General features: G+C 73.2%; 51 protein-coding genes. 21 read left to right on the top strand and 30 right to left on the bottom strand.

Annotated elements, in window-relative coordinates:
• Positions 1–4 precede the first annotated feature (4 nt).
• Entirely contained in the window at positions 5–2,350 is a 2,346-nt protein-coding gene (locus DEI84_RS14625) for a glycoside hydrolase family 31 protein (protein WP_110891401.1), read from the top strand.
• A 21-nt stretch (positions 2,351–2,371) separates the two neighbouring features.
• Here DEI84_RS14625 and DEI84_RS14620 read toward each other — a convergent pair whose 3' ends face one another.
• Complete coding sequence (locus tag DEI84_RS14620; RefSeq protein WP_110891400.1) at positions 2,372–3,229, bottom strand: NAD(P)H-binding protein; 858 nt, start codon at positions 3,227–3,229, stop codon at positions 2,372–2,374.
• 86 nt (positions 3,230–3,315) lie between these two features.
• Between DEI84_RS14620 and DEI84_RS14615 the strand changes: the two genes are divergently transcribed.
• On the top strand, positions 3,316–4,104 hold the full coding sequence (locus DEI84_RS14615) for a TetR/AcrR family transcriptional regulator (RefSeq protein ID WP_110891399.1): 789 nt from the start codon (positions 3,316–3,318) through the stop codon (positions 4,102–4,104).
• A gap of 32 nt (positions 4,105–4,136) precedes the next feature.
• Here DEI84_RS14615 and DEI84_RS14610 read toward each other — a convergent pair whose 3' ends face one another.
• Positions 4,137–5,162: a LacI family DNA-binding transcriptional regulator gene (locus DEI84_RS14610; protein ID WP_110891398.1), complete on the bottom strand. Its 1,026-nt coding sequence runs from the start codon at positions 5,160–5,162 to the stop codon at positions 4,137–4,139.
• Positions 5,163–5,214: 52 nt separating this feature from the next.
• Here DEI84_RS14610 and DEI84_RS14605 point away from each other — a divergent pair, with 52 nt between their 5' ends.
• A complete protein-coding gene (locus DEI84_RS14605) occupies positions 5,215–7,080 on the top strand; it encodes a sugar-binding domain-containing protein (RefSeq protein ID WP_110891397.1) in 1,866 nt (621 codons plus the stop codon).
• Between the two features lie 27 nt (positions 7,081–7,107).
• On the opposite strand, the gene DEI84_RS14600 is transcribed toward DEI84_RS14605, so the two are convergent.
• The 7 genes from DEI84_RS14600 to mvk all read right to left on the bottom strand — a co-directional run bounded on the left by DEI84_RS14600 (position 7,108) and on the right by mvk (position 13,932).
• The gene (locus DEI84_RS14600) at positions 7,108–8,013 is read right to left on the bottom strand and encodes a hypothetical protein (protein WP_110891396.1); all 906 of its coding nucleotides are present in this window, start codon (positions 8,011–8,013) and stop codon (positions 7,108–7,110) included.
• Entirely contained in the window at positions 8,013–8,501 is a 489-nt protein-coding gene (locus DEI84_RS14595; protein WP_110891395.1) for a hypothetical protein, read from the bottom strand. The genes DEI84_RS14600 and DEI84_RS14595 overlap by 1 nt, the downstream gene beginning before the upstream one ends.
• A gap of 110 nt (positions 8,502–8,611) precedes the next feature.
• Positions 8,612–9,784, bottom strand: a complete 1,173-nt coding sequence (locus tag DEI84_RS14590; protein ID WP_110891394.1) for a hydroxymethylglutaryl-CoA synthase — start codon at positions 9,782–9,784, stop codon at positions 8,612–8,614.
• Complete coding sequence (locus DEI84_RS14585; protein WP_110891393.1) at positions 9,781–10,845, bottom strand: hydroxymethylglutaryl-CoA reductase; 1,065 nt, start codon at positions 10,843–10,845, stop codon at positions 9,781–9,783. Before DEI84_RS14585 ends, DEI84_RS14590 begins: the two co-directional genes overlap by 4 nt.
• Complete coding sequence (locus DEI84_RS14580; protein WP_110891392.1) at positions 10,842–11,921, bottom strand: phosphomevalonate kinase; 1,080 nt, start codon at positions 11,919–11,921, stop codon at positions 10,842–10,844. Before DEI84_RS14580 ends, DEI84_RS14585 begins: the two co-directional genes overlap by 4 nt.
• Positions 11,918–12,916, bottom strand: coding sequence for a diphosphomevalonate decarboxylase (gene mvaD, locus DEI84_RS14575; RefSeq protein WP_309146394.1), 999 nt, complete (start codon positions 12,914–12,916; stop codon positions 11,918–11,920). Before mvaD ends, DEI84_RS14580 begins: the two co-directional genes overlap by 4 nt.
• The gene (gene mvk, locus DEI84_RS14570) at positions 12,916–13,932 is read right to left on the bottom strand and encodes a mevalonate kinase (RefSeq protein ID WP_181420484.1); all 1,017 of its coding nucleotides are present in this window, start codon (positions 13,930–13,932) and stop codon (positions 12,916–12,918) included. Before mvk ends, mvaD begins: the two co-directional genes overlap by 1 nt.
• 136 nt (positions 13,933–14,068) lie before the next feature.
• Between mvk and DEI84_RS14565 the strand changes: the two genes are divergently transcribed.
• The 3 genes from DEI84_RS14565 (at position 14,069) to DEI84_RS14555 (ending at position 16,103) form a co-directional block, all read left to right on the top strand.
• Positions 14,069–14,548 carry a MarR family winged helix-turn-helix transcriptional regulator gene (locus DEI84_RS14565; protein WP_181420483.1) on the top strand — a complete coding sequence of 160 codons (480 nt, stop codon included), beginning with the start codon at positions 14,069–14,071 and terminating at the stop codon, positions 14,546–14,548.
• A 131-nt stretch (positions 14,549–14,679) separates the two neighbouring features.
• Entirely contained in the window at positions 14,680–15,111 is a 432-nt protein-coding gene (locus DEI84_RS14560; protein WP_110891391.1) for an organic hydroperoxide resistance protein, read from the top strand.
• Positions 15,112–15,128: 17 nt separating this feature from the next.
• Positions 15,129–16,103: a zinc-binding dehydrogenase gene (locus tag DEI84_RS14555; protein WP_110891406.1), complete on the top strand. Its 975-nt coding sequence runs from the start codon at positions 15,129–15,131 to the stop codon at positions 16,101–16,103.
• Positions 16,104–16,175: 72 nt separating this feature from the next.
• Here the strand turns inward: DEI84_RS14555 and DEI84_RS14550 are convergent, their stop codons facing one another.
• On the bottom strand, positions 16,176–17,630 hold the full coding sequence (locus DEI84_RS14550) for a sugar porter family MFS transporter (protein WP_110891390.1): 1,455 nt from the start codon (positions 17,628–17,630) through the stop codon (positions 16,176–16,178).
• A 208-nt stretch (positions 17,631–17,838) separates the two neighbouring features.
• Between DEI84_RS14550 and DEI84_RS14545 the strand changes: the two genes are divergently transcribed.
• Positions 17,839–18,816, top strand: a complete 978-nt coding sequence (locus DEI84_RS14545) for a LysM domain-containing protein (RefSeq protein WP_110891389.1) — start codon at positions 17,839–17,841, stop codon at positions 18,814–18,816.
• A 27-nt stretch (positions 18,817–18,843) separates the two neighbouring features.
• On the opposite strand, the gene DEI84_RS14540 is transcribed toward DEI84_RS14545, so the two are convergent.
• The 7 genes from DEI84_RS14540 to hisD all read right to left on the bottom strand — a co-directional run bounded on the left by DEI84_RS14540 (position 18,844) and on the right by hisD (position 26,505).
• Positions 18,844–19,356, bottom strand: a complete 513-nt coding sequence (locus DEI84_RS14540; RefSeq protein WP_111060756.1) for a hypothetical protein — start codon at positions 19,354–19,356, stop codon at positions 18,844–18,846.
• Positions 19,357–19,506: 150 nt separating this feature from the next.
• Positions 19,507–21,243: a glycoside hydrolase family 13 protein gene (locus DEI84_RS14535; RefSeq protein ID WP_110891387.1), complete on the bottom strand. Its 1,737-nt coding sequence runs from the start codon at positions 21,241–21,243 to the stop codon at positions 19,507–19,509.
• Complete coding sequence (locus DEI84_RS14530) at positions 21,240–22,088, bottom strand: nitrilase-related carbon-nitrogen hydrolase (protein ID WP_220032903.1); 849 nt, start codon at positions 22,086–22,088, stop codon at positions 21,240–21,242. Before DEI84_RS14530 ends, DEI84_RS14535 begins: the two co-directional genes overlap by 4 nt.
• A complete protein-coding gene (locus DEI84_RS14525; RefSeq protein ID WP_110825918.1) occupies positions 22,085–22,885 on the bottom strand; it encodes a carbohydrate ABC transporter permease in 801 nt (266 codons plus the stop codon). The genes DEI84_RS14530 and DEI84_RS14525 overlap by 4 nt, the downstream gene beginning before the upstream one ends.
• Positions 22,882–23,820, bottom strand: coding sequence for a carbohydrate ABC transporter permease (locus DEI84_RS14520; protein ID WP_110891386.1), 939 nt, complete (start codon positions 23,818–23,820; stop codon positions 22,882–22,884). The genes DEI84_RS14525 and DEI84_RS14520 overlap by 4 nt, the downstream gene beginning before the upstream one ends.
• A 1-nt stretch (position 23,821) precedes the next feature.
• Entirely contained in the window at positions 23,822–25,153 is a 1,332-nt protein-coding gene (locus tag DEI84_RS14515; RefSeq protein WP_110891385.1) for an ABC transporter substrate-binding protein, read from the bottom strand.
• 2 nt (positions 25,154–25,155) lie between these two features.
• The gene (gene hisD / locus DEI84_RS14510) at positions 25,156–26,505 is read right to left on the bottom strand and encodes a histidinol dehydrogenase (RefSeq protein ID WP_110891384.1); all 1,350 of its coding nucleotides are present in this window, start codon (positions 26,503–26,505) and stop codon (positions 25,156–25,158) included.
• A gap of 72 nt (positions 26,506–26,577) precedes the next feature.
• Between hisD and DEI84_RS14505 the strand changes: the two genes are divergently transcribed.
• Entirely contained in the window at positions 26,578–27,471 is an 894-nt protein-coding gene (locus DEI84_RS14505; RefSeq protein WP_110891383.1) for a LysR family transcriptional regulator, read from the top strand.
• 19 nt (positions 27,472–27,490) lie between these two features.
• Here DEI84_RS14505 and DEI84_RS14500 read toward each other — a convergent pair whose 3' ends face one another.
• The 3 genes from DEI84_RS14500 to DEI84_RS14490 are packed head-to-tail and all read right to left on the bottom strand — an operon-like array spanning position 27,491 to position 32,294.
• A complete protein-coding gene (locus DEI84_RS14500; RefSeq protein ID WP_110891382.1) occupies positions 27,491–28,453 on the bottom strand; it encodes an NAD(P)-dependent oxidoreductase in 963 nt (320 codons plus the stop codon).
• Positions 28,450–31,224, bottom strand: a complete 2,775-nt coding sequence (locus DEI84_RS14495; protein ID WP_258371798.1) for an alpha/beta fold hydrolase — start codon at positions 31,222–31,224, stop codon at positions 28,450–28,452. Before DEI84_RS14495 ends, DEI84_RS14500 begins: the two co-directional genes overlap by 4 nt.
• Positions 31,221–32,294 carry a 3-oxoacyl-ACP synthase III gene (locus tag DEI84_RS14490; protein WP_110891403.1) on the bottom strand — a complete coding sequence of 358 codons (1,074 nt, stop codon included), beginning with the start codon at positions 32,292–32,294 and terminating at the stop codon, positions 31,221–31,223. The genes DEI84_RS14495 and DEI84_RS14490 overlap by 4 nt, the downstream gene beginning before the upstream one ends.
• Positions 32,295–32,433: 139 nt before the next feature.
• On the opposite strand from DEI84_RS14490, the gene DEI84_RS14485 reads away from it, so the two are divergent.
• Positions 32,434–33,120, top strand: coding sequence for a cyclopropane-fatty-acyl-phospholipid synthase family protein (locus DEI84_RS14485; protein ID WP_110891381.1), 687 nt, complete (start codon positions 32,434–32,436; stop codon positions 33,118–33,120).
• Positions 33,121–33,224: 104 nt separating this feature from the next.
• Here DEI84_RS14485 and pgi read toward each other — a convergent pair whose 3' ends face one another.
• Positions 33,225–34,946, bottom strand: coding sequence for a glucose-6-phosphate isomerase (gene pgi, locus DEI84_RS14480; RefSeq protein ID WP_110891380.1), 1,722 nt, complete (start codon positions 34,944–34,946; stop codon positions 33,225–33,227).
• Positions 34,947–35,159: 213 nt separating this feature from the next.
• Between pgi and DEI84_RS14475 the strand changes: the two genes are divergently transcribed.
• The 7 genes from DEI84_RS14475 (at position 35,160) to DEI84_RS14450 (ending at position 41,394) form a co-directional block, all read left to right on the top strand.
• Positions 35,160–36,242, top strand: coding sequence for an NADH:flavin oxidoreductase/NADH oxidase (locus tag DEI84_RS14475; RefSeq protein ID WP_110891379.1), 1,083 nt, complete (start codon positions 35,160–35,162; stop codon positions 36,240–36,242).
• Between the two features lie 48 nt (positions 36,243–36,290).
• Complete coding sequence (locus tag DEI84_RS14470; protein WP_110891378.1) at positions 36,291–37,427, top strand: sensor histidine kinase; 1,137 nt, start codon at positions 36,291–36,293, stop codon at positions 37,425–37,427.
• Positions 37,424–37,588 (top strand): hypothetical protein, encoded by a 165-nt coding sequence (locus DEI84_RS15795; RefSeq protein ID WP_181420482.1) that lies wholly within the window; start codon positions 37,424–37,426, stop codon positions 37,586–37,588. Before DEI84_RS14470 ends, DEI84_RS15795 begins: the two co-directional genes overlap by 4 nt.
• On the top strand, positions 37,570–38,256 hold the full coding sequence (locus DEI84_RS14465; RefSeq protein ID WP_110891377.1) for a response regulator transcription factor: 687 nt from the start codon (positions 37,570–37,572) through the stop codon (positions 38,254–38,256). The genes DEI84_RS15795 and DEI84_RS14465 overlap by 19 nt, the downstream gene beginning before the upstream one ends.
• Positions 38,257–38,386: 130 nt before the next feature.
• Positions 38,387–39,268: an ABC transporter ATP-binding protein gene (locus DEI84_RS14460; RefSeq protein WP_110891376.1), complete on the top strand. Its 882-nt coding sequence runs from the start codon at positions 38,387–38,389 to the stop codon at positions 39,266–39,268.
• Positions 39,265–40,350, top strand: coding sequence for an ABC transporter permease (locus DEI84_RS14455; protein WP_110891375.1), 1,086 nt, complete (start codon positions 39,265–39,267; stop codon positions 40,348–40,350). The genes DEI84_RS14460 and DEI84_RS14455 overlap by 4 nt, the downstream gene beginning before the upstream one ends.
• Positions 40,351–40,440: 90 nt before the next feature.
• Positions 40,441–41,394 carry a helix-turn-helix domain-containing protein gene (locus DEI84_RS14450; protein ID WP_110891374.1) on the top strand — a complete coding sequence of 318 codons (954 nt, stop codon included), beginning with the start codon at positions 40,441–40,443 and terminating at the stop codon, positions 41,392–41,394.
• 60 nt (positions 41,395–41,454) lie between these two features.
• On the opposite strand, the gene DEI84_RS14445 is transcribed toward DEI84_RS14450, so the two are convergent.
• The 4 genes from DEI84_RS14445 to DEI84_RS14440 form a co-directional block, all read right to left on the bottom strand.
• A complete protein-coding gene (locus tag DEI84_RS14445) occupies positions 41,455–42,054 on the bottom strand; it encodes a TetR/AcrR family transcriptional regulator (protein ID WP_110891373.1) in 600 nt (199 codons plus the stop codon).
• A 1-nt stretch (position 42,055) separates the two neighbouring features.
• A complete protein-coding gene (locus DEI84_RS15790; RefSeq protein ID WP_181420481.1) occupies positions 42,056–42,208 on the bottom strand; it encodes a hypothetical protein in 153 nt (50 codons plus the stop codon).
• Positions 42,205–42,369, bottom strand: a complete 165-nt coding sequence (locus tag DEI84_RS15785; RefSeq protein WP_181420480.1) for a hypothetical protein — start codon at positions 42,367–42,369, stop codon at positions 42,205–42,207. The genes DEI84_RS15790 and DEI84_RS15785 overlap by 4 nt, the downstream gene beginning before the upstream one ends.
• 90 nt (positions 42,370–42,459) lie before the next feature.
• Positions 42,460–42,687: a hypothetical protein gene (locus DEI84_RS14440; protein ID WP_110891372.1), complete on the bottom strand. Its 228-nt coding sequence runs from the start codon at positions 42,685–42,687 to the stop codon at positions 42,460–42,462.
• 305 nt (positions 42,688–42,992) lie between these two features.
• Here DEI84_RS14440 and DEI84_RS14435 point away from each other — a divergent pair, with 305 nt between their 5' ends.
• Complete coding sequence (locus DEI84_RS14435; RefSeq protein WP_110891371.1) at positions 42,993–43,634, top strand: NAD(P)H-binding protein; 642 nt, start codon at positions 42,993–42,995, stop codon at positions 43,632–43,634.
• Positions 43,635–43,767: 133 nt separating this feature from the next.
• Here DEI84_RS14435 and DEI84_RS14430 read toward each other — a convergent pair whose 3' ends face one another.
• The gene (locus DEI84_RS14430; RefSeq protein WP_110891370.1) at positions 43,768–44,322 is read right to left on the bottom strand and encodes a TetR/AcrR family transcriptional regulator; all 555 of its coding nucleotides are present in this window, start codon (positions 44,320–44,322) and stop codon (positions 43,768–43,770) included.
• Positions 44,323–44,345: 23 nt separating this feature from the next.
• Here DEI84_RS14430 and DEI84_RS14425 point away from each other — a divergent pair, with 23 nt between their 5' ends.
• Complete coding sequence (locus tag DEI84_RS14425; RefSeq protein ID WP_110891369.1) at positions 44,346–45,623, top strand: MFS transporter; 1,278 nt, start codon at positions 44,346–44,348, stop codon at positions 45,621–45,623.
• On the opposite strand, the gene DEI84_RS15520 is transcribed toward DEI84_RS14425, so the two are convergent.
• The gene (locus tag DEI84_RS15520; RefSeq protein WP_146236386.1) at positions 45,508–45,855 is read right to left on the bottom strand and encodes a hypothetical protein; all 348 of its coding nucleotides are present in this window, start codon (positions 45,853–45,855) and stop codon (positions 45,508–45,510) included. The two genes, DEI84_RS14425 and DEI84_RS15520, sit on opposite strands and share 116 nt — an antisense overlap.
• Positions 45,856–45,937: 82 nt before the next feature.
• Between DEI84_RS15520 and DEI84_RS14420 the strand changes: the two genes are divergently transcribed.
• Both DEI84_RS14420 and DEI84_RS14415 read left to right on the top strand, forming a co-directional pair.
• Positions 45,938–46,252: an ATP-dependent DNA ligase gene (locus tag DEI84_RS14420; RefSeq protein WP_110825899.1), complete on the top strand. Its 315-nt coding sequence runs from the start codon at positions 45,938–45,940 to the stop codon at positions 46,250–46,252.
• Positions 46,249–46,548, top strand: a complete 300-nt coding sequence (locus DEI84_RS14415) for a hypothetical protein (RefSeq protein ID WP_110891368.1) — start codon at positions 46,249–46,251, stop codon at positions 46,546–46,548. Before DEI84_RS14420 ends, DEI84_RS14415 begins: the two co-directional genes overlap by 4 nt.
• Before the next feature lie 15 nt (positions 46,549–46,563).
• Here the strand turns inward: DEI84_RS14415 and DEI84_RS14410 are convergent, their stop codons facing one another.
• Positions 46,564–47,136: a TetR/AcrR family transcriptional regulator gene (locus tag DEI84_RS14410; protein WP_110891367.1), complete on the bottom strand. Its 573-nt coding sequence runs from the start codon at positions 47,134–47,136 to the stop codon at positions 46,564–46,566.
• A gap of 133 nt (positions 47,137–47,269) precedes the next feature.
• Between DEI84_RS14410 and DEI84_RS14405 the strand changes: the two genes are divergently transcribed.
• On the top strand, positions 47,270–48,748 hold the full coding sequence (locus tag DEI84_RS14405; RefSeq protein ID WP_110891366.1) for an MFS transporter: 1,479 nt from the start codon (positions 47,270–47,272) through the stop codon (positions 48,746–48,748).
• A 109-nt stretch (positions 48,749–48,857) separates the two neighbouring features.
• On the opposite strand, the gene DEI84_RS14400 is transcribed toward DEI84_RS14405, so the two are convergent.
• A complete protein-coding gene (locus DEI84_RS14400) occupies positions 48,858–49,214 on the bottom strand; it encodes a hypothetical protein (RefSeq protein ID WP_110825895.1) in 357 nt (118 codons plus the stop codon).
• Positions 49,215–49,359: 145 nt separating this feature from the next.
• The gene (locus DEI84_RS14395) at positions 49,360–50,091 is read right to left on the bottom strand and encodes a hypothetical protein (RefSeq protein ID WP_110891402.1); all 732 of its coding nucleotides are present in this window, start codon (positions 50,089–50,091) and stop codon (positions 49,360–49,362) included.
• Positions 50,092–50,283: the final 192 nt, after the last annotated feature.

Below are 50,283 nucleotides of genomic sequence, written 5' to 3'. Positions count from 1 at the left end.
AGATGTGTATAAGAGACAGGTCGTGCACGGCGACCACTGGCGGGTCACGGTCCTGCAGGACGGCCTGTTCCGGGTCGAGTGGAGCGAGGACGGCGGCTTCGAGGACCGCGCCTCGACGTTCGCCGTGCGCCGGCGGCTCGAGGTACCCGAGTACACGGTGCTGCGCCGCGGCGCGGGCGTCGAGGTGACGACCGACCGTGCGACCCTGCGGTACGACGGGCGGCCGTTCTCGTCGGCCGGCCTGGTCGTCGAGACCTCCGGACCCGACGCCAACCGCTGGCGCTACGGCCAGGAGGCCCGTGACCTGGGTGGCACCGGACGCACCCTCGACGACGTGGACGGGCGGATGCCGCTCGAGTCCGGCGTCCTGGCGCGCGACGGCATCGTCATGCTGGACGACAGTGAGTCGTTCCTGTTCGAGGACGACGGCTGGGTCGGCAGCCGGGTCCCCGGGCGGCGGGACGTCAGCGTCTTCGCGTACGGGCGCGACTACGCCGCGGCGCTCCGGGCGTTCCACGCGGTGTCCGGGCCGCCGACCCTGATGCCCCGGTGGGCGCTCGGCAACTGGTGGAGCCGCTACCACCCGTACTCGGACGCGTCGTACCTGGCCCTCCTCGACCGGTTCGACGAGGAGCGCCTGCCGTTCTCCGTCGCCGTGATCGACATGGACTGGCACCGGGTGGAGTCCGTGCCGTCCCGGTTCGGCAACGGCTGGACCGGCTACTCGTGGGAGCCCTCGCTCTTCCCCGACCCGCCAGCGTTCCTGGCCGAGCTGCACCGGCGCGGGATGCGCACGACGCTCAACCTGCACCCCGCGGACGGCGTCCGGGCGTTCGAGGACGCCTACCCCGCGATGGCCGCGGCGATGGGGGTCGACCCGGACACCGAGCAGGCGATCCCGTTCGACCCCACCGACCCGGACTTCCTCCGCGCGTACTTCGAGGTGCTGCACCGTCCCCTCGAGGAGCAGGGCGTCGACTTCTGGTGGATCGACTGGCAGCAGGGCCGGACGTCCTCCGTCCCGGGGGTCGACCCGCTCTGGGTGCTCAACCACTTCCACCTGCTCGACTCGGCCCGTGACGGCGGCGCCGGCATGACGTTCTCCCGCTACGCCGGACCGGGCAGCCACCGCTACGCCGTCGGGTTCTCCGGGGACGCCGTCGTCTCGTGGGCGTCCCTGGCGTTCCAGCCGGAGTTCACCGCCACCGCCGCGAACATCGGCTACCCGTGGTGGAGTCACGACATCGGCGGGCACACCCGCGGGGTCCGGGACGACGAACTCGCGACACGGTGGGTGCAGTTCGGCGTGTTCTCGCCGATCATGCGCCTGCACTCGGCGAACAACCCCTTCATCCGCAAGGAGCCGTGGGTCTTCCCCGCCGAACCGCGGGCGGCGATGGGTGACGCCCTGCGCTTCCGCCACCGTCTCGTCCCGTACCTGCACACCATGAACCACCTCGCCGCGGCCGGCACCCCGCTCGTCCGGCCGATGTACCACCTCGAGCCGCACCGGGACGAGGCGTACCGCGTCCCGAACGAGTACGCCTTCGGCACCGAGCTGGTCGTCGCGCCGATCGTCGAACCGCGTGACCCGGTGACCCTGCGTGGGCGCGCCCGCGCCTGGTTGCCGGCCGGGACCTGGACGGACGTGTTCACGGGCACCACCTACGCCGGGGACCGCTTCGTCGACCTGCACCGGACGCTCGACACGATCCCCGTGCTGCTGCGGGCCGGCGGGATCCTGCCGCTCGCCGCACCGGAGGAGGTCGACGCGACGGTGAACCCGGCCGCGCTCGAGGTGCTCGTCGCGCCCGGGGCCTCCGGCAGCTTCACGCTCGTCGAGGACCGCGAGGACACGTCCGGGCAGGAGGACCCCGGCGGATCCGCGGGACCCTCCGTCGCCGACGGCACCGGTGCCTGCCGGACGACGCTCACGTGGGACCGGGACACCGCCTCGTTCCGCGTCGACGCGGCGGTCGGGGACGTCGACGTCGTCCCGGTCCGTCGACGGTGGCGCGTCACGTTCCTCGGGTCGCCGGCCGCCGGGCAGGAGGCCGCGGTCGTCCGGCCCGACCGGTTCTCGATCGACCTCGACGTCCCCACCGACGAGGGCGCGGTCCTCACGTTGGCCGGTCCCCCGTCGGTCGGCGTCGACGCACGGGACGCCGCGCGGGACCTGCTCGAGCGCGCCCAGGCCGGGAACCCCGAGAAGCTCACCGCGTGGGAGGTCGTGGACCGCGACGTGCCGCGGGCCGACCGGATCGTCGAGCTCGAGACGGTCGGGCTGCCGGACTCCCTGCGGAGCGCCCTGGTCGAGCTGCTGGGGAGCGTGCAGCCGGACGGGCGCTGACGACGGGCTCGCCGCGGTCCGTCAGGCCGCCACCATCCGCGCGAGCACGTCCTGCGCGGTCGCCGGCTCGCGCCCGAGCAGGTCACGGAGCAGCGGGTCCGTGCCCGCGAACCGACCCTGCGCCGCCGCCTGGTACATACCGAGCAGGAAGCGCACCATGCGCTCGTCCTGTCCGCTGGCGACCGCGCGGGCGACCCACTCGTCCTCGTCCACGACCTCGAAGCGCACCGGCGTACCGGACACCGCTGCGGCGGTGCGCGCCAGGTCCTCGAACGTCGGTGCCTCGCTCGCGGTGAGCGTCACCGGGCCGTCGAGGGGTTCCGCCGCGAGGAGGATCTGCGCGGCGGCCTCGGCGGCGTCCTCGCGGGCGGTCCAGGACACCGGCCCGTCGGCCGGTACCGACACGACACCCGTGGCCTGCCACGATCCGGTCATCCACTGGATGCTGTGCGCGTAGAAGCCGTTCCGCAGCGAGGTCCACGGCAGCCCGGACGCGGCGAGCATGTCCTCGGTCGCGGCGTGGTGCTGGGCCGGCAGGAACGGCGAGCCGGCACCGGCTCCCTGGTGGCTCGTGTAGAGGACCCGTCCGACCCCGGCTGCCACCGCGGCGTCGACCGCGTTGCGGTGCTGGCCGATCGTGTCGCCGGCAGGGTCGTTCGACGAGACGAGCAGGAGCTGGTCGGCACCGGCGAAGGCGGACCGCAGTCCGTCGGGGTCGTCGTAGTCGCCCTGCCGGACGGTGACGCCCTGCTCGGCGAACCGTGCGGCTCGGGCCGGGTCACGGGTGACGACGGTGACCTCCGATGCAGGCAGCCGCTCGAGCAGGTGGTCGGTCGTCGCGCCGTTCAGGGCGCCGGTCGCTCCGGTGACGGTGATCATCGTTGTCTCCTTCGTGCTATCGGTGGTAACACGATGAACGTACCGCCGGAAACACAGCGGTAGCAAGGAGTCGTTATCGTTGATCCATGCCCGATGCCCCCGCGCCCCGCGCCGACGTCCGCGACCGGATCGTGACCGCCGCCGCGGAACTCCTGCGCCGGGACGGAGCGGCCGGTGTCACGACCCGGGCGGTGTCGGACCGCGCGCACGTGCAACCGCCGACGATCTACCGCCTGTTCGGCGACAAGGACGGCCTGCTCGACGCCGTCGCCGAACACGCGATGACCGAGTTCAGTCGGACGAAGGCCGATGCCGTCCACGCAGCCGCCGAGCACGAGGTCGACCCCGTCGCCGACCTCCGCACGGGTTGGGACCTGACGATCGGCTTCGGGCTCGACAACCCCGACCTCTTCGTCATCATGAGCGACCCGCGACGGGGCAACGGGTCACCGGCCGTCGCCGCGGGGCTCCGCCTGCTCGAGGACCGTCTGCGCCGCGTCGCAGCGGCCGGGAGGCTCGCGGTCCGCGAGCGCGACGCCGTCCGGCTCCTGCACGCGGCCGGCACGGGCGCCGTGCTCACCCTCCTCGAGGAGCCCGAGGGCGAGCGGGACCCCGCCCTCGCCGACGCCGCGTTCGCGGCCGTCATGACGCAGATCTGCACGCCCGATCCGAGCGGGGCGGCGCCGGACGGGCCGTCCGCGACCCGGACGGCCGCGCTCACCCTCCGGTCGGTCGCGCCGGACCTCGCGGCCCTGTCCCCGGCCGAACGGTCGGTCCTCGCCGAGTGGCTGGACCGCGTCGTCGACCACGAGGGCGAGCCCGGCCACCGTGGCCGACGCGGAGAGCACGGCGGATCCGGCCACGACGAGGACTGAGCCCGTCACGGGCGGCCCGGGCGGGCCTCCCGTCAGTCGACGGACCCGTCCGGGTAGGGCGCGCTCTCCCCGACCAGGATCCGGTGCCCGACGGTCACGGCACGCCCCTCGCCCGCCCGACCGGCGATGCGCTCCTGCAACCGGTCGAGTGCCGCCTCGGCGAGCGCGACGGTGTCCGGCGCGACCGAGGTCAGACTCGGCACCAGGCTCGCGGCGAGGCCGATGGCGTCCCACCCGACGACGGCGACGTCGCGCGGCGCCTCGAGCCCGCGCAACCGCATCGCACGGAGGGCGCCGACCGCGGCGAGGTCGTCCCGGCAGAGCAGCCCGTCGATCGAGAGGCCGTCGTCGAGCGCGCGTCCGAAGGCCTGCTCGGCCCCGCGGGCGTCGCCGACTTCGCGCGGCACGCACAGCGACGGGTCGAACGGCAGGCCGGCAGCGGCCAGGCCGTCGCGGTACCCCTCCATGCGGAAGGCCGAGGTGCGGGACTGCTCGCCCACCTCGTGCCCGAGGAACCCGATGCGGCGTCGCCCGAGTGCGGCGAGGTGCGCGACGGCCTCGGACGCGGCCAGGACGTTGTCGATGGCCACGAGGTCGCCGCCCGGGGGTCGGACGTCCTCGCCCAGGAACACGACGGCGGTGTCTCCGCGCGCCCGGTCGATCTCCGCCGGTGTGAGGACCTGGGGGTGGATGACGACGCCGTCGACGACGCCCGCCTCACGCCCACGGACGGCGGAGAGCTCGCCACCCGGCGCTCCGGCGGTCTCCTCGAGCAGGAGCTGGTAGCCGCGGTCGGCGCACACGCGGGAGAACACGTGCGCGAGCTCGGCGAAGTACGGACGGCGGAGGTCGGGGAAGGCGAACGCGAGCATGTTCGTCCGCCCGGTGGCGAGGCTCCGCCCGGAGACGTTCGGCCGGTACCCGAGCTCGTCGACGGACCGCTGCACGCGCTCCCGCATGGCGTCGCTGACGTGCCGGTACCCGCGGACCACGTTGGACACGGTCTTCATTGAGACGCCGGCGTGCTCCGCGACGTCCTGCAGCGTGACCTGGCCCACGCGCTCACCGTACCGTTGACGCTGCGTTTACAGCGCTGTAAATTGCTCGACCATGAGCACCGTCGCTTCCCCGGTCCCCGTCGACGTCACCGACCTCCCCCTCGCGAGTCGTCAGGACGGCCGGTACCCCCGACCGCAGATGCTCCGCCGCGACTGGACGGACCTCAGCGGCACCTGGTCCTTCCGGTACGACGACGACGACTCCGGAGCGGACTCGGGATGGGCCACGGGCCTCCCGGCCCCCCGCGCGATCACGGTGCCGTTCCCGCCCGAGTCCCCGGCGTCCGGGATCGGCGACCCGGGGTTCCACCCCGTGGTCTGGTACGCGCGGACGATCGGCCGCGCCGAACTCGAGGCAGCCGGCCACGGCACCGCACGCCCCCGCCTGGTGCTGCACTTCGGCGCCGTCGACCACCGCGCGCAGGTGTGGATCGACGGCCGGTTCGTCGGCGAGCACGAGGGCGGGCACACGCCGTTCTCGTTCGACGTCACCGCACTGCTGACCGACGGCGCCGACGGCGTGACCGACCACCTGCTCGTCGTCCGCGCCGAGGACGACCCCGCCGACGTCACCCTCCCCCGCGGCAAGCAGGACTGGCACGAGGACGCGCACGCCATCTGGTACCGCCGCACCACCGGCATCTGGCAGCCGGTCTGGCTGGAGGCCGTGCCGCGCACCGCGATCAGCTCCCTCCGGTGGTCGCCGGCGGGGCCCACGGCGACCGCGTTGACCGTCCGGTTCCTGGGCCGAGTGCCGGCCGGAGCGCGGCTGCGGGTCGCCCTGCGGTTCGACGAACGGGACGAGGACCTCGGGACCACCGACTGGGACGCCACCGCGAGTCGGCCGACCCTCGACGTGAGGGTGCCGGTCGCACGGCAGCGCAACGGCCAGGCCGAGGACGAGCTGACCTGGTCGCCCGAGCACCCACGCCTGGTCGACGCCGTGCTCACCCTCGTGGACCAGGACGGCCACGTGCTCGACGCGGTGTCGAGCTACCTCGGCATGCGGAGCGTCGGCGTCGGCGGCGGCCGGTTCCTGCTCAACCGTGCGCCGTACCCGGTGCGCAGCGTGCTCGACCAGGCGTTCTGGCCGGAGTCGCACCTGGCCGCACCGCACCCGCTCGCCCACCGCCAGGAGGTCGAACTCATCAAGGCCCTGGGGTTCAACGCCGCGCGGATGCACCAGAAGATCGAGGACCCGCGGTTCCTGCACTGGGCGGACCGCCTCGGCCTCATGGTGTGGGGCGAGGCACCGGCCGCGTACGAGTTCTCCCCCACCGCCGTCCGCCGTCTCACCGCGGAGTGGACCGCGGCCGTGGAACGGGACGCCTCGCACCCGTCCATCGTCACCTGGGTCCCGTTCAACGAGTCGTGGGGCATCCAGCACGTCGTGTCCGACCCGGCGCAGCAGGCGTACTCCCGCGCCCTCGTCGACCTGACCCGCGCGCTCGACCCGTCCCGCCCCGTGATCGGGAACGACGGCTGGGAGCAGCAGGACACCGACATCGTGACGATCCACGACTACGAGGGCGACGGTGCGGTGCTGGCGCGCACCTACGCGGACGACGCCGCCCGCACCCGTGCCCTCGAGGGACTCGCCCCGTCCGGCCACCCACAGTTCGTCGGCGGGGCCGTGGACCAGGGGCAGCCGGTGATGCTCACCGAGTTCGGCGGGGTGCGACACCAGTCGGGCGGGCGCCGGGAGGAGGGCTGGGGCTACACGACCGCCACCGACGGCGACGACTGGGTCGAGCGCATCACGGCGCTGCACGACGCCGTCCGTGCCAGCACCTTCCTGGCCGGCTCGTGCTGGACGCAGCTGACCGACACGATGCAGGAGACGAACGGGCTGCTGAACGCCGACCGGTCACCGAAGGTCCCCGTCGAGCAGATCCGCCGGGCCGTCACCGGACAGTGAGCGGCGCCCCCGCCCCACCCCGCCGCCTCACCCCGCCAGGTCCTTCGCGAGCATGAGCTCCGCGGACCGCACGGACGCCGTCTCCGCGGACGTGAGCTCCCGCCCCTGGACCTCGGCGTCCCGGATCGCGATGAGCAGGTCGTAGGTGCGCACCTGGAGACCGCCTCGCCGTCGGCGTGCGCGAAGGTCCAGGCGGCGGGCGATGCGGGCGAGACGGATGCGGTGTCCGCGGAGCCGGGCCTCCCGGGCCCATCGCCGGACGGTCATCGACGCCATCGCGGCGACCATGAGCACGATCCCCAGGTAGAACGGCGGATCGAACGCGGTCCGGAGGACGTCGCGGAGCAGCACCGGCCCGAGCACGAAGTGGTCGGCCGTCAGGGACGCGATCTCCTCGACGCTCGCGATCGCGACGAGGGACAGCCCCACCCGGAACACGACGAGCGCCCCGCGGCTGCCGAGCACCCCGCGAGCGAGCGTCGTGGCGGTGATCGCGGCGACGCACGCCATGTAGATGCTCGCGTACGACCAGGTCGCGGTCTGGTCGATCTCGTCCACGATGAAGGTGAAGACGGTGTCCCCGCGGTCCCGGATGAACAGGAACGGCACCGTGAAGGACGCGAGCATCGCCACCAGGGCGAGCGGGTGCGCCAGTGCCGGACGCCGGTCGACGTCACGCACGCTGCCGCGGAACAGCAACCAGAACGCCGTCGTCGCGCAGAGGTTCTGCACGAGGTTCACGAGGTTCGTGCCGCCGAGCAGCGCGTCCAGGTCCCGCTGCGGGACGACCGCGCCGAGCGTCAGCAACCCGAGCGCGCCCACCCCGGTGGCCGCCCAGCTCGCTCGCCCGTGCGGGTTCCGTCCGATCGAGGGCGCGCGGATCGCGAAGCTCGCCGCGGCACACCAGAACGCCAGGGCGTGCAGGACCCCCATTAGCCGTAGGTCCGCTCGTCCGCCCCCACGGTGCCGGACAGGAGGACCGTGGCCAGTTCGTACGCGAAGGTCTCGGCGAACTCCTCGTCGTCACCCTGCAGGGACGAACCCGCGGGTGCGGGGAGCGTGTGCTGGACGTCGTCGATCGAGCGGTGGCAGACGGTGCCGCCGACGGACCACGCGGCGAAGTCGAGCTGGGTCCGCGGGACCGGCACGCCGGTGTCCCCGCGCACGAGGTGGCCGAGTTCGTGCAGGACGCAGTGCATCCGGTAGAGCGGCGTCGACCCCGGCGGCAGGAGCACGAGCGCCGCGTCGGGCGACTGGGACACGAGCGCGGTCAGGGCGCCCCAGCTCGGGCCGTCGACGTCCACGACACGGATCGGCTTGCCGATCCGTGCGGCGACGGCGTCGACCACGTGACGGAGGCGGGGCGCGTTCGGGAGCACCGCGACGACGTCGCGGATCGCCCCGGCACTGACAGCGTCCACACCGCAAGCCTAGGGCGTGGGTGCGGGTCCGATCCGGGAGGCACGACCCCTCTCGGAGGGACGCTCACGTCGGGCCGGGTTGGGGTCAGGTCGGTGTGCGGCCGGCCGGCTCAGGCGCCGGACGCCTCGTAGTGCCGGGCACCGCCGGTGACCCCGGCGAAGCGGAACGGCCCCGCGGTGACGCGCGGACGCTCGGCGTCGTCGCTCGTCGCGGCACCGGCGGCGTGCAGCTCCCGGTACGCCTCGACGGACAGCGGGACCCGTGCCGCGAGCAGCTCGGCGACGCGTCCGGTCCGGCGGTGGTCGCGGTACTCCGGCCGGACGACGCCGGTCATGAGTTCGCCGACGCTGCCGGAGCCGTAGCTGAACATGCCGATGCGGGCGCCGGCCAGGTCGTCGTCCAGGTCGAGCAGCGCGCCGAGGGCGATCCAGAGCGACGCCGTGTACGTGTTGCCGGTCTGACGGTTGTACGTGAACCCGACGGCGAGCTCGGTCTCCTCGAACGGGACGTCGACGTGCTGTGCGAGCTTCCGGTGCGCCTTGATCGCCATCTTCGTGAACGGCTGGTGGTGCACGAAGCGGTCGATCGCCTCGATGCCGGGGCCACCGCGCGCGGCGAGGTCGTCCCAGGCCCCGATGAAGGCGTCGACGTACGCGGTGACCGACAGCCGCCCGTCCACCAGCGCGGTGGAGCGGTCGTTCGGGCGCCAGAAGTCGTCGACGTCGGCGGTGAACAGACCGGACTGCGGCTCGAGCTCGACCAGGTCCGGGTCGGCGGCGATGAGCATCGCGACCGCGCCGGCGCCCTGCGTGGGCTCCGCGGCCGTCTCGACGTCGTAGCGGGCGACGTCGGCGGCGATCACGAGCACGCGTTCACCCGGGTCCCGCGCGATGATGCCGAGGGCCATCTGCACCGCGGCGGTCCCGCCGTAGCAGGCCTGCTTCAGCTCGACGACACGGACGTTGGTCGGCAGACCGAGCAGCCCGTGCACGAACACCCCGGCGGCCTTGGACTGGTCGATGCCGGACTCGGTCGCGAAGAGCACCGTGCGGATGCCCTCCACGCCGTGACGGTCGAGGACCTCCTTCGCGGCGGCGGCGCCCATCGTGACGATGTCCTCGTCGGGGGCGGGCACGCTGAAGGCGTCCTGGCCGATGCCGACGTGGTACTTCGCCGGGTCGACGCCCGTGGTGGCGGCGAGGTCGTCGAGGTCGAGCACGTGGTGGCCGGTGGCGATCGCGAGGTCGTGGATGCCCACGGTGAGCGGCTGTTGCGTGGTCATGCCGACGCTCCTTCCGGTCGGTGGCCGCGTCGCTCCATGGCGACGTGTGCGGCCATGAGCTCGCCCGGGTTCGTCTGGGCGGCGAGCAGTGAGAGTTCACCGCAGAGCACGGTGGCGGCGCAGAGCGCGGCGAGGCGTCGGGCGTTGGCGCCGGGCTCGCGGTCCTCCCGGCAGCCGAGGCGCACGAGGGCATCCTCGACGACGGGCAGGTCGTTGCCCTTGCCGTTGCCGACCGTGCCGACGATGAGGTGCGGGAGCGAGCACGAGAAGTACAGGTCGTCGCCTCGGGCCTGGGCGAGCGTGATGCCCTGGGAGCCCTCGACGATGTTCGCCGCGTCCTGCCCGGTGGCGAGGTAGAACCCGAGCAGCATGTTCGCGTAGTGCGCGTTCGCGGAGCGCAGTGCCCCGGCGATCGTCGACCCGACCAGGTTCTTCGCCGTGTTGAGCTCGACGATCCGTTCGGTGGAGGACCGCAGGCGCTTCTCGACGACCTCGCCCGGGATGACGATCTCGGCGATGGTGTTCCGGCCGCGGCCCCGGATGCCGTTCACCGCGGTGGCCTTCTTGTCCGAGCAGAAGTTGCCCGAGATCGACACGTACCGCAGCTCGGGCTCCCAGGCCAGGATCGCCGGCAGGAGCGTGTCCGCGGCCTGCGTGACCATGTTGTGACCGGAGGCGTCGCCCGTGGTGAACGCGAACCGCAGGAAGAGCAGGTCACCGACGATCTCCGGGTGCACCTCGATGAGCTTCGCGAAGCGACTCTGCCCGGTGACGATGGTCTCGAGTTCGCCCTGGCGGGCGAGGATCCGTCCGGCGGCCATGTGCGCGGCGGCGGCACTGGAGGCGCGGACGACCACCGAGCGGGTCATCCGCTCGTCGACGACGGTCGAGACGATGCCGCCCTCGACCATGCGCGAGATCCGTGCGCCGCGGCCGACGGACGGCCAGAGCGGGGACTCGTACGTCGCGAGGGGCACCTCGTGCTCGCCCTCGACGGCGTTGCCGCTGACGCGGATCGGTCCGACCCACTTCGTGGGGATCGGGGTCTGCAGGTCGGTCATCGCGTGGTCCCTTCCTCGGGTTGCACCGCGACGCTGAGGTGCCTGATGTCGTGTGCCTCCCAGGTGCGGAGGATGTCGGCGGGGTCGCTGTCCGCGGGGACGAGCGCGATCCCGCAGTCGCCGCCACCGGCCCCGGACGGCTTCGCGGCGCCACCGGCTGCCTCGACGACGTCGCAGAGCGTCGCGAGGCGCGGCGTCTCGATCTGCGAGCCGACGGATGTCCCGAGGTCCTGCAGCAGGCCCCGGGCGCGCCGGAGTGCGCCGAGCGTGCGCTCGGCGTCCCCGGTCCGGAGGCCCGTGGTCAGGTCGTCGACGCAGGCGCGGCTGGCGTCGAGGAACGCCGCGTAGTCACCGTCGCGGTGTCGACGCACGACACCGACGAGCTTCGTCGTGGACGCCGGTGACCCGGTCCAGCCGACGAGGAGCCGCAGGTCGGTCGGGGCGGGCAGGTGCTCGACGTCGAAACCGGTCCAGGCGTCGTCGTCGTCGAGGATCGACGAGACCGTCCGCTCGTCGAGCAGACCGGCCAGGACCTCGCGGTCGGGCGCGCTGTAGCGGAGCCAGCCGCCGAAGGTGCTCGCCGCGAGGTCACCGCCGGAGGCGCGGGGTGCCACGCGGATGGTCGCGAGCAGCGCCACCATGAAGCGTCGGCGCTGCGACAGGCCGAGGCCGTAGAAGCGGTCGAGGGCGCCGACGGTCGCGACGGTCACCGCGGCCGACGAGCCGAGCCCGAACTTCCGGCCGCTGGCGTCGTCGAGCTGGCTCTCGATGCGCAGGTCGTGGAACCGCGGCGCGATCCCGAGCTCGGCGCGCAGCTTCTCGACGAGGTCGATCGTCGCCATGACGTAGTCGTAGGGGTGGTGCTCGCGGTCCAGTGCGAGGCCGTCCTCGGCACGGGTCCACGTCAGCGGGAGGTTGCCGTACTCCTCGGAGTGCACGCTGCCGGCCCCGTGCCCCTCGGAGACGCGGGCGGTGATCGCACGGTCGAGGGCGATCAGCACGGACGGCTGACCGGGCTCGACGACGGCGTACTCGCCCGCCACGAACAGCTTGCCGTGGGCTCGGAACTCGGTCACGCGGTGGTCTCCTCTGCTCGGGGGTGGTCCCCCGGGCGTTCGGAGCCGACCAGGTGAGCGGCTGGTCCAGTGCCGGACTCGATGACCGCGCCGAACCCGTCCAGGGACGCGGCCACGCGGGCACGGTCCTCCGGACGGCAGAGCACGACGACGTTCGGGCCGGCGTCGGCCGTGGCGTAGGCCTCGAGGCCGTCGGCCCGCAGCGCGGCGACGGCGTCGAAGACCGCGACGCTGCGACTGTTCAGGTAGCGGATCGGGGGGAAGGCGCCCTCGATGGTGGCGTGCATGCGGAGCGCGTTGCTCTCGGTCAGCTCGCCGATGCGGGTGAAGTCGCCGGCCGCGCACGCGGCGAGCATGTCCTGGACGGTCTCGGTCGTGGAGGTCACCCAGGCCGGGTAGAACGGCGACGTCGCGATCGTCCGGCGCATGGCCTCGCGCGAGCCGATCTCCTTCGGGCCGTCGTCGATCGTCACGACCACCATCGCCATCGGCGGCGCGGGGATCGTCTCGGCGAAGGACCCCTCGTCGTCGCCCGCGTGCCAGACCGCGACCCCGCCGGGGATCGACCGCGTGGCCGAGCCCGAACCGCGGCGGGCGAGCCGGGAGAGGTCCCGCGACGACAGGTCGAGGCCGTACGCGCTCGCGGCGGCGACGGCGAGGGCGGCGAAGCCCGATGCGCTCGAGGCCAGTCCGGCGCCCGTGGGCACGGTGTTCTCCGTGACGACGGCGGCGTGGGCGTCCGAGCCGGACAGGTCACGGACGAGGTCGAGGAAGCGCTCGACCCGCACCAGCGCACCGTCGTCGACGACGCGACCGTTCAGGGTCAACGTGTCACGCGCCTCCCGGCCGGCGTCGAGCGTGACGGTGGTCGTGGTGGGGAAGACGTCGAGGCCCATCGAGACGCTGCCCGTGGCGGGCAGCGCGAGGTCGGCGTCCGCCTTGCCCCAGTACTTCACGAGCGCGATGTTGGGGTGCGCGACGGCGGTTGCGGTCATCAGGCACGGGCTCCGATCGAGGTGGTCCAGGTGGCGGCGGCGCCCGCGTCGCGCAGTGCGGTCACGATGCGGGTGGCGTGCTCGTCGTCGGCGGCGAGGGCCAGGACGCATCCGCCCCGTCCCCCGCCGGTGAGCTTCGCGCCGAGGGCGTCCGCGCTGCGTGCGGCGCCGACGAGCCGATCGAGGTCCCCGCTCGACACGTCGAGGGTGGTGAGCAGTTCGTGCGCGGCGTCCATGGTGGCACCGAGGGCCTGGGCGTCGCCGTCGACGAGCGTCCCCCGCGCTGCCCGGGCGAGGTCCCCGATGCGCTGCACGACGGCGTCGACCACCTCGGGGGCGCGGTCGTGGCGTTCCCGCACGGCCGCGACGGCCTCGCGCGTGTGTCCGGGGACACCGGTGTCGGCGACGACGAAGACGAAGCGCCCGGTGAGTTGCACCGGCTCGACGACGTCGTGCTCGAACCAGACGGGCTCGTCGGCGACGACCCCTCGGGCGTCGAGTCCGGACGGGCGCCCGTGGGCGACGCGCTCGCACGCCTGGATGAGGTCGTGGTGGGTGGCGCGGTCGAGCACGACCCCGAGGGCGTCGGCGACCGCGGCGGTCACGGCCGCGGCGACGGCGGCGCTCGACCCCATCCCGCGGGCGGTGGGCACCTGGCTGTCGACCCGGACGTGGAACGCGGTGTCCACGGCATGCGGGTACCCGAGGTCGGCGAGGTGGCGGAGCGTCGCGGTGACGGCGGTCGTCGTGGGCAGCACGGCGGCCGGCGCGAGGCCGAACGGCCCCGTGTGCACGGAGGACTCCAGCACGTGCTCCGCCCCGGACGAGTGCGTCGCCGGCAGGGGCGTCGCGGTGGCCGTCACGCGGACGTCGGTCACCGGCAGCACGAGCGCGGGTGCGCCGTAGACCACGGCGTGCTCGCCGATCAGGATCGTCTTGCCGTGGGACACCGATGAGCCGACTCGCGGGATCGCTGTGGTCGTCGTCGGTGCGGTGGCGGGGTGGTTGCTGGTCATCGTCGGTCCGGCCAGCCTAACCGGACCCGACGACGGACGTCCGTCCGGTGCGCTCTCGGCGGACGGACGCCGTGTGTCGGCTGGACGTCGTCGCGATCGGGTTGTGCACAACCCGGTGGCGTGCAACAGTGACGTCATGCCGGTGACCGACGAGATGGTGTGCTTCTCCCTCTACGCAGCGACCCGGGCGACGACCCAGGCGTACCGCACGCTGCTCGAGCCGTGGGGCCTGACCTACCCGCAGTACCTCGTGCTCGTGACGCTGTGGGTCGAGGGCGGCCAGACCGTGTCGAGCCTCGGCGACCACCTGCAGCTCGACTCCGGGACCCTCTCGCCGCTCCTCAAGCGCATGGAGCAGGGCGACCTCGTCCGTCGCGAGCGCCGCAGTGACGACGAGCGCGTGGTCACCGTGACGACCGGCGAGCGCGGCCGGTCCCTCCGCGCCGAACTCGCGCACGTCCCCGCGGCCATCGCGGCGGGCACCGGACTGATCGACGAGCGCTCGGCCGCCGAGCTCATCGCGACGCTGCACCGCCTGACCGAGACGATGCACCGCGCCGCAGCGTCACCCGCACAGCCCGCGCCCGCGCAGCCCGCACCCGCGCCGCCCGCCTGACGCAGCGTGCGCGCTGGCCGACATCTTTCACGCTCGGCACCCCGAACGGTGTCGCTGAGCGCGAACCCAGCGGGCCGGCGAGCGCGTCCCCACTGACCAGACAGACCCCACGAAGGAAGGAAGGACACCACATGGACGTCCTCTACACCGCAGAAGCCCTGTCCACCGGCGAAGGCCGCAGCGGCAAGGTCCAGACCAGCGACGGCTCGTTCGAGCTGGACATGGCGATCCCGAAGGAGATGGGCGGCTCCGGCGCCGGCACGAACCCCGAGCAGCTCTTCGCCGCCGGGTACGCCGCGTGCTTCCACTCCGCACTGCAGGGCGTCGCCCGCGCGCAGAAGGTCAAGGTCACCGACTCCTCCGTCGGCGGCCGCGTCCAGATCGGCCCGAACGGCCCGAACGGCCAGGGCGGATACCAGCTCGCCGTCGTGCTCGAGGTCGTCATCCCGGACATGGAGCACGACCAGGCCCAGGCCCTCGCGGACGCCGCCCACCAGGTGTGCCCGTACTCGAACGCGACGCGCGGCAACATCGACGTCACGATCACGGTCTCGGAGGACTGAACGTGGCAGACCAGACCATGCGCGCCGTCGTCCACCCGGAGTTCGGCGAGCCCGCCGACGTCCTGACCGTCGAGCAGCGCCCCGTCCCCACCCCGGGCGCCGGCCAGGTGCTCGTCCGGACCGTGCTCTCCCCGATCCACAACCACGACCTGTGGACGATCCGCGGCACGTACGGCTTCAAGCCGGAGCTGCCCGCGCCGTCCGGCACCGAGGCGCTCGGCGTCGTCGAGGCCCTCGGCGAGGGCGTCACGCACCTGTCCGTCGGCCAGCGCGTGGCCGGTGGCACCTTCGGCGTCTGGGCGGAGTACTACGTCGCCGACGCCGCCGGGCTGATCCCCGTGCCGGACGCGATGCCCGACGAGTCGGCCGCCCAGCTCGTGTCGATGCCGTTCAGCGCGATCAGCCTGCTGCACTCGCTCGACCTGCACGAGGGCGACTGGCTCATCCAGAACGCCGCGAACGGCGCAGTCGGCCGCATGGTCGCCCAGCTCGGTGCCGCCCGCGGCATCAACGTCATCGGCCTCGTCCGCCGTGCCGAGGGCGTCGAGGAGATGCGCGCCCAGGGCATCGAGCGGATCGTCGCGACCGACACCGAGGACTGGCAGGACCAGGTCTCGGCCATCACCGGCGGCGCCCCGATCCGCGCCGGCGTCGAGTCGGTCGGCGGGAAGGCCGCGGGCGACATCGCGTCCGTGCTCGGTGACGAGGCGACCCTCGTCGTCTTCGGCGCGATGGCCTCCCCCACGCTCGAGATCCCGTCCGGCAAGGTCATCTTCGGCCAGCTCACCGTGAAGGGCTTCTGGGGCAGTGTGGTCAGCCGGACCATGCCCGCGGAGACGAAGCAGGAGCTGTTCGGCGAGCTCATCAGCCGCGTGCTCGACGGGTCGCTGACGCTCCCCGTGTCCGAGACCTTCGCGTTCGAGGACGCCCGCGACGCCGCCCGTGCGAGCGACACCGCCGGCCGCGTCGGCAAGGTGCTCCTGCGCCCGTAGCCCGACCGGAGACACACGGGAGGCCCGTCACCAGCCGGTGACGGGCCTCCCGTGTGTCCGCCGTCGCGTCGGTCAGCGGCGCCCCGCCGCGTCGACGGTGAAGAGGCTGCCGGAGGCGACGCCCTCCTCGACCTGCTCGAGGGTGCGGCCGCGCGTCTCGGGCACGAACCGCCAGATGAACAGCAGCGCGAGGACCCCGACGACGCCGAAGCCGAAGAACGTGCCGGTGATGCCCGTCGCCGCGACGACGGACGGGAACAGCAGCCCGACGAGCGCGGTCGCGATCCAGAGGCAGAACACCGCGATGCCCATGCCGAGGGCCCGGATCTGCGTCGGGAACACCTCCGACAGCACGACCCACACCGCGATGTTGAGGAACGTCTGCATCGAGCCGACGAACGCGACGACGAGGACCAGGATCACCCACGGTCGCGCCGGGTTGCCCGCCGGCAGGGCGACCGAGGCGGTGCCGATGAGGAAGTGGCACACCGTCGTCAGGGAGAAGCCGAGCAGCAGCGTCGTCCGCCGGTCGATCCGCTCCATGTTCGCGATCGCGATGACGCCACCGACCACCGCGATGACCCCCGGGGCGATGGTCGCGATGAGCGCGGCTGATGCCTTGAACCCGGACTCGATGAGGACGGACTGGCCGTAGTACATGATCGAGTTGATCCCGGTGAGCTGCTGCGCGACCCCGAGTCCGGCGCCGATGAGCACGATCCGGACGAGCCACTTGTTCCGGAGCAGGACGGTCCACCCGCTCTCCCGCTGCTCCTGCGCCTCGTGCTCGTGCGCGCGGCGGATGTCCGCGAGTTCGGCCTCGGCGCGGTCCGCCGACCGCACCTGCCGCAGGACGGCGAGTGCCGCGTCGTCACGGCCGTGCGTCGCGAGCCACCGGGGCGACTCCGGCACGCGGAGCATCCCGACGAACAGGGCGACGGCGGGGAGTGCGCAGACGGCGAGCATGATCCGCCAGACCCCGTCGCCCTCACCCCAGAGGCTGGCGATGACGGCGTTCACGACGAACGCGGCGAGCTGCCCGATGACGATCATGAGCTCGTTGCGACCGGACAGTGACCCGCGGATCTCGTACGGAGCGAGCTCGGCGAGGAACACCGGCACGACCGTCGAGGCACCGCCCACCGCGAGGCCGAGCAGCACGCGGCCGACGACGATCACGCCGAACGACGGGGCGGCGACGCACACGAGCGTCCCGACGAAGAACAGCACCGACAGGAGGATGATGGTCCGCCGTCGACCCCAGGCGTCGGCGATCCGTCCCCCGAACACCGCGCCGACTGCCGCGCCGAAGGCCAGCGAACTCGTGACGACACCCACCGTGACGTCCGTCAGGCCGAGCTCCTCCCGCATCGGCAGGAGCGCGCCGTTCACCACCCCGGTGTCGTACCCGAAGAGCAGACCGCCGAAGGTCGCGACGAGCGCCAGCAGCCCGAGGCGGCGGCGGTGCGGTCCGGTGCCCACCGGGGGGAGCCCGGCCTCGTGTGCTGTGGGTCGGGTGTCGACCATGCGGTGTGTCCTTCGTCCGTGATCGCGAGCGGGGGTCCGGCAGGGACCGGCGCGGCCCACCGTCCCGGGACGGCTCCCGGCGGGCCACCAGTGATCTTCCCACCGCCGCGCAGGTCCGACGTGCAGGTCCGACGCGCAGGAGCCGGGCCGACCGTGGTGCCGTAGGCTCGCAGCGCGAGGGGACGAGGCACGACGGGACGGGGGGACCATGCGTCGCGGGTACGCAGGACAGGGACACGCAGGACCGGGGCACGCCGGACCGGGGCACGGCCGAGGCAGGCCCGGCCGACTGCTCGGAGCGGTCGCGCTCGCCACGGTCGTCGTCACGACCGCAGCGGGGTGCGCGTTCTTCCGCGGGCCGGACGAGCTGCCGGCGCCGAGCCGCAGCGCCACCGCCGACGGCACGGGCAAGGCCCCCGACCCGAGCGCCAGCGCCGAGGCCCGCCGCATCGCCGAGTCCGCGTCACCACGGACCCCGACCGCCGTCCCCACCGAGGCCGCGGCGCCGGAGCCCACGGTCTCCCCGATCCCGGTCGGCACCGTCGTCAGCGAGGCGGACGTCGTCACGCCGAAGGGCAGCGTGCGGTTCCACTACCGCGTGGTCGTCGCTGACAACGGCTACCCGACCGTGCAGTGGTCGGGGTTCACCTCGACGCTGCCGGTCCCCGTCGGTGCGACTTTCCTCGAGACGCCGCCCTCGGTCGGCGACGGCCTCTCCTGGCACGGCGTCGGGGACACCGTGCTCGGGGGCGGCTCCCCCGCGGTCCCGACCCCGGCCACGACCGACATGGACCCCGGACGGGTGGACCCGTCGTGGCTCGGCACGCTCGTCGTCTACTCGGCGGCCGAGTCCGCGGCCCCCGACCTGCCGGTCGAACTCGGGCCGGACAAGGTGCTCGCGGTCACACCGGTCAACTGGTCGGTACCGGCGCGGACGACGAACGTGCACCCCGTCGACGGTGGGGCACGCCCGAACGCCACCGGGATCACGAGCAGCGAGGGGTCCCCGGACGGGTCACCCGTCGCCTACCGGATCGCGTCGGAGGACCTCATCGGCGCCGTCGCAGCCCGGCTCGGCATCACGGTGAAGGACCTGGTCTGGTTGAACCCGGACGTCACCGTGTACGGCGACCAGCAGTACCTGTACGAGGACACCGTGCTGAACCTCGACCCGTTCCGGCGGTAGTCCGAGCCCGGGCGGGGCGCGTCCGGGTCAGGCGTGCTCGGCCCCGCCGTCGTCGTCCCGAGCGGGTCCGGCGTCGAGCACGTCCCCGAGCGCGGACATCCCCGCCCCGTGGTCGGTGTAGCGGCGCACGGTCCGTCGTGCGGCGGCCCGTGCGGCCCCGGCGAGCCGTTCGTTGCGACGCGCGGCGTCCGCCACCCGGCCAGCGTGCCCGGCGGTCGAGAGCAGCACGTTCGCGAACGCGCGGGCGTCCCCCTGCTCGGGGATGCCCGTCACCGTCCAGGCGCTCCGGACCTGGGCGTCCGGGGTCATGCCGCGGCGGGTGCCCATACGGCGCCAGTCCGACAGCGCGCCCTCGGTCCGGTCGGCCGCGCGGTCCGACTCCGCCGCCCGTTCGGCGTCCGCCGACCGGCGACGCTCGGGTGCCGGGGCCGCCGACGCCGCTTCGGCGCGCTCGCGGGCACCGCGGTCGTCGCCGCCGGCGGCGGCGATGCGGGCGGCGTGGGCCGCTGCTGCGGCCGCGAGGATCTCGGAACGGTCCATGCGACGACGGTACCGTGCACGACCGACGTGGGTCGGGCCTCCCGGCCGTCCGGACGACCGCAGCGGCAGGCGTGCGGACCGGAGGACCGAGGTGCGGGTGACCGCGAGCGGCGGTGCGCGCACCGGGGGGGCCGGCGCACCGCCGCCGGGTCAGTTCGTGCGGGCGGGCTCCGTGGTCAGCCAGACCGCGGCGTCGGCAGCGAGGACCCCGTCCACGAACGCGCCCGGCACCGACTCGACCAGGACCTCCTCGCCGGACACGCCCTCCCCGGCCGGCAGCCGCACCGGCTCGGAGCCGAGGTTGCCGACGACGGTGACCCGGCCGTTCGACCACACCAGCACGCTTCCGGTACCGGTCTCGTGCCAGCGCAGGGTCCCGGCGCCGAGGGCCGTCCGCCGTCGGACGTCGAGCGCCCGGCGGTACATCGCCAGGGTGGAGGCCTCGTCGTCCTCCTGCTCGGCGACGGCGTACGCGCCGAAGTCGACCGGCTGCGGCAGCCACGTGTCCGCGGCGGACGAGAAACCGAAGGACGGCCCGTCGGAGGTCCACGGGATCGGCACCCGGCACCCGTCGCGGCCGCGGATCCGGTGGCCGGAGCGCTCCCACACGGGGTCCTGGCGGACCGCGTCGGGCAGCGTGGTGACCTCGGGCAGGCCGAGTTCCTCACCCTGGTACAGGTAGGCGGAGCCCGGCAGGCCGAGCATGAGCAGCGTCGCGGCCCGGGCACGGCGGAGACCGGTGGCACGGTCCGGCTGCGGGTCGTCCACGCCCACACCGGCCTCGAGCTCGACCGGTCCGTCGTAGCCGAAGCGGCTCGCGTGCCGCATCACGTCGTGGTTCGAGAGCACCCACGTGGTCGGCGCACCGACGGCGTCGTTCGCGGCGATGCTCGTGTCGACGTTCGCCCGGATCGCCGCCGCGTCCCACGGGAGCGACAGGTACGCGAAGTTGAACGCCTGGTGCATCTCGTCGGACCGGACGATGCGGGCCGCCCGCTCCGGTGGGAGCCACGCCTCGGCGCAGAGGATGCGCTGGCCCTCGTACTCGTCCAGGATCCGTCGCCACTCGCGGAAGACGGCGTGGATGCCCTCCTGGTCCCACATCGGCGGCATCACGCCGTCGACCGGCTCCGCGACGCCGTGGGTCGCGTGCGGCCAGTCCGGCAGGCCCGGGGCCTTCACGATCGCGTCACACACGTCGACCCGGAACCCGTCCACCCCGCGGTCCAGCCAGAACCGCAGCGTCGTCTCGAACTCCCGGTGCACCCGGGGGTCGTCCCAGTTCCAGTCCGGCTGCTCGGGCGCGAAGAGGTGCAGGTACCACTGGCCGAGGGTGCCGTCCGCCTCGGTGACGCGGGTCCAGGCCGGGCCCTCGAACATCGACTGCCAGTCGTTCGGCGGCAGGTCGCCGTGTTCGCCGCGTCCGTCGCGGAAGTGGAACATCCCACGCTCCGGGCTGCCCGGCGCGGCGGCGAGCGCGGCACGGAAGAGCACGTGCTGGTCCGAGCAGTGGTTCGGGACGAGGTCGGCGATGACCCGCAGCCCCAGGTCGTGCGCCCGTGCGAGCAGGGCGTCCGCGTCGGTGAGCGTGCCGTACAGCGGGTCGACGTCCCGGTAGTCGGCCACGTCGTAGCCACCGTCGGCCTGCGGGGACGGGTAGAACGGCGAGAGCCACACGGCGTCGGCACCGAGCGCCGCGACGTGGTCGAGCCGCGCCGTGATCCCGGCCAGGTCACCGGTCCCGTCACCGTCGAGGTCGGCGAAGGACCGCGGGTAGACCTGGTAGATGACGGCGGTGCGCCACCAGTCGGTCGCGGCGTCGGTCACGTCAGCGTCGGTCACAGCAGCGTCGGTCACGTCGGCGTCGGTCACGTCGGGGGTGGTCATGCGGTCGGCACCTTCCGGTCGTAGAGCTCGGGGCGGCGGTCCCCGATCCAGTCGTTGTGCGGGCTCGTGGACTTGTCGCGGGCGAGGGCCGGGAAGACGTCGACGGTGATCGCGGTCGCGCCGGCCCCGGGCTCGGTCTCGGCGGCGACCCAGCCGAACTGGTCGACGATCACGCTCGCCTCGTTCCAGTCCTGGCCCCGTTCCGTGCCCGCGCGGTCGCAGCACGCGATGAACACGCCGTTGGTCCGCGCGGCCGCCTGCGCGGCGATCACCTCGGCGACACGGTCGCGCTCCGGGTGGTCCCCGACCGGCCAGTTCGTCGGGACGGCGATGAGGTCCGCGCCCGCGAGCGCGAGCATGCGGGGCATCTCCGGGAACTCCATGTCGTAGCAGACGAGCACGCCGATGCGGCCGTGCGCGGTGTCGACGACGGGAGGCGCGGCGTCGCCCGGCGTGAACACGAGGGTCTCGCGGTCCCACAAGTGCGTCTTCCGGTAGACGGTCCGGACACCGGTCCGGTCCACGACCGCGACGCTGTTGCGCAGGACGCGGCCGTCCCGCTCGCAGAAGCCCACCACGACGACGGTGTCCGTCCCCGTCAGCGCGCCGGCGACCCGGGCGAAGAGCGGATCGTCCGCCGTGACCGCGAGCGCCGCTGCCTCGTCAGCGTCCCGGAAGACGTACCCGGTCGTGGCGAGCTCCGGCAGGACGAGGACGTCGACCCGGTCCTCGACGGCCCGCTCCACCGCGGCGAGGACGCTCCTGCCGTTGCCCTCGAGGTCACCGAGCACCGGCGCGAGCTGGTCGCACCGGACCCGGGCCACGCCGGTCCCGCCGGCCGTCACTTGACCGCGCCTTCCGTCAGCCCGGTGATGAGCCGACGCTGGAGCAGGACGTAGGCGACGACGATCGGCAGGGCGACGAGCACGGCTGCCGCGGCGGTGACGTCGGGCTGGGCGCCACGCTGCGCGCCGGAGAAGAACGACAGCGACAGCGGCGCCGTCTGGACGGCCTCGTTCTGCGGCACGAGCACGAGCGCGAGCAGGAACTCGTTCCACGTGAACAGGAAGAGGATCGTCGCGAGCGTCGCCACGGCCGGCAGCGCGACCGGGGTCAGCACGCTGCGGAGGATCCGGAAGCGGGAGGCGCCGTCGATGCGCGCCGCCTCGAGCAGCTCACCCGGGACGGAGGCGAAGAACGACCGCATCCAGAACACCCCGAGCGGCACCGACAGACCGATCTGCGGCAGGATGAGCGCCCAGTACGTGTCCACGAGACCCCACCCGGCGAGCATCTGGTACAGCGGCAGCACGGTGACCTCGTACGGCAGGACGAGCCCGACGAGCAGGAGGCCGAGGAGCAACCGGCCCCCGGGCACCCGCATGTGTGCGAGGGCGTAGCCGGCCAGGCAGGCGACCGTCGCGGTCACGACGACGACCGTGATCGCGACGACGGCGCTCGAGACGAGGGCGGACGCGAACCCGCCCTGCGTCCAGGCGTCGACGTAGTTGTCGAACCCGACCCCGCCGTCGTCCCCGCTCAGCGAGGTGACGATCACCGACGCGAGGGGGAACACCGCGACGAGCGCGGCGACGACGAGCACCGCGTGGGTGACGAGGGTCTCGCTGCGTGCGACCTTCACGACGCCGCTCCCTTCCGCTCGCGGAGGGCGAGCTGCACGATGCCGACGACCACCAGGATGAGCACCGTCAGGACCACGGCCAGCGCGGACGCCTGCCCGAGGGCACGGTCCTGGAACGCGTCCTGGTAGACGAAGACGCTCGGCACCGTGGTCGACGTCCCGGGGCCACCGCGCGTGGTGTTCCAGATGAGGTCGAAGTTCCGCAGCGCGAACGTGATGGTCAGGATGAGCGCGATGGAGATCTGCGGGCGCAGGGCCGGCAGCGTGATCGACGTGAACTCCCGGATCGCCCCGGCGCCGTCGAGCCGGGCCGCCTCGTAGAGCGACCGGTCGATCGTCGCGATGCCGGCGAGGAAGAGCACCATGCACAGGCCGTACTCGACCCAGGTCCCGATGAGCCCGATGGACGGCAGGGCGGTGCCGAAGTCACCGAGCCAGCTGCGGGCGAGACCGCCCAGCCCGACCGCCCGGAGGAAGCCGTTGACGGGGCCGTCCTCGGCGAGCAGCCCGCGCCAGGCGACGGCGACGACGACGCTCGACAGGATCTGCGGCAGGAACAGCACCGCCCGGAACACGGTCAGGCCGTGGATGCGGATCCGCGACATCGCGCCCGCGAGCAGCAGCCCGACCAGGACGGGCAGTGCGGCGTAGAAGAACAGCAGCACGACCGAGTGTCCGAGCGCCTGACGGAGGTCGGCGTCCGCGAAGACCGCCGCGTAGTTCGACAACCCGGCCGGGGTGGCGACGCTGATGCCGTCCCAGTCGTAGAACGAGATGCGCACCGACTGGACGATCGGCACCACGACGAACACGACGAAGAACGCCAGGGCCGGGGCGACGTACAGGAGCGAACTCCAGCTGACACGGGTGGCGGCCGGGCGACGCCGACGTGTCGTCGCCCGGTCGGTCCCGCGCTCGACGAGCGTGGCCGCCATGTCAGTCGTGCGCCTTCGCCCAGGTCCGCTGGACCGTGTCGGTGAACCCGGACGGCGTCGTCCGGCCGGCCATCACCTCCTGCAGCGCTCCGCCCATCGCGGTGAGCATGTCCGTGGTGCTCCAGTCGTAGTACCCGACCTGGGTGCCCGCGGCGATGGTGTCCTTCAGCGCGGTCAGGGTCTGCTCCTGGAGCCGGTCCTGCGAGCTGACGCCGTCGGTGACCACCGGCAGGCGGCCGGTGTCGAGGATCCACTGGCCGACCTCGGGGCTGTGCATCATCCCGAGGAACGCGATGGCCGCCTCCTGGTGCTCGGACTTCGTGCTGATGTGCCACGGGGACGCGGTGGCGCCGACACCGCCGGACGTCAGCGGAGCGAACCCGAAGGAGTCAGAGTCGAGCGAGGCGCCGTTCCACGAGCCGCCGACGAAGAACACGCCCTTGCCGTCGGCGAACCGGGCGATCGCGTCCTCGTTGCTCAGCCCGTCGTAGCCGGACCCGAAGTACCCCTTCTCGGCCCAGTCGCGCATGGTCTGGGCGGCTTCCTCGTTGCCCTTGGTCGCGAAGGTCGAACCCGACTTCCCGCCGATCCAGGCGGCGATCGACGACGGGTCCTGCTTCGTCGCGGCGATGTCCGAGAAGACGTGGGTGGCGGCGTACTGGTCGGAGTTGCCGAGCATGATCGGCTGCTCGCCCGCTGCCTTCGCCGTCGCGAGGTCCTGCTCGAGGTCGTCGATCGACGTCGGCGGTTCGAGCCCGAGTTCGTCGAGCTTCTGCTCGTCGTAGTAGATGCCCTGCACCTCGCTGATCACGGACATGCCGTAGAGCGTGCCCGAGCCGAACGCCGTGCCGTCGTCGTTCCAGCGTGCGGGCCCGAGCGTCGAGGCCCCGGTGCCCGTCGACCACCCGTACACGTCCGCCACGTCGTCGAGCGGCCGGACCAGGTCGCCCTTGACGAGCGCCCCGTCGACCGCGTAGCCGATGTTGCCCTGGAAGAGGTCCGGGGCGTTCGCCGAGTTGGCGGCGTTCACGACGGTCGCGATGAGGTCGTCGAAGCTCTTGTACGTGATCCGGACATCGACGTCCGGGTAGGCCTTCTCGTAGGCCGGGACGAGCTTCTCCATGAGCGGCTTCTCGGCGACGTCGGCCCACATCGTCAGGGTCGTGTCACCGTCGATGTCCGACGCGGCGACCTTCTTCGTGATCTCGGGCTGGTCGACCTGGCCGACGGGCCCTCCGGAGCCGGGGGCCGAGCACCCGGCGAGGGCGACGACGAGGCCGATGACGGGCACCGTGGCGAGGAGACCTCGACGGCGTGCGGCTGGTGTGGTCATGGTCACTTCCGGGTCGTGTGGTCGGGTTCGGGGGTGGTGGAGCGTGTGAGCCGCTCGGTCCGCAGGGTGGCGGTGGCGCGGTGGGCGGACATGCCCTCGCTCGCCGAGATGACGTCGACGGCGTCGGCCAGCTCGGGGGTGGCCTCGCGGGCGATGTGCTGGTAGGTGAGCGGCTTGAGGAACCGGCTCACCGACAGGCCGGCGCTGTGCTTCGCGCCGCCCGCGGTCGGGAGGGTGTGGTTCGTGCCCGCCATGCCCTTGTCGGAGTAGGCAACGGTGCTCCACGTGCCGATGAACAGCGAGCCGTAGTTCGTGAGGCGGTCGTGGTACCAGGCGTCGTCCGCGGTCTGCACCTCGAGGTGTTCCGGAGCGTACTCGTCCATGACCGCTGCGGCGGACTCGCGGTCCGCGACGAGCACGACCGAGCCGTGGTCGCGCCAGGCGGGTCCGCAGATCTCGTTCGTGGACAGGGTCGGCAGCTGCCGCTCGACCTCCGCGATGACCGCCTCGCCGAGTGCGCGGGAGGTGGTGACGAGCGCCGCCGGGGAGTTCGGGCCGTGCTCCGCCTGGCCGAGCAGGTCGGCGGCCACGAGCTCCGGGTCGGCGGTCTCGTCCGCGATCACGGCGACCTCGGACGGCCCGGCCAGCAGGTCGATGGCCACGGCACCGAAGAGCTGGCGCTTCGCCTCGGCGACGAAGGCGTTCCCGGCACCGACGATCATGTCGACCGGTGCCGCGCCGAGCAGACCGAACGCCATGGCGGCGAGCGCCTGGACGCCGCCGACGACGAACAGCCGGTCGACACCGGAGACGTACGCCGCGTACGCCACGGCCGCGTTCACGCCACCGTCCGGCTGCGGCGGGGTGCAGGCCACGACGGTCGGGACGCCCGCGGCCTTCGCGACGCCGACGCTCATGAACGCGCTCGCGGTGAGGGGGAAGCGCCCGGCCGGCAGGTACGCGCCGACACTGCCGACCGGGACGTAGCGCTGTCCCACGGTGAGCCCGGGGACGAGTTCTGCGGAGAAGTCCGCGAGGTGCTCGCGCTGCAGACGCGCGAACTGCTGCGTGCGCGCGGCACCGAGTTCGATGGCCGCACGGAGTTCCGGGGTGAGCCGGTCACCGGTCGCGGCGAGTTCCTCGGCGCTCAGCTCGACGACGTCGGCGTGGTCGAGTTCGCGGGCGTACCGCTGGACGGCCTCGAACCCGTCGCGCTGGATCTCGGCGAGCATCCCGGCGACCCGTTCGGCGACGGCGGGGTCGCGCTGGGCCTCGGGGGCGTCCACGGCCGGGGCCTTGAGGAACGAGAACCGGTCGGCGTTGTCCGCCACGAAACGAGGGCTGAGCTTCATGGAGACGACCCTGCCCGGGCTGATCGGCAAGGACAAGGCCAGATGATCCACGACCACCCATAGGGTTCCCCTGTGACCCTGACCCAGTTGCGTGCCTTCCTCGTCATCACGACGGCGGGCTCGTTCTCCGCTGCCGCCGCCCAGCTCGGCATGGCACAGCCGTCCGTGTCGGAACTGGTCCGTCGGCTCGAGGAGTCCTACGGGGTGCGGTTGTTCACCCGGGGCAGCCGCCGCCTCGTCCTGACGAGCGCCGGCGAAGCGCTCCTCCCGCACGCACGCCGGGCGGTCGAGGCGGCCGATGACGCCGACCGGACGCTCCGGGACCTCACGAGCCTCCAGGGCGGAGTCGCCACCTTCGGGCTCCTGCGCAACGCGAACTACTACTTCCTGTCCCGCCTGCTCGAACGGTTCCACTCCCGCTACCCGGACGTCCGGCTCCGCGTGATCGGCCTGAACTCGGTCGAGGTCGCCGATGCCGTCACCGCCGGGGACCTCGAGGCGGGACTCGTCGTCCTGCCGATCGACGCCGACGGTCTCGAGGTGACGCCGCTCCGCCGCGACGACGTCCTCTACGCCTCGGCGGACCGGGCGCGGACCGCGCGGCCGGTGACGATCGAGGACCTGGCGGCCGCGGACCTCATCCTGTACGACGCCCACTACGGGTGGCGTGATCCGACCCGGCGGCAGCTCGCCGAACGGGCGCAGTTCGCCGGGGTCACGCTCACCGCCCGGATCGAGGTCGAACACGTCGACTCGGCGCTCGACCTCGTCGCCCGGGGTGCCGGTGACACGATCGTCTCGCGGGCAGTCGCCGAGGCACCGACCTTCCCGGCCGGGGTCCACACCGTGCCGTTCGCGGAGCCGCTGTACGACACGATCGCCCTCGTCCGACGGCGGGACGTCCCGCTCTCCCCCGCGACCCGCGAGATCGCACGGCTCGCGCGCCGGATGCTCCTCGAGCGGTGACCCCGCGCAGCGCGACGGCTCAGCGCGCCCCGGCCAGCGCCCGCAGGCCGTCGTCGATCGACACCGTCGGCTCCCAGTGCAGGTCCCGGCGGGTCCGCCGCTGGTCGAACCAGTGCGCGGTCGACAGCTGCTCCGCCAGGAACCGCGTCATCGGCGGCTCGTCGGTGCCGGGTCGGACGCGCCACACGGCCTCCACCGCGGACCCGACCGCGCGGGCGAGCCCGGACGGCGCGTGTGCCCCCGGTGCCGGGACGCCGGACGCGACGCAGATCCGTGCCAGCAGTTCCCCGACCGGTCGGGGCTCCCCGTTCGTGACCACGTAGACGTTGCCGTGCACGGCCTCCGCGCGGTCCAGCGCGGCGACCATGGCGGTCGCGGCGTTGTCGACGTAGCAGGAGTCGATGAGGGCGGCACCGGAGTCGAGCACCGGCAGACGGCCACGACGTGCGCGGTCCACGATGCGGCCGACGAGCTGCTCGTCGCCGGGGCCCCAGACCAGGTGCGGGCGGACGGCGACGACCGCGAACCCGGGTGCGTCGGCGGCGAGCGCGAGCAGTTCGGCGGCGGCCTTCGTCCGGGCGTACTCGCCGCGGGCGTTGCCGGGCGAGGCCGTCGTGGCGTCGTCCCCGGCGATGGACGCTCCCGCGTGGGCGACCGACGGGGACGAGACGAAGACGAACCGCGTGACGCCGGCGTCGCGCGCGGCCGCGAGCAGGTCCCGCGTGCCCGCGACGTTGACCCGTTCGAAGTCGGCCGGGTCCCCGGCCAGCGAGACCTTGGCGGCCAGGTGCACCACGGCGTCGACGCCCTGCACGGCGGACCGCACCGCTGCCGGGTCGGTCACCGTGCCGAGGACGTCGACCACCCCGTCGACGCCCGACGGTCGCCGCTGGAAGGTCCGGACGTCGTGCCCGGCGTCCCGGAGGGCAGCGGCGACGGCACGCCCGAGGAAGCCGCTGGCACCGGTCACCAGGACCGTCACGGGCGCGTCATCCGTCCGCCCGCCAACACCGAGGACGCCCAGCGCGCCAGGCGTGCCCGGTCCACCTTCGAGTTGTGGCGGATGTCGGTCGGCAGTTCCGGCACGACGAGCACCGCGGCGACGGGCACCCCGGCCGCTGCCCGGACGGCGTCCGCGAGCGCCGGGTCGGCGAGCGCGGGGCGACGGGCGGCCGGGACGGTCTCCACCACGGCGACCACCTGCTGCGTACCGGACGGACCGACGCCGACGACACCCGCGCGCCCGACGCCCGGGACGCGTTCCGTGCGCTGCTCGGGCCCGACCGGGGTCACGACACCGGTCGGGGCCGTGATGACGTGCTGCATGCGGCCCTCGACCCAGAGCTGCCCGGAGGCGTCGAGGTGTCCGACGTCGCCGGTGCGGTGTCCGCGCGGGTCGTCCACGCCGAGACGGGAGACCCGGTCGGTGCGCCAGAGCCGGTCGTAGTGGTCCCGCACGTGCGGCGCCGCGACGACGATCTCGCCGGTGACGTCGGGCGTCTCGGTGAGCGCTCCGGTCGCCCGGCCGTCAGCGTCGAGGGGTGCGATGCGCACCCGGACGGACGCAGCGGGTCGGCCGACGCAGATGCCCGACGACGCGGACGCCGAGGCGGCCGTGACCCCGTCGAGGTCCACGTCGGTCATGAGCAGCCCCTCGGTCATCCCGTAGGGGGTGTGGGCGCTGGCGTTCGGCATGAGCTCGGTCGCGGCGGTCAGCAGCGCGGCCGACACCGGGGCTCCGGCCGACAGGAACAGCCGCACGCGGCCGAGTGCCCGGCGGTCGTCGTCGGTGAGCGCCGACGCCGTCGCGACGACGTTGGCGATCGCGGCCGGCGACAGGAACACGACGGTGGCGTCCGCCGCGGCGACGGCGTCCGCGACCGCACGGGCGGTCAGGGTGCGCGGCGCGGTGACGTCCATGTCCGGTGCCACGGAGCGAGCGCCGAGCGCGGGACCGAGGAGCGCGAAGGGCGCGAACCCGGCGACGAGTCCGGTGCCGACGCCGACGTCGTACTGCCCGGCGAGCGCGTCCCGCACCGCGCCGAGCTGGCCGTGCGTGTAGACGACGCCCTTGGCGGGCCCGGTCGACCCCGAGGTGAAGAGCACCGCGGCCGGGGCGTCGGGCGCCGGGGCTGCCGGCAGGGCGGTGCCGGCGGCGAGGCGTGCTGCTCCCCGGCGGGCGACGGCGGCGAGGGTGTGCTCGACACGCAGGGCCGCACGGGCCGGTGCGGGGAGCGCGACGGTGGCGATGCGACGGCCGGGCCAGCCGAGCGCGCGTGCGGCGGCGAGTCCGGGCAGCGCGCCGATGACCCAGTCGGGTCGGGCCCCGCGGACGGCACGGGTCAGCCCGCGGAGGCCGAGACCGGCATCGGCGACGACGACGACCGCGCCGACGCGCACGCAGGCGTACAGCGCGGCGGTCAGGTCCGCGCCGGGGGTCACGAGGAGCGACACGCGGTCGCCGGGACGGACACCGAGGTCGACGAGTCCCGCGGCGACCTCCTCGATCCGTCGGGCGAGCAGCCGCCAACTGATCGTGCGGGTCCCGCCGGGGGCGGCCATCTCGACCAGGGCGGCGTCGTCGCTGTCCCGCAGCTCCTCGAGGTGGGCCCAGAGCGGGCGGCCCGGATCGGCAGGGAGCGGGCGGCCCGGACCGGCAGGGAGGGGGCGGCCAGGTCCGACAGCGACCGGCTCGCCCGCATCGGCATCGACATCGGCGGCCGGGAGGCCCGCACCACCGTCCGCCGGCACCGCGCCGTCCGGCAGGCGGTCGCCGAGCCAGTCGAAGACCGTCCCGGCCACGTCGGCGTCCTCCGGCAGCAGGTGACCGGCGCCCTCGAACCGGTGCACGTCGGCCTGCGGCAGACGGGCCGCCAAGTCGTCGAGGTACCGCTCGAGGAACACCGGGTCGCGCGGCCCCCAGAGGAGCAGGGCGGGGACGTCGAGCGCGGCGACGCCGGCTGCGATGCGGTCGAGTTCGGCCGCGCTCGGGTGCTGCGCGTCGACGGGGATGTCCGCGACGAACCCGCCGACCGCCCCCCGTCGGGCAGCGCCGCGGTACGGGGCGCGGTAGGCGTCGGCGGTCGCCCGGTCGAGCCGCGGGTGCGCGATCGCGAGGGTGGTCTCGATGAACGCCGGCGTCACGACCGTGGCCCGGCCGAGCAGGTGCGGGCGGAGCGCGAGGCGCAGGGGTGCCGGGATCGGGGCGTCGTCGGGCTGGTGGACCGCGGTGTTGCAGGTCGTCACCGCGACGACGAGGTCGGGGTGGTCGACGGCCCAGCCGAGCGAGACGACACCGCCCCAGTCGTGACCGAGCGTGACGACCGGCCCGGTCAGGCCGAGTTCGTCGGTCAGCGCGCCGAGGTCCGCGACCCGGTCGGCCAGACGGTGGTCCTCGCCGGTGCGCTCCGAGAAACCCATCCCGAGCTGGTCGACGGCGACCACACGCCACACGGGGCCACCGGCCGCGGCGACCTCGAGCGAGCGCGCGAGCACCGAGCGCCACAGGTAGGACCACGTCGGGTTGCCGTGCACGCACAGCAGGGTGCCGACGGGCTCCAGGCCGAGCTCGTCGAGCTGCCCGGCCGTGTCGAGCAGGTGCCAGGTGCGCTCGGGTCGGGCCGTGCATGCCGTCGGACCGGCTGACGCGGGGACGGTGACCAGACGGGACCACGCGGGGTCGAGTCCGGGCAGGGGCGGCGGGAGCGTCGCCGGAGCCGTGGTCGCGGCGGCGCGGGGCAACCGCGGTGTCACCAGCGCAGTTCCATCATCGCCGTGTTGATGCCGGAGCCGACGCCGCCGAGGAACACGCGGTCCCCGGGGCGGATCGAGCCACGGGTGACCTCGTCCGCGAGGGTGATCGGGATCGACGCCGGGCCGACGTTGCCGAAGCGCTCGTAGGTGGTGGGGACCTTGTCGCGCTCGACACCGATCGCCTCGACGAAGGCGTTCGTGTGCACGTCCGAGACCTGGTGCAGGACGTAGCGGTCCATGTCGGCCCAGTCGAAGTGGGCGCGCGCCTCGTTCCAGGCGGCGACGACGAGCTCCATGCCGCCCTTGAGCAGCATCTTCGCATCCGTGAACATCCCGTCCACGCTGCCGACGCACAGGTCGTACCACTGGGTCGCCGCGCGGGTGACGCCGCCGACGATCCGGTGGCCGGCCGGGTGCAGGTCGGCCGGGCCGAGCACGGCGGCGGCAGCGCCGGAGCCGAGCGTCAGGCTGGCGAACTCGCTCATGAAGTCCTTGCGGTTCCGGCCGCCCTGGTTCAGGCGGTCGATCGTGTTGAGCTGCACCTGGTCGGCGTCCTCGCCGTCCACGATGAGCGCGTACTTGATCTGACCGGAGTCGATCATGCCCGCGGCGACGCTCATCGCGTTGACGAAGCCGAGGCAGGCGTTCGCGATGTCGAAGTTGATCGCCGACGTCGGCAGGCCGAGACCGTGGTGCAGCCGCACGGCCACCGAGGGCTCGAGGTGCGGACGGGTCACCGACGTGTTGATGAGCAGGCCGACGTCCTCCGGCTGGATCCCCGCGGCCGCCATCGCCCGACGTCCGGCGTCGATCGCGGCGGTCTGGAAGGACTGGTCCTCGCCCCAGTTGCGGCGCTCCCGCACCCCGGCGACGCGTTCGAGCAGCCCCATCGGCAGGCGCAGGCGGCGGAGCACACCGCGGAGCTTCTCCTCGATGTCCGCGGACGTGGTCACGCGCTCGGCGACGGTGGTCTCCACGGCGAGGATCGCGGCGTTCTGGAAACGGACGGTCGCGTTGCCGGGTCGCTCCGTCTCGGCGCTCGGGGTGTCCTGCTGAGGCCGCTCGGTCATGATCGTCACTTGCACATACTTCCGTATCGAGGCTGGGTCTCCGTTGCGACTGCGTCGAACGGACCCCGGGGTTGTCGTCCCCGTTGCCGATCCGGCAATCGTACTGGCCCTGGATGAGCGCCGGTGGGATGCTGCGCGCATGACTGCGTACCCCGCTCCCCGGTCCGAAGCCGAGACGTTCTGGACGGCCCGCTACGGGGACTCGCCGATCTGGTCGGGACGGCCGAACGCATCCCTGGTCGACACGCTCGGGCCGCTCGTGCCCGGATCGGACGACGACCCCGTGTCGGACGGCGTCGGCGCCGAGACCGGCCCCACCGCCCTCGACCTCGGGTCCGGCGAGGGCGGCGACGCCCTGTGGCTGGCGGCGCAGGGGTGGCGGGTGACCGCGGTGGACATCGCGCCGAACGCGCTGGACCGGGGCCGGGCCGAGGCGGAGCGTGCCGGGCTCGGCGACCGGGTGCGGTGGGTGCAGGCCGACCTGGCCGGGTGGGACACCGACGACCGGTTCGACCTCGTGTCCGCGTCGTTCCTGCACTCGTCGGTGTCGTTCCCGCGGGCGGCGGTGCTGCGCGGTGCGACGACGTTCGTCGCCCCGGGCGGACGCCTGCTCGTGATCGGGCACGCGGGCTCGCCGTCCTGGGCCGCACACGAGGAGCACGCGCACGCCGAGCCCCTGATCGGGCCCGGGGAACAGGTCAGCCAGCTCGCACTCGGTGCCGGGTGGACGGTCGAGGTCGCGGAGCTGCGCACGCGGACCGTCACCGGACCGGACGGTGGCACGGCGACGCTCGAGGACTCCGTGGTGCTCGCCCGACGCACCTGAGGGCCGGACGCACGACCGGCCCGGGATGACGGGAGGCCCGGGGCCCGCCGGACAGGGACGTCACCCTGCCTGCGTGCCCCGGGCCTCCCGGCCGGGCGGCGGCGTCAGCCGCGCAGCTCGAGGTACTTCGCGATGAGCGCCTTCGTCGAGGAGTCCTGCGCGTCGAGGACCGCACGGTCGCCCTGCACGGCCGGGGTGACCTGCAGCGCGAGCTGCTTGCCGAGCTCCACGCCCCACTGGTCGAACGAGTCGATGCCCCAGATGGTCCCCTCGGTGAACACGATGTGCTCGTAGAGGGCGATCAGCTGGCCGAGGACGCTCGGGGTGAGTTCGGGCGCCAGGATCGACGTGCTCGGCTTGTTCCCGGTGAAGGTGCGGGCGGCGACGATCGCCTCGTCCGTGGTGCCCTCGGCGCGGACCTCGTCGGCGGTCTTGCCGAACGCGAGCGCCTTCGACTGGGCGAAGAAGTTCGCGAGGAACAGGGTGTGCACGTCCTGGCCCGGCTGCACGGCCTTCCCGTCGCCGGTCTCGTCCTGCAGCGCGTGCGCGGGCTTCGCGACCGTGATGAAGTCGGCCGGGATCAGGCGCGTGCCCTGGTGGATGAGCTGGTAGAACGCGTGCTGGCCGTTCGTGCCGGGTTCACCCCAGAAGACCTCGCCGGTGTCGGTGACGACGTCCGAGCCGTCCCAGCGGACGCGCTTGCCGTTCGACTCCATCGTGAGCTGCTGCAGGTACGCGGGGAAGCGGTGCAGGTACTGCGTGTACGGCAGGACCGCGTGGCTCTGGGCCCCGAGGAAGTTCGTGTACCAGACGTTGAGCAGGCCCATCAGGACCGGGACGTTCTGCTCGAGCGGGGCGGTGCGCATGTGCTCGTCGATGGCGTGGAAGCCGGCGAGGAACTGCTCCCAGTTCTCCTTGCCGATCGCGATGACGACGCTCGTGCCGATGGCGGAGTCGACCGAGTAGCGGCCGCCCACCCAGTCCCAGAAGCCGAAGGCGTTCTCCGGGTCGATGCCGAACGCGGCGACCTTGTCGAGCGCGGTCGAGACGGCGACGAAGTGCTTCGCGACGGCGTCCTTCTTCTCGTCGTCGCCGGCGTCGGCGAGGCCGAGACCCTGCCACAGCCACTGGCGGGCGAGACGGGCGTTCGTGAGCGTCTCGAGGGTGCCGAAGGTCTTCGACGCGACGATGAAGAGCGTGGTCTCGGGGTCGAGGCCGGCCGTCTTCTCGGCGATGTCGGCCGGGTCGATGTTCGAGACGAAGCGGACCTCGAGCCCCTGCTGCACGTACGGCTTGAGGGCTTCGTAGACCATGACCGGGCCGAGGTCGGACCCGCCGATGCCGATGTTGACGACGGTCTCGATGCGCTTGCCGGTGACACCGGTCCACGCGCCGGAACGGACCTGCTCGGCGAAGCCGTAGACCTTGTCGAGCGTGGCGTGCACGTCGGCGTCGACGTCCTGCCCGTCGACGGTCAGGGGCGCGGCGGGCACGAGGCCCTCGGTCGCCGCCGGACGGCGCAGCGCGGTGTGCAGGACGGCGCGGTCTTCGGTGACGTTGATCCGCTCGCCGGAGATCATCGCCTGGTACCGCTCGGCGACGCCGGTGTCCTCGGCGACCTGGAGGAGGGCCTGCAGGACCTCCTCGGTCACCAGGCCCTTGGAGAGGTCGACGGTCAAGTCTGCTGCCTGGAAGGTGTACTTCTCGGCACGACCGGGGTCGGCGTCGAACCACCCACGGAGGTCCGGGGAGAAGCCGTCGGCGATGCCGGCGAGCTGCTTCCACCCTGCGGTCGTCGTGGGGTCGACGGGTGCGGATTCGGTCACTTCGGTCCTCCTGGACGCCAGAGTTCGGTCAGCCCGCAGACCTGGCGCAGCATCGCGTCGCGGGCCGCGTCCGAGCGTAGTGCCGTCGCACTCACCTCGCGCACAGGGGAGGCGCCTGGGCAAGCAGTACGTCGACAGTCGTACTGTGGACGGGCCTCCCGGCGGCTCCACGTCCGTCGGCCGGTCCCCTGCACGACCAACGGAAGGACCCGCGTGACCCACGCACTCTTCGACCCCATCACCCTCCGCGGCCTCGAGATCCGGAACCGCGTGTGGATCCCGCCGATGTGCCAGTACATGGTGGAGGCGCAGGACGGCGTCCCGACCCCGTGGCACCTCGTCCACCTCGGCGCCCTCGCCCGTGGCGGTGCCGGTGCGGTCGTCGTCGAGGCCACGGGCGTCGTCCCCGAGGGCCGCATCAGCCCGCAGGACCTCGGCCTGTGGAACGACGACCAGCGAGACGCCTTCCGACCGATCACCGACTTCATCCACAGCCAGGGTGCGGTCGCCGGGATCCAGCTCGCGCACGCCGGCCGCAAGGCCTCGACCAGCCGCGAGTGGGGACCGACCGCGGGCGGCGGCAACGTCGCGCCGGAGCAGGGCGGGTGGCAGCCGGTCGGTCCGTCGCCGATCGCGTTCCCGGGCCTGCACGTCCCGACCGAGCTCACGACCGAGGGCATCGCCGAGGTCGTCCGTGCGTTCGCCGCTGCGGCCCGTCGTGCCGTCGACGCCGGCTTCGACCTGCTCGAACTCCACGGCGCCCACGGGTACCTGCTGCACGAGTTCCTGTCACCGCTGTCGAACGAGCGCACCGACCAGTACGGCGGGTCGCTCGAGAACCGGGCGCGGGCCCTGCTCGAGACCGTCGACGCCGTGCGCGCCGAGGTCGGCGAGGCCGTCCCGCTCGTCGTGCGCCTGTCCGCGACCGACTGGGTCGAGGGTGGCTGGGACCTCGCGGAGACCGAACAGGTGTCCACGTGGCTCGGCGAACACGGCGTCGACCTCGTGTCGGTCTCCACCGGCGGCAACGTGGCGGACGCCCGCATCCCGGTCGGCCCCGGGTACCAGCTGCCCTTCGCGACCGCGATCCGGCACGCCACCGGGATCCCGGTCGCGGCCGTCGGCATGATCGACGACGCCTTCCAGGCCGAGCAGATCGTCGCCCTCGGGCAGGCCGACGTGGTCCTCGTCGGACGGGGTGCGCTGCGCGACCCGAACTTCCCGATCCGGGCCGCCCAGGCGCTCCGGGTGGACCTGCCGTACAAGCCCGCCCCGTACGAGCGCGCCTACCGCTGACGTCCGGTCCGCCGCCGGGCGGCGCGGCCGTGCCGCTACCGTGGTGGCATGACGGGCACGGGGGCGACCGCCGGGGGCGGTCCGACGCAGGACGACGGCTGGTCACGGCTGCCGGTGGGTCCCCGCGAGCACCGGCAGGACGCGGTCCTGGCGCTCGTGCTCGCGGGGGCGCTCGCGGTCTCGGTGACCCTGTACTCCGCCGTGGGGCTGTACGACGACCCGGCGGCGTGGTGGGTGTGCGCACTGATGGTCGTCGCGAACGCCGGGCCCCTGGCGTTCCGCCGCCGGTTCCCGATGACGGTGGCCGTCGTCGCCGCGCTGGCCTTCGCGGCCACGCAACTGCTGCACGTGCCCGAGGGGCTCTTCACCAACTTCACGCTGTTCATCGCGCTGTACACCGTCGGGGCGTGGTGCTCGGACCGCGTGCGGGCCGAGGCCGTGCGCTGGGTCGTCATCGCCGGGATGTTCGCGTGGGTGTTCCTGGCGATCGTCTTCCGCTGGTCGGTGCCGAGCGCGCTGCCCGACGACGGTCACTCCGTCATCCCGCCGTTCGTCGCGAGTTCGCTCCTCACGATCGTCATCAACCTCGTCTACTTCGGCGCCGCCTGGTACTCGGGCAACCGGGCCTGGGCAGCGGCCGTCGCCGCGCACGAGCTCGGCCAGCGCACGGCCGAGCTCGCCGCGGAACGCGAGCGGTCGGCGGCGCAGGCGGTCGCGCTCGAACGCGTCCGGATCGCCCGTGAGCTCCACGACGTCGTCGCCCACCACGTCTCGCTCATGGGCGTCCAGGCCGGGGCCGCGCGGCGCGTGCTCGACCGCGACCCGGCGCAGGCGGCGGCGTCCCTCGGCGTCGTCGAGGACAGCGCCCGGACCGCGGTCGAGGAACTCCGCCGGATGCTCGGCACGCTGCGGGAACCCGGTACGGACGCCCCGACGACCCCGGCGGAGGCGCCGAGCACCGAGGGCCTCACCCGGCTGCCGGAACTCGCCCGGGCCGCCACGGACGCCGGGCACGAGACCGGGTTCAGCGTCGTCGGCGACGAACGACCGGTCCCGCCGACCGTCGCCGCGGTGACCTACCGCATCGCGCAGGAGGCGGTGACGAACGTCCTCAAGCACGCCGGACCGGACGCACGGGCGACCTGCGGCTCCGGTACCTGCCGGACGCGGTGGAGCTCGAGGTGACGGACACGGGCGCCGGGGCACGGGCCTCCCGGTCGGCGGGCGGCAGCGGGCTCGGACACGTCGGCATGCGTGAGCGCGTGGCGGCGGTCGGCGGGCGGATCGAGATCGGACCGCGGGACCGCGGCGGCTACCTGGTGCGGGCATGGCTGCCAACGACGTGATCCGGGTGGTGCTCGCCGACGACCAGGACCTGGTCCGCGCCGGCTTCCGGGTCATCCTCGAGTCGGAGCCCGGTGTCCGGGTCGTCGCCGAGGCCGCCGACGGTGCGGGCGCGGTGGCTGCCGTCGCCGAGCACCGACCGGACGTGGTCTGCCTTGACGTGCAGATGCCGGGTGTCGACGGCCTCGAAGCGGCGCGCCGGATCACCGCCGGTGCGAACCCACCGGCCGTGCTCGTCCTCACGACCTTCGACACCGACGAGTACCTCTTCGACGCCCTGGCCGCCGGGGCGAGCGGGTTCCTGCTGAAGAACGCCTCGCCGGAGAAGCTCATCGAGGCCGTCCGGACCGTCGCCCGCGGTGACGCCCTGCTCGCTCCGGACGTCACGCGCCGGGTGATCAGTCGAGCGACCACGGCCAGCGTGCCGGTGGTCGACCAGGCCGTGCCCGACACGGACGTGGCCCTGCCGGGTCTGACGGAACGCGAGACCGAGGTGCTGCGGCTGCTCGGTCGGGGGCTCAGCAACGCCGAGATCGCCGGCCAGCTGTTCGTCGGCGAGGCGACCGTCAATACGCACGTGTCGAACGTCCTGCAGAAGCTCGGCGTGCGCGACCGGATCCAGGCCGTGGTCTGGGCGTACGAGCACGGGGTGGTGCGCTCCGGCGAGTGAGCCGCCGCGGTCCTCCCCCGCGCGGCGGAGACGTCGGCGCCCGCGATCCCCGTCTCGTGCCGGAGGCGCCGCCTCCCGCCACCGCAATAGCGTCGGATGCGCAGCGACGGCCGCTGCGGAAGGGGACCCCATGCTCACCATCGAGGGAGTGACGAAGCACTTCGGCGAGCGCCGTGTGCTCGACGACGTCGGCTTCAGCGTCGGACGCGGACGACTGACCGGGTTCGTCGGCGGCAACGGTGCCGGCAAGACGACGACCATGCGCATCATGCTCGGCGTGCTCGACGCCGACAGCGGCACGGTCGCGCTCGACGGCGCACCGATCGGACCGACCGACCGCCGCCGGTTCGGCTACATGCCGGAGGAGCGCGGGCTGTACCCGAAGATGCCCGTCGCCGAGCAGGTCACGTACCTGGCCCGCCTGCACGGTGTGGACCGACGGACCGCCGCGGCCCGGACGGCCGAGCTGCTCGAGCGCCTCGAGCTCACCACGCACGCCGGCGACCCCGTCGAGAAGCTCTCGCTCGGCAACCAGCAGCGCGTGCAGGTCGCCGCCGCGCTCGCCCACCGGCCCGAGGTGCTCGTGCTCGACGAACCGTTCTCCGGCCTCGACCCGATGGCGGTCGACACCGTGCTCGGTGTGCTGCGGGAGACCGCGGCCGACGGTGTCCCGGTGCTGTTCTCGAGTCACCAGCTCGACGTCGTGGAGCGGCTCTGCGACGACGTGGTCGTCATCGCCGACGGCCGGATCCGTGCCGCCGGACCCCAGGACGAACTGCGGCGGGCCGCCGGTCCCGCCGCGTGGGAGCTCCTGGTGGCGGACGACGTGGCGTGGGTCCGCGACGAGCCCGGCGTCCGCGTCCGCACCTTCGACGGCGGGTACGCCCTGTTCGAGGCGGACGAGTCCGTGGCGCAGGCCGTCCTGCAGCGGGCCGTCGCACGCGGCACCGTGGCGTCGTTCGGTCCGCGGGTCCCCCGGCTCAGCGAGGTCTTCACGGAGGTCGTCCGATGAGCCTCCTCGACAGCAGCACGATCGACGCCGTCCGGCTCGTGACGGTGCGCGAGATCCAGGCGCGGCTCCGGAGCAAGGCGTTCGTCGTCTCGGCGGCGATCCTGCTCGTGATGGTCGTCGTCGGCATCGTCGTCGGCGGGATCGTCGGGAAGTCCGCGGCGGACGCCACGACCCCCGTCGCAGTGGTGAGCGGCGTGACCCTGCCGACGACGGACGGTCTCGACGTGACCGAGACGGCGGACCGGGACGCGGCGGAGCGCCTGGTCCGCGAGGGCGAGGTCGACGCCGCGGTCGTCCCGGACGGCGGCCAGCTCGGGTTCCGGCTCGTCGGCCTCGACAGCGCCCCCACCGACGTGGTGTCGGCGTTGAGCGTGTCACCGCAGGTCGACCTGCTCGACCCCGACGCGCTCCCGCCCGGCCTCGTCTCGCTCGTCGGCATCGCGTTCGGCGTCGTGTTCTTCGCCTCCGCGGTGACGTTCGGTCAGTCCATCGCGCAGAGCGTCGTGGAGGAGAAGTCGACCCGCGTCGTGGAGATCCTGATGGCGGCGATCCCGGCACGGGCGCTGCTGGCGGGCAAGGTGATCGGCAACAGCGTCATGGCGCTCGGGCAGATCGTCGCGATCGCGATCGCCGCGGCCGTCGCCCTGGCGGTCACCGGGCAGGACAACCTGTTCACGCTGCTCGGTCCGAGCGCGCTGTGGTTCGTCGGCTTCTTCGCGATCGGGTTCGTCCTCATCGCGGCGCTGTTCGCGGCGTCGGCGGCGCTGGTGTCCCGCCAGGAGGACGTCGGCAGCGTCACGACACCGGTGATGATGCTGCTGATGATCCCGTACTTCCTCATCGTGTTCGCCCCGGACGACCCGACGGTCCTCGGCATCATGTCGTACGTGCCGTTCAGTGCCCCGATCGGGATGCCGGTGCGGATCTTCCTCGGGACGGCGGCGTGGTGGGAGCCCGTGCTCTCGCTGCTGGTCGTCCTGGCATCCGCCCTGGTGGTCGTGCTCCTCGGCGCCCGGGTGTACGAGAACGCCCTGCTCCGCACCGGCGGCCGGGTGAAGCTCGGCGAGGCGATCCGCGGCTGACCGGCCCGACCACGCCGACGGTGGCTCCGTCACGGCGGTTCCCGGACACGGGACGCCGGACGGGGCCTCCGACGTGCGACTCTTGAGGCGATGCCGATCGACGACGCGATGCCGGTGCGTCTCGAGGTGACCGGGACGGACATCCACGATGCCGCAGCCCACCTCGCCCGTGTGTACGACGCCGAGCTCGTCGCGACGCCGAGCGCCGTCCCGTTCGCGTTCCGGTACGCGTCGATGGGCGACGACACGATGTCACTGCACACGTCGCGGTTCGCCGGGCACCTCGACGGCTCGCTGCCCCCGTCGTCCTCCGTCATCGTGCAGTGGCTCCGGTCGGGGGCGTCCCGGCTCGACACCGGCGGCGACCCCGTGGACATGGTGCACGGCGTCCCGGTGCCCCTGCTGCCGGACCGTACGTTCTCGTTCGAGATGGACGACTACGAGCAGCGGCTCGTGCACCTGTCCCGCGAGGTCGTGGAGCGCGTCGCGTCCGAACAGGGCGCGGACGTGTCGGCCGGGCTCCGGTTCGACCTCACCGTCCCGCCGTCGGAGCAGTCGGTGCGGACGTGGCACAACACGGTGTCACTCGTCTCCCACACCCTGCGTGACGGCGTCCCCGGGCGCCTCCTGCACGCCGAGATGGCACGGCTGGCGTCGGCGGCCCTGCTCGAGATGTACCCGCAGCAGCACGCCGCCACTCCCGACGTGCCCCCCGCGCAGTCCCCGCACGTGCGCGCTGCGGTCGACTACGTGCACGAGAACGCCCGGTCGCCGATCACGACGAGCAGCCTGGCGCGCCACCTCGACATCGGCCTGCGGGCGCTGCAGGAGGCGTTCCAGCGTGACCTGCAGACCACCCCGAACGCGTTCATCCGGCAGGTGCGACTCGACCGGGTCCGGCAGGAGCTCCTCGCCGCGGACCCGGCGACCCGGACGGTCCGCGAGGTCGCTGCGGCCTGGGGCTTCGCCCACCTCGGACGCTTCGCCCAGCAGTACGCGGCGGTGTTCGGCGAGCGGCCGAGCGACACCCTCGCCAGGTCCTGACCGCGACGGACGCCGCACGGTTGCCGGACCACCCGTGCCGCAGAGCGGACGGCGGCGACGTCAGATGAAGGCGGAGGCCGCGGTCGGCCCGTAGGCACCCATGAGCGTCACCACGGCGAGGCGTGCCGACCGGGCGGGTCGGGTCGTCCCGTGGATGGCCGCCTCGACCTTCGCGCCGTGGACGAGCAGCGAGAGTGCGTCGGCGACGTGGACCGGGAGTCCGGCGCGCGCGGCGAGCGCGTGCAGGTGCACTTCGAGGATGGTGAGGTGCTCTTCCGCCAGTGCGGCGACGAGCGGCTCGGAGTGGCCGAGCTCGCCGTAGCCGTTGATGAACGCGCACCCGGTCCAGGCGTCGTCGTCGAACGAGGCCTCGAGGTGTGCGAAGACGGTGAGGATCTCGTCGCGGGCGTCCTCGACCCCGTTCGCTGCGGCGGCCAGCCCCAGCGTCCAGCGTTCCTGTCGGAAGCGGAGGACCGCGACGACCGCGTCGATGCGCTCGGGGAACAGCGCTCGCACCGTTTCGGCATCGGTCAGCGCGGCTCCCGCCACGCGCCCCGCGGTGAGTCCGGCCGCGCCGGAGGTGCTGAACACGCGGTCCGCGGCCTCGACGATCCGGGCCCTGACCCAGGGGTCGTCAGCGCGTTCGCCGGCCCCGCCCACGTCAGCGGTCCCTGGTCGGGGTGCTCGCGTCGCGGGAACAGAAGCGTTCCAGACGACCGAGCCGCGACCAGATGTGCTGGTGTTCCGCGGCGATGCCGGTCGCGCTCGTCCCGACCCGGAGCGGGCGGGCCACGGGCGCGACAGCGTCGGTCACGCTGCGACCAAGAAGAAGTCCGCGTAGGTCGGCTCGGCAGCGGTCCTCAGGGAGAGCTTCGTCTGCACGATGCGGTCGATCTCGGACGGGGAGGTCATGCCGTGTCGGCGCCACTCGAGCGGGTCTTCACGGAGGTGTTGCATCACGGACGGTTCACGCATGGAGGGCCTCCTGCTCACGCATCAGGGCGGTCATGTCGATCGGCTCGGTCAGGGCGACGGTGTCGTACCCGGACGGGGCGGTCGGGGCGCTCACGCGGCCACTCCGCGGACGATCACGGCGAGGGCGGAGGCGGTCACGGCCGCGAGGCCGACGACGAGCGCGCTGGCTGCCAGCAGACGGCGCCGTGCCGTCTCCCGGACCTCAGAGAACCCGGTCGCGGGGCGCGAGCTGGGGGTGACGGCGGACCGGGCGGTGGCCGTGGAGTGCTCGGCGACGAGCGCGACGAGCGGATTGCGGACGACGGTGGTGGCGTGCATCTGCGACGCCTCCTCACTGGGACCTCGGACGGCCCTGACTGCGGCCAGGATCACCGTGTGAACGGCCTCCGCAGATCGCGGAGGATGTCTGAGGACGACGGTGGGGAGTGCGTCCTGGCATCCTCCACGCTAGGTGACGGGTCGGCCGTGCCACGAACGAACCGGACGATCCGCGAATCGCGGACACGGCAGCGCCGCGCATCCCGAGTGGCGGTGCCGCGCAGTCCGTCCCCGCGGGTCGGTCTGCGCCTGCGAGGGCCAGCCCGGGGACGCTCCGGTCAGCCCCGGCGCGTACCGTCCGAGGCATGAGCAACGTCATCATCCTCGGCGGCCACGGTCGCGTCGCCCTCCTCACCGCGCAGCTCCTCACCGCTCGCGGTGACACCGTCTCGTCGGTCATCCGGAAGGCCGAGCAGCAGGACGACGTCCGCGCCACCGGTGGCGAGCCGGTCGTCGCCGACATCGAGCAGCTCGACATCGCCGGGCTCACCGACCTGGTCCGCGGGCACGACGCCGTCGTCTGGTCGGCCGGTGCCGGTGGCGGCTCCGCTGACCGCACGTGGGCCGTCGACCGCGACGCCGCCATCCGCACGATGCACGCCGCGCTCGACGCCGACGTGCACCGCTACGTGCTCGTGTCCTGGTCGGACGCGGGCCTCGGCCACGGCGTCCCCGAGGACGACGACTTCTTCGCCTACGCCGAAGCGAAGACGGTCGCCGACGCCGTCCTCCGCGACTCCGCCCTCGACTGGACGGTCGTCGCGCCGAGCACCCTGACGGATGACGAGCCGACCGGGGCGGTCGAGACGGCGGACCCGTCGTCGAGCATCGCCCGCGGGGACGTCGCCGCGCTGGTCGCCGCCGCGCTCCACGACGACGCGTCGGTCGGCAAGACCTTCCGCGTCAACACCGGGAGCACGCCGATCGAGCAGTTCGTCCGCGACTGACCCGCGCCCCGCGCCGAGACGCCGGCGTCACCTCGGAACGCCGCCGCGTCCGTGAGACGCAGCCGTATCCGGCGGCGTCTCACACCCCCCGCGGCGTCCCACGCAGACGGGTCCGTCCCGCGTCGCACCGCCGTCAGGCGAGCAGGGCCGCGGCGACCGCCCGCGCCGTCGCCGTGTCCCCGCCGCCGTCCCGGAGCCGCATCGCGAGCGAGCCCGACACGACGAGGAGCAGCTGGTCGGCGAGGACCTCGGCGCGGTCGCCGACGAGCGGGACCGCCCGGTCGCGGAGCCGCTCGCGCAGCGTCGACGTCTCGCCGTGCAGGACGGCGGCGATCTCCGCTGGGGCGTCGGCGTACTCGGAGGCCGTCCCGAGGAACGCGCACCACCGCGACCCGGTCGGGGTCGAGCGGAAGGCATCGAGCGCGTCGAACACGGCCAGCAGGCGCCCGCGGTCGTCGACCGCCCGCGCCACGGCGTCGTCCCAGGTCCGGATCCACTCGTCGTGGCGACGGGTCAGCGCGGCCGCGACCAGCGCTTCCTTGCCCGCGTACCCGCGGTAGAGCGTCGCGGCGGAGACACCCGCCCGTTCCAGGACGGCGTCGATCGGGGTCGCGGCGATGCCCCGCGTGAAGAAGAGTTCCTCGGCGGCGTCGAGCAGCTTCCGCTCCGTCCCTGGACGCATGGTCATGGCAGCACCCTAGGGTGTGAAAAGTGAAACGACCGTTTTCGTTCTTCGCCCGTCCCGGAGCACTCGTCGTCAGCGGCACGGCACTCATCGCCGCCACGTACGGGCTGGTCCGCCTGGCGTACGGCCTGTTCCTGCCGGACGTCCAGCGGACCCTGTCCCTCGGAGACGGTCCCGCGGGGCTCATCGCGGCCGGTTCCTCGCTCGTGTACTGCGTCGGTTCGCTCGTCGGGTTCCTGCTCGCCCCGACCCGGCCGCGCACGACCGTGGCGCTCGCCTCCGCGTCGGCCGGGCTGGGCGTCGCGGGGATGGCCACCAGCGCGACCTCCGCGGTGTTCGGCATCACGACGGTCGTCGCCTCCGCCGGGGCAGGGCTCGCCTCCCCCGCACTCGTCCGGCTCGTGCAGCGGGACCTCCCCGCCGCTCGTGCCGACCGCGCGCAGGCCGTCGTGAACTCCGGGACCGGGCCGGGACTCGTCGTCGCCGGGCTGCTCGCCCTCGTGCTCCTGCCCGACTGGCGCACGGCGTGGACGGCTGCGGCGGTCGTCACGGTCCTGGCCGGAGCGGCGGTCCTCGTCGCGGACGCGTACACACACCCGCGTCGGCACGTCCGGGAGGACCACCCGCAGCCCGTCGGTCTCCCGCCGTGGAGCTGGTTCGTCGCCCACGGCCGCCTCGTGGTCGTCGCGCTGCTGCTCGGCACGGGGTCCGCCGCGGTGTGGACCTACGGACGGTCACTCCTCGTCGACGCGGGAGCCCCGGCGTCCCTGTCGGTGCTCGCGTGGACCGCCCTGGGCGTCGGCGGTGCAGCGGTGGCCCTGACGGCCCGCGTCCTCGGTCGACTCCGAGCACGGACGGCGTGGACGGTCACCTCGGCGGCGGTCGCGGTCGCCACGCTCGGCCTCGGACTGGCACCGGTCGCTCCCCCCGCGGCCCTCGTCGCGCTCGCGCTCGTCACGTGCGTGCTGTTCGGCTGGGGCTACACCGCGGCGACCGGGGCGCTCATCGCGTGGACGACCGATGTCGACGCCGGGCGGGCGGCCTCGGGGACGTCGGTGCTGTTCGTCGTGCTGGTGCTCGGACAGGCACTCGGAGCGGCTGCAGCCGGAACGGTCGTCGCCACCGTGGGGACCGGGCCGGTGTTCGCTGCCGCGACGGCCGTGGTGGCGGCCGCAGCGCTCCTGACGGTCAGGGCTCCTGCAGGTCGGGGTACTCGTCCAGGTCCGGCACGTCGGTCATCTCCTCACGCCAGGCCGGGCGCGCCGGCTGCAGGCGGAGGGTCTCGCGCTCGAGGTACACGATGACCTCGTCGTCACGGGGATCGTCGGCACCACTGTCGACCGGCACCGAGAAGATCTCGCTCGCGGGGCCGATGAGGAGATGTGCGGTGGCGGCGTCCCCGGTCTCGGTGACGACGGGGACCTCGACGACGTCGGACTGGTCGGCCACCGCGAGCGCGCGGCAGTACCGGAGGAGGGCCTTGCAGGTGCGGTCAGCGACGAGGAAGGAGCTGTTGACGTAGTGGACACGGCGCATGTCGGTCAGGCTGTCCGCCGTTCGCTGGGTGAGCGCCTAGGATCAGCCGGAGCCGGCCAGAACGGCGCGGAAGGACACCACCATGGGCAAACTCGTCTACGACTCGACGTTCACCGCGGAGTTCGACGACCGCCTCCTGACGCACCTGCAGATCGTGATCGGCATGAAGTTGCGCCGCGGTGAGTCGTTCATGTTCTCGTGGAAGGACGACGTCGAGCTCGGCGACGGCCGGACGGCCATCTGGCTCGACCGGTCGATGCCGCTGGTCTTCCGCTACTCGGGCAGCCGCGTCCCCGCCGTGAACCGTGCCTGGGTCGAAGCCCTCGGTCTGACCGCGGGCTCGTCAGCCGGCCTCCGCATCGTCCCCGAACCGACCGACACCGGAGAGACCCTGTGAAGCGCACGGCCATCACGTACGGCGGAAGCCGCTACACGATCGCGAACGAGGACGTCGCATCCGTCCAGGCCCGGATCACCGAGGGGCTGCGGAACGAGCCGTGGATGTGGCTCGAGGTGAACCACGGTGACGGCCGCGCTACCCCTGCCCGCCTGCTCGTCTCCCCGGCGACCCCGGTGGCGATCATCAGCGAGCGCGACACCGATCAGCAGGACGAGGAGTCATCGGTCGCGCGGTACATCCTGCCCGACGAGCTCCGGCCGGTGTCCGTCGAGATGGGGCCCGCCGACTCCTGACCGGGACCGGCCCCGTCAGGACCGTCCGCCCCCGAGGAGCGCTCGGAGCGCCTCCTCGAGCGGGCCGGCGACTGCTTCGACCTCGGCGGACGCCAGCGGTTCCACGCGCGTGGAGGTCCGGAGCATCGTCATGCCGAGCACCACGGACAGTGCGATCTCCGCACGGACGAGGAGGTCCTCGTCGACGATGCCGTCCGGCCGGACCGCGCCCGCCAGCCGATCGGCGTAGCCGCGCAGCGTCTCCCGTCGGATGTCGTCGACGGCTTCGTCCCCGGAGCTCCGGAGCAGGAGGAGCAGCTGCATCGAGTCCTCGTCGGTGGGGGAACGGATGATGTGCCGGATGAGTCCGCCGATCGCGCGCTCCAGGTCGGGCCCGGGCCGAGGCGTCGTGGACGTCGGCGTGGTGCGGACGAGACAGGCGCGGAACAAGCCCTCCTTCGACACGAAGTAGCGGTTGATGAGCGCGACGTTCACCCCGGCGTCGGCCGCGATGTCCCGGACGGTGGTGGCTCGGTACCCGTCGAGTGCGAAGCGCCGACGAGCCGCCTGGAGGAGCGCGAGACGGGTGGCGGCGGCGTCCTTGCTCATGCCGCGATGGTAGCGCGCCACCGACCGATGTAATCAGTTGTTGACATCTCGCCGGTTCCGCGTACCCTCGTCGAGTCAGCAAGTGTTGACATCGACAGCGTCGTCGGCCTCCCCATCGACCGGACGGAGCACGATGTCCACCGCCACCGCGAGCCCACGCACGGGTTCCACGCCGATCCCCGCACCCTCGCACCGCCCGAACAGCACGGCGATCATCGTCTTCCTGTCCCTCGGCGGCTTGTCCTTCGCGGTCCTGCAGTCCCTCGTCGCCCCCGCGCTCGCGACGATCGGCCGGGACCTCGACGCCTCGACGAGCGACGCGAGCTGGGTGCTCACCGCCTACCTGCTGTCCGCGTCCGTGCTGACGCCGATCCTCGGTCGTCTCGGGGACATGGTCGGCAAGCGCAAGGTGCTCATCGTGGTCCTCACGATCCTGCTGGTCGGGGCGGTCCTGGCCGCGCTCGCCCCGAACCTCGGCGTCCTCATCGTCGCGCGCGCGCTGCAGGGCGCGGCCGGCGCCGTGATGCCCCTGTCGATCGGCATCGTCCGTGACGAGCTGCCGAAGGAGAAGGTGAGCGTCACGATCGGGCTGCTCTCCGCCATCTTCGGGATCGGTGCCGGCGTCGGCATCGTCGCCGCCGGTCCGATCGTCGAGCACCTGTCCTGGCACTGGTTGTTCTGGCTGCCCGCCGTCCTCGTGGTGATCGCCCTGCTCGGCACCGTCTTCGGCATGCCGGAGTCCCCGGTCCGCAAGCCGGGCCGCCTCGACGTGGTCGGGACCGCCGTCCTCGCCGTCTCCCTCGTCGCGGTCCTCCTCGCCGTCAGCGAGGGCCAGACCTGGGGCTGGGGTGACGGCAAGACCGTCGGCCTGCTCGTCCTCGGCGCCGTCGCCCTCGTCGCGTTCGTGCTCGTCGAGCTCCGCGTCGCCGAACCGCTCATCGACGTGCGGCTCTTCGCCGTGCGCGGGGTCTGGACCGCCCACGTCGTCGCGTTGGTCTTCGGCTTCGCCATGTTCGGCACGTTCGTCCTCGTCCCGACGCTCCTCCAGCTCCCCGCGGCCACCGGCTACGGGTTCGGCAAGGACGTGACCGAGGCCGGGCTGTTCCTGCTGCCGACCGTCGTCATGATGGTCGTCGCCGGCCCCGTCGCCGGCATCCTGGTGCGGAAGGTCGGACCGAAGCCCCCGATGCTGATCGGCGGGGTCGCGATCGTCGCCGCGTTCGTCATCCCCGCGGTCGCGCACGCCGAGCTCTGGCAGGTCGTCGTGTCCGGCCTGCTCACCGGCGTCGGCATCGGCATGGCACTGGCTGCCTGTTCGAACGCCATCATCGAGAGCGTCCCCGCGAACCAGACCGGCGAGGCGATCAGCGCCAACACGGTCGTCCGGACGATCGGGTCGAGCGTCGGCACCGCGGTCATCGCAGCGCTCATCACCTCGCACAGCACGCCGCAGGGCCTGCCGACCGACGACGCGTTCACCATCGGCTTCTGGGCGTGCACGGGTGTCGCGGTCCTCGCGGTGGTCGCCGCGCTCGCGGCGCCGTCGATGCGCGCCCGTCGGGCAGCGGCCGTGGCCGCCGGTGTGACCGACTTCGACGACGTCACGCGCTGACCCAGCGGCCCGGACACACCGTCCGACGGGAGGCCCGGACCGGGTGGGCAGATCCGCTCACCCGGTCCGGGCCTCCCGTCCGTCAGGCGCGGCGGCCGGTCGGCTGCCGTCAGGCGCGGTGGTGGTCCCGGCTGAAGACCGCGGCGAGCCGCGCCACCAGGGCCTCCCGGATCCGGACGCCGACCGGCGGCGCGGCCGGGACGGTCCGGACCGGCGCGGTGAAGGCGAGGTCGTGCAGGTTGTTGCGCTTCGAGCCGTCCCAGTTCGCGAACAGGTAGGGCGTGCCCAGCGCCATCAGGCTGCGGACCGGCGCCCGGCGGCTGCCGGCGGCCGCGACGGCGTACCCGGAGTGCCCCGCTGAGATGGCACGGATGACGGTGTCCGCGTCGCTGACACCGTTGGCGGTGACGACGGTGGTGATGCCCGTGCGGTCGCGGGCGACGAATTCGATGATGTGTTCTGTCACGAGGAGCTCAGGGTCGCGAGTGACGTCTCGGCGGGGGTGGGCCGCGCGAGGCTTGGCCGGAACCGACGTTGCTTCCGTCCCAGAGGATACGTCCCACCTCGGGTACGGGGTCGCGGACGATCCCGAATGCGTCGCTGCAGGGCGGTCAGGGAACCCAGACGACGATGCCGCTGAGGTCGTTCAGCGTGGCGGCGACACCCGCGCGGAGCGCCCGCCCGGCCCGCTCGTCGGTGAAGGTGGACGGGTCGTGGTGGCTCGAGACGCCGAGGCCCTCACCGCGGAAGCCTGCACCGGTCCAGTCCGCGGCCGTGACGTTCGACGTCGGCTCGGCGATCTCGGCGCCCAGCACGAGGAACTGCTGGTGCAGGGCGGACGGTGACACCGCGGCGATCGGGTCGACCATCTCGTCGCCGACGCCGATGACCAGGTCGGACCGCTTCGCGATCGCCGTCGCGACGGACGACAGCCGCTCGTCGACGGTGTCCGCGACGACGGGGACCACGGTGACGTCCTCGGCGTCAGCCCACGACTCGACGGCGTCCATGAGCGTCTCGGTCTCGGTGCTCGGGTCGGCGGGCGACAGGAGCACGACGCGGTACCCAGACGGCGGCGCGACGTCGTCCCATGAGCCGGGCGCCGGGTTCACCGTTGCCTCCGGGGCCGGCGGTTCCTCCGGGTCGACGAAGTCGGAGCCGAGCGTCCCCGTGCCGCGGACGGCCGTGGGGACACCGACGGGTGCGCTGTGCCGGCTCGTCCCGGGGTCGCGGTCCGCGGCCCCGTCCGACTGCGCCGAGCAGCCGGCGACCAGGACCGTGCCGGCTGCCACCAGGGCAGCGGCGGCGAGGACGACGGAGGCGCGGGGGACGAGTCGGGTCACGAGATGCCATGCAAGCACACCGAGGTCCCGCGACGGGCTCGGGATGGTCGCTGTCCAGCGCCCGTCCATCGGTTCGTTGCCGTCTGTTCGCCTGCGCGTCGCTCTCGGCCGCGATGGTCGGGCCGGTGAAGCACCGAAGCACCCTCCCCGCCCCCGGCGGGCTGTCCCTCCTCCTGTCTCTTATACACATCT

It is taken from the genome of Curtobacterium sp. MCBD17_023, assembly GCF_003224415.1.
Lineage (GTDB): Bacteria > Actinomycetota > Actinomycetes > Actinomycetales > Microbacteriaceae > Curtobacterium.
The sequence above is the reverse complement of the archived record's forward strand: the minus strand, read 5'-3'. Positions and strand labels throughout refer to the sequence as shown.

Coding starts and splice junctions, on each gene's coding strand:
- DEI84_RS14620 (WP_110891400.1), bottom strand. CDS start 3,229: ATGATCACCGTCACCGGAGCGACCGGCGCCCTGAACGGCGCGACGACC.
- DEI84_RS14615 (WP_110891399.1), top strand. CDS start 3,316: ATGCCCGATGCCCCCGCGCCCCGCGCCGACGTCCGCGACCGGATCGTG.
- DEI84_RS14605 (WP_110891397.1), top strand. CDS start 5,215: ATGAGCACCGTCGCTTCCCCGGTCCCCGTCGACGTCACCGACCTCCCC.
- DEI84_RS14600 (WP_110891396.1), bottom strand. CDS start 8,013: ATGGGGGTCCTGCACGCCCTGGCGTTCTGGTGTGCCGCGGCGAGCTTC.
- DEI84_RS14590 (WP_110891394.1), bottom strand. CDS start 9,784: ATGACCACGCAACAGCCGCTCACCGTGGGCATCCACGACCTCGCGATC.
- DEI84_RS14585 (WP_110891393.1), bottom strand. CDS start 10,845: ATGACCGACCTGCAGACCCCGATCCCCACGAAGTGGGTCGGACCGATC.
- mvaD (WP_309146394.1), bottom strand. CDS start 12,916: ATGACCGCAACCGCCGTCGCGCACCCCAACATCGCGCTCGTGAAGTAC.
- mvk (WP_181420484.1), bottom strand. CDS start 13,932: ATGACCAGCAACCACCCCGCCACCGCACCGACGACGACCACAGCGATC.
- DEI84_RS14565 (WP_181420483.1), top strand. CDS start 14,069: ATGCCGGTGACCGACGAGATGGTGTGCTTCTCCCTCTACGCAGCGACC.
- DEI84_RS14560 (WP_110891391.1), top strand. CDS start 14,680: ATGGACGTCCTCTACACCGCAGAAGCCCTGTCCACCGGCGAAGGCCGC.
- DEI84_RS14555 (WP_110891406.1), top strand. CDS start 15,129: ATGCGCGCCGTCGTCCACCCGGAGTTCGGCGAGCCCGCCGACGTCCTG.
- DEI84_RS14550 (WP_110891390.1), bottom strand. CDS start 17,630: ATGGTCGACACCCGACCCACAGCACACGAGGCCGGGCTCCCCCCGGTG.
- DEI84_RS14545 (WP_110891389.1), top strand. CDS start 17,839: ATGCGTCGCGGGTACGCAGGACAGGGACACGCAGGACCGGGGCACGCC.
- DEI84_RS14540 (WP_111060756.1), bottom strand. CDS start 19,356: ATGGACCGTTCCGAGATCCTCGCGGCCGCAGCAGCGGCCCACGCCGCC.
- DEI84_RS14535 (WP_110891387.1), bottom strand. CDS start 21,243: ATGACCACCCCCGACGTGACCGACGCCGACGTGACCGACGCTGCTGTG.
- DEI84_RS14520 (WP_110891386.1), bottom strand. CDS start 23,820: ATGGCGGCCACGCTCGTCGAGCGCGGGACCGACCGGGCGACGACACGT.
- DEI84_RS14515 (WP_110891385.1), bottom strand. CDS start 25,153: ATGACCACACCAGCCGCACGCCGTCGAGGTCTCCTCGCCACGGTGCCC.
- hisD (WP_110891384.1), bottom strand. CDS start 26,505: ATGAAGCTCAGCCCTCGTTTCGTGGCGGACAACGCCGACCGGTTCTCG.
- DEI84_RS14490 (WP_110891403.1), bottom strand. CDS start 32,294: ATGACCGAGCGGCCTCAGCAGGACACCCCGAGCGCCGAGACGGAGCGA.
- DEI84_RS14485 (WP_110891381.1), top strand. CDS start 32,434: ATGACTGCGTACCCCGCTCCCCGGTCCGAAGCCGAGACGTTCTGGACG.
- DEI84_RS14470 (WP_110891378.1), top strand. CDS start 36,291: ATGACGGGCACGGGGGCGACCGCCGGGGGCGGTCCGACGCAGGACGAC.
- DEI84_RS14465 (WP_110891377.1), top strand. CDS start 37,570: ATGGCTGCCAACGACGTGATCCGGGTGGTGCTCGCCGACGACCAGGAC.
- DEI84_RS14460 (WP_110891376.1), top strand. CDS start 38,387: ATGCTCACCATCGAGGGAGTGACGAAGCACTTCGGCGAGCGCCGTGTG.
- DEI84_RS14455 (WP_110891375.1), top strand. CDS start 39,265: ATGAGCCTCCTCGACAGCAGCACGATCGACGCCGTCCGGCTCGTGACG.
- DEI84_RS14450 (WP_110891374.1), top strand. CDS start 40,441: ATGCCGATCGACGACGCGATGCCGGTGCGTCTCGAGGTGACCGGGACG.
- DEI84_RS15785 (WP_181420480.1), bottom strand. CDS start 42,369: ATGCGTGAACCGTCCGTGATGCAACACCTCCGTGAAGACCCGCTCGAG.
- DEI84_RS14440 (WP_110891372.1), bottom strand. CDS start 42,687: ATGCACGCCACCACCGTCGTCCGCAATCCGCTCGTCGCGCTCGTCGCC.
- DEI84_RS14435 (WP_110891371.1), top strand. CDS start 42,993: ATGAGCAACGTCATCATCCTCGGCGGCCACGGTCGCGTCGCCCTCCTC.
- DEI84_RS14430 (WP_110891370.1), bottom strand. CDS start 44,322: ATGACCATGCGTCCAGGGACGGAGCGGAAGCTGCTCGACGCCGCCGAG.
- DEI84_RS15520 (WP_146236386.1), bottom strand. CDS start 45,855: ATGCGCCGTGTCCACTACGTCAACAGCTCCTTCCTCGTCGCTGACCGC.
- DEI84_RS14420 (WP_110825899.1), top strand. CDS start 45,938: ATGGGCAAACTCGTCTACGACTCGACGTTCACCGCGGAGTTCGACGAC.
- DEI84_RS14410 (WP_110891367.1), bottom strand. CDS start 47,136: ATGAGCAAGGACGCCGCCGCCACCCGTCTCGCGCTCCTCCAGGCGGCT.
- DEI84_RS14405 (WP_110891366.1), top strand. CDS start 47,270: ATGTCCACCGCCACCGCGAGCCCACGCACGGGTTCCACGCCGATCCCC.